This window comes from Alloprevotella sp. oral taxon 473 str. F0040 (assembly GCF_000318095.2).
GTDB lineage: Bacteria > Bacteroidota > Bacteroidia > Bacteroidales > Bacteroidaceae > Alloprevotella.
The window spans coordinates 237,863-295,533 of record NZ_KB290717.1 but is presented as its reverse complement, the minus strand read 5'-3'; the positions used below and the strand labels follow the sequence as shown (position 1 = coordinate 295,533).

44 protein-coding genes, 1 tRNA gene and 3 pseudogenes (1 of these 48 cut by a window edge) are annotated in these 57,671 nt (G+C 40.4%); 26 read left to right on the top strand and 22 right to left on the bottom strand.

Translation table 11 applies throughout. From position 1 onward, the window contains the following. Positions 1–570: 570 nt before the first annotated feature. The 12 genes and pseudogenes from HMPREF9999_RS06850 (at position 571) to HMPREF9999_RS10785 (ending at position 12,517) form a co-directional block, all read left to right on the top strand. A complete protein-coding gene (locus tag HMPREF9999_RS06850; protein WP_009437793.1) occupies positions 571–1,572 on the top strand; it encodes an AAA family ATPase in 1,002 nt (333 codons plus the stop codon). A gap of 11 nt (positions 1,573–1,583) precedes the next feature. Continuing rightward, complete coding sequence (locus HMPREF9999_RS06845; RefSeq protein WP_009437792.1) at positions 1,584–2,459, top strand: DUF58 domain-containing protein; 876 nt, start codon at positions 1,584–1,586, stop codon at positions 2,457–2,459. Between the two features lie 107 nt (positions 2,460–2,566). Further along, on the top strand, positions 2,567–3,568 hold the full coding sequence (locus tag HMPREF9999_RS06840) for a BatD family protein (protein WP_009437791.1): 1,002 nt from the start codon (positions 2,567–2,569) through the stop codon (positions 3,566–3,568). Positions 3,569–3,588: 20 nt separating this feature from the next. Continuing rightward, a complete protein-coding gene (locus HMPREF9999_RS06835) occupies positions 3,589–4,593 on the top strand; it encodes a vWA domain-containing protein (protein ID WP_009437790.1) in 1,005 nt (334 codons plus the stop codon). A gap of 4 nt (positions 4,594–4,597) precedes the next feature. Beyond that, positions 4,598–5,617 carry a VWA domain-containing protein gene (locus HMPREF9999_RS06830; protein WP_009437789.1) on the top strand — a complete coding sequence of 340 codons (1,020 nt, stop codon included), beginning with the start codon at positions 4,598–4,600 and terminating at the stop codon, positions 5,615–5,617. A gap of 38 nt (positions 5,618–5,655) precedes the next feature. Next, positions 5,656–6,309: a tetratricopeptide repeat protein gene (locus HMPREF9999_RS06825; protein ID WP_009437788.1), complete on the top strand. Its 654-nt coding sequence runs from the start codon at positions 5,656–5,658 to the stop codon at positions 6,307–6,309. A 39-nt stretch (positions 6,310–6,348) separates the two neighbouring features. After that, positions 6,349–8,148, top strand: a complete 1,800-nt coding sequence (locus tag HMPREF9999_RS06820; protein ID WP_009437787.1) for a BatD family protein — start codon at positions 6,349–6,351, stop codon at positions 8,146–8,148. Beyond that, on the top strand, positions 8,132–8,923 hold the full coding sequence (locus HMPREF9999_RS06815; protein ID WP_009437786.1) for a tetratricopeptide repeat protein: 792 nt from the start codon (positions 8,132–8,134) through the stop codon (positions 8,921–8,923). The genes HMPREF9999_RS06820 and HMPREF9999_RS06815 overlap by 17 nt, the downstream gene beginning before the upstream one ends. Before the next feature lie 106 nt (positions 8,924–9,029). Then, positions 9,030–11,273, top strand: a complete 2,244-nt coding sequence (locus tag HMPREF9999_RS06810) for an inorganic phosphate transporter (RefSeq protein ID WP_009437785.1) — start codon at positions 9,030–9,032, stop codon at positions 11,271–11,273. A 305-nt stretch (positions 11,274–11,578) separates the two neighbouring features. Then, entirely contained in the window at positions 11,579–11,890 is a 312-nt protein-coding gene (locus HMPREF9999_RS10925; RefSeq protein WP_083475836.1) for a transposase family protein, read from the top strand. Continuing rightward, positions 11,826–11,963 (top strand): hypothetical protein, encoded by a 138-nt coding sequence (locus tag HMPREF9999_RS10620; RefSeq protein WP_198144640.1) that lies wholly within the window; start codon positions 11,826–11,828, stop codon positions 11,961–11,963. Before HMPREF9999_RS10925 ends, HMPREF9999_RS10620 begins: the two co-directional genes overlap by 65 nt. Then, a pseudogene (locus HMPREF9999_RS10785) lies at positions 11,960–12,517 on the top strand (transposase). The gene HMPREF9999_RS10620 and the pseudogene HMPREF9999_RS10785 overlap by 4 nt, the downstream one beginning before the upstream one ends. Positions 12,518–12,739: 222 nt before the next feature. On the opposite strand, the gene gmk reads toward HMPREF9999_RS10785, so the two are convergent. The 6 genes from gmk to kdsA form a co-directional block, all read right to left on the bottom strand. After that, positions 12,740–13,303: a guanylate kinase gene (gene gmk / locus HMPREF9999_RS06800; RefSeq protein ID WP_009437782.1), complete on the bottom strand. Its 564-nt coding sequence runs from the start codon at positions 13,301–13,303 to the stop codon at positions 12,740–12,742. A 59-nt stretch (positions 13,304–13,362) separates the two neighbouring features. Then, on the bottom strand, positions 13,363–14,247 hold the full coding sequence (locus HMPREF9999_RS06795; RefSeq protein WP_044063247.1) for a YicC/YloC family endoribonuclease: 885 nt from the start codon (positions 14,245–14,247) through the stop codon (positions 13,363–13,365). 82 nt (positions 14,248–14,329) lie between these two features. After that, complete coding sequence (aspS, locus tag HMPREF9999_RS06790; protein WP_009437780.1) at positions 14,330–16,096, bottom strand: aspartate--tRNA ligase; 1,767 nt, start codon at positions 16,094–16,096, stop codon at positions 14,330–14,332. A 178-nt stretch (positions 16,097–16,274) separates the two neighbouring features. After that, positions 16,275–17,549 (bottom strand): acyltransferase family protein, encoded by a 1,275-nt coding sequence (locus tag HMPREF9999_RS09995; RefSeq protein ID WP_009437779.1) that lies wholly within the window; start codon positions 17,547–17,549, stop codon positions 16,275–16,277. 54 nt (positions 17,550–17,603) lie between these two features. After that, a complete protein-coding gene (locus tag HMPREF9999_RS06780; RefSeq protein ID WP_009437778.1) occupies positions 17,604–18,554 on the bottom strand; it encodes an SIS domain-containing protein in 951 nt (316 codons plus the stop codon). A gap of 58 nt (positions 18,555–18,612) precedes the next feature. Further along, positions 18,613–19,365, bottom strand: coding sequence for a 3-deoxy-8-phosphooctulonate synthase (kdsA, locus tag HMPREF9999_RS06775; RefSeq protein ID WP_009437777.1), 753 nt, complete (start codon positions 19,363–19,365; stop codon positions 18,613–18,615). Positions 19,366–19,560: 195 nt separating this feature from the next. On the opposite strand from kdsA, the gene HMPREF9999_RS06770 reads away from it, so the two are divergent. The 5 genes from HMPREF9999_RS06770 (at position 19,561) to HMPREF9999_RS06745 (ending at position 25,856) form a co-directional block, all read left to right on the top strand. Further along, positions 19,561–20,157, top strand: a complete 597-nt coding sequence (locus HMPREF9999_RS06770) for a 3'-5' exonuclease (protein WP_009437776.1) — start codon at positions 19,561–19,563, stop codon at positions 20,155–20,157. A 337-nt stretch (positions 20,158–20,494) separates the two neighbouring features. Then, a complete protein-coding gene (locus HMPREF9999_RS06760) occupies positions 20,495–23,089 on the top strand; it encodes a SusC/RagA family TonB-linked outer membrane protein (protein WP_009437774.1) in 2,595 nt (864 codons plus the stop codon). An 11-nt stretch (positions 23,090–23,100) separates the two neighbouring features. After that, the gene (locus HMPREF9999_RS06755) at positions 23,101–24,714 is read left to right on the top strand and encodes a RagB/SusD family nutrient uptake outer membrane protein (protein ID WP_009437773.1); all 1,614 of its coding nucleotides are present in this window, start codon (positions 23,101–23,103) and stop codon (positions 24,712–24,714) included. Between the two features lie 151 nt (positions 24,715–24,865). After that, positions 24,866–24,939 (top strand) — tRNA-Asp (locus HMPREF9999_RS06750). 284 nt (positions 24,940–25,223) lie between these two features. Next, positions 25,224–25,856 (top strand): DUF4468 domain-containing protein, encoded by a 633-nt coding sequence (locus HMPREF9999_RS06745; RefSeq protein ID WP_009437772.1) that lies wholly within the window; start codon positions 25,224–25,226, stop codon positions 25,854–25,856. 237 nt (positions 25,857–26,093) lie between these two features. On the opposite strand, the pseudogene HMPREF9999_RS10300 reads toward HMPREF9999_RS06745, so the two are convergent. From HMPREF9999_RS10300 to HMPREF9999_RS06720, 4 genes and pseudogenes are all read right to left on the bottom strand, one after another. Next, positions 26,094–27,015, bottom strand: a pseudogene (locus HMPREF9999_RS10300) (IS982 family transposase). A 728-nt stretch (positions 27,016–27,743) separates the two neighbouring features. Next, on the bottom strand, positions 27,744–29,315 hold the full coding sequence (locus tag HMPREF9999_RS06730) for a peptide chain release factor 3 (RefSeq protein WP_009437769.1): 1,572 nt from the start codon (positions 29,313–29,315) through the stop codon (positions 27,744–27,746). A 12-nt stretch (positions 29,316–29,327) separates the two neighbouring features. Continuing rightward, positions 29,328–33,830, bottom strand: a complete 4,503-nt coding sequence (locus HMPREF9999_RS06725) for a translocation/assembly module TamB domain-containing protein (protein ID WP_009437768.1) — start codon at positions 33,828–33,830, stop codon at positions 29,328–29,330. 91 nt (positions 33,831–33,921) lie between these two features. Next, entirely contained in the window at positions 33,922–34,659 is a 738-nt protein-coding gene (locus HMPREF9999_RS06720) for a porin family protein (protein ID WP_009437767.1), read from the bottom strand. 397 nt (positions 34,660–35,056) lie between these two features. Between HMPREF9999_RS06720 and pheT the strand changes: the two genes are divergently transcribed. Together pheT and HMPREF9999_RS06710 are read left to right on the top strand one after the other, a co-directional pair. Further along, positions 35,057–37,528 carry a phenylalanine--tRNA ligase subunit beta gene (gene pheT / locus HMPREF9999_RS06715; protein WP_009437766.1) on the top strand — a complete coding sequence of 824 codons (2,472 nt, stop codon included), beginning with the start codon at positions 35,057–35,059 and terminating at the stop codon, positions 37,526–37,528. 128 nt (positions 37,529–37,656) lie between these two features. Beyond that, positions 37,657–38,388 (top strand): YebC/PmpR family DNA-binding transcriptional regulator, encoded by a 732-nt coding sequence (locus tag HMPREF9999_RS06710; protein ID WP_009437765.1) that lies wholly within the window; start codon positions 37,657–37,659, stop codon positions 38,386–38,388. A 228-nt stretch (positions 38,389–38,616) separates the two neighbouring features. On the opposite strand, the gene HMPREF9999_RS06705 is transcribed toward HMPREF9999_RS06710, so the two are convergent. The 10 genes and pseudogenes from HMPREF9999_RS06705 to HMPREF9999_RS06660 all read right to left on the bottom strand — a co-directional run bounded on the left by HMPREF9999_RS06705 (position 38,617) and on the right by HMPREF9999_RS06660 (position 47,478). Continuing rightward, a complete protein-coding gene (locus HMPREF9999_RS06705) occupies positions 38,617–39,135 on the bottom strand; it encodes a CinA family protein (protein ID WP_009437764.1) in 519 nt (172 codons plus the stop codon). Between the two features lie 31 nt (positions 39,136–39,166). Then, the gene (tsaD, locus tag HMPREF9999_RS06700) at positions 39,167–40,186 is read right to left on the bottom strand and encodes a tRNA (adenosine(37)-N6)-threonylcarbamoyltransferase complex transferase subunit TsaD (RefSeq protein WP_009437763.1); all 1,020 of its coding nucleotides are present in this window, start codon (positions 40,184–40,186) and stop codon (positions 39,167–39,169) included. 114 nt (positions 40,187–40,300) lie between these two features. Then, positions 40,301–41,158, bottom strand: coding sequence for a type I methionyl aminopeptidase (map, locus tag HMPREF9999_RS06695; RefSeq protein WP_009437762.1), 858 nt, complete (start codon positions 41,156–41,158; stop codon positions 40,301–40,303). 259 nt (positions 41,159–41,417) lie between these two features. After that, positions 41,418–42,539, bottom strand: a complete 1,122-nt coding sequence (locus HMPREF9999_RS06690; RefSeq protein WP_009437761.1) for an Mrp/NBP35 family ATP-binding protein — start codon at positions 42,537–42,539, stop codon at positions 41,418–41,420. Positions 42,540–42,566: 27 nt separating this feature from the next. Further along, positions 42,567–42,869 (bottom strand): Dabb family protein, encoded by a 303-nt coding sequence (locus tag HMPREF9999_RS06685; protein ID WP_009437760.1) that lies wholly within the window; start codon positions 42,867–42,869, stop codon positions 42,567–42,569. Between the two features lie 49 nt (positions 42,870–42,918). Beyond that, a complete protein-coding gene (gene trmB / locus HMPREF9999_RS06680; protein WP_009437759.1) occupies positions 42,919–43,695 on the bottom strand; it encodes a tRNA (guanosine(46)-N7)-methyltransferase TrmB in 777 nt (258 codons plus the stop codon). Next, the gene (gene xseB, locus HMPREF9999_RS06675; protein ID WP_009437758.1) at positions 43,688–43,885 is read right to left on the bottom strand and encodes an exodeoxyribonuclease VII small subunit; all 198 of its coding nucleotides are present in this window, start codon (positions 43,883–43,885) and stop codon (positions 43,688–43,690) included. The genes trmB and xseB overlap by 8 nt, the downstream gene beginning before the upstream one ends. A 33-nt stretch (positions 43,886–43,918) precedes the next feature. Then, positions 43,919–45,247, bottom strand: a complete 1,329-nt coding sequence (gene xseA / locus HMPREF9999_RS06670; RefSeq protein ID WP_009437757.1) for an exodeoxyribonuclease VII large subunit — start codon at positions 45,245–45,247, stop codon at positions 43,919–43,921. Between the two features lie 188 nt (positions 45,248–45,435). Then, positions 45,436–46,047: pseudogene (locus HMPREF9999_RS10920) on the bottom strand (IS982 family transposase). A gap of 528 nt (positions 46,048–46,575) precedes the next feature. Continuing rightward, on the bottom strand, positions 46,576–47,478 hold the full coding sequence (locus tag HMPREF9999_RS06660; protein ID WP_009437753.1) for a helix-turn-helix domain-containing protein: 903 nt from the start codon (positions 47,476–47,478) through the stop codon (positions 46,576–46,578). Between the two features lie 483 nt (positions 47,479–47,961). Between HMPREF9999_RS06660 and ruvX the strand changes: the two genes are divergently transcribed. From ruvX to HMPREF9999_RS06625, 7 genes are all read left to right on the top strand, one after another. Beyond that, positions 47,962–48,384 carry a Holliday junction resolvase RuvX gene (gene ruvX, locus HMPREF9999_RS06655; protein ID WP_009437752.1) on the top strand — a complete coding sequence of 141 codons (423 nt, stop codon included), beginning with the start codon at positions 47,962–47,964 and terminating at the stop codon, positions 48,382–48,384. A 36-nt stretch (positions 48,385–48,420) separates the two neighbouring features. Then, a complete protein-coding gene (gene def / locus HMPREF9999_RS06650; protein ID WP_009437751.1) occupies positions 48,421–48,975 on the top strand; it encodes a peptide deformylase in 555 nt (184 codons plus the stop codon). A 205-nt stretch (positions 48,976–49,180) separates the two neighbouring features. Next, a complete protein-coding gene (locus HMPREF9999_RS06645; protein WP_198144631.1) occupies positions 49,181–50,878 on the top strand; it encodes a tetratricopeptide repeat protein in 1,698 nt (565 codons plus the stop codon). Next, complete coding sequence (locus tag HMPREF9999_RS06640) at positions 50,875–52,698, top strand: peptidase U32 family protein (protein ID WP_009437749.1); 1,824 nt, start codon at positions 50,875–50,877, stop codon at positions 52,696–52,698. The genes HMPREF9999_RS06645 and HMPREF9999_RS06640 overlap by 4 nt, the downstream gene beginning before the upstream one ends. 131 nt (positions 52,699–52,829) lie before the next feature. Next, positions 52,830–53,831: a hypothetical protein gene (locus HMPREF9999_RS06635; protein WP_044063244.1), complete on the top strand. Its 1,002-nt coding sequence runs from the start codon at positions 52,830–52,832 to the stop codon at positions 53,829–53,831. A gap of 193 nt (positions 53,832–54,024) precedes the next feature. Beyond that, on the top strand, positions 54,025–54,480 hold the full coding sequence (locus HMPREF9999_RS06630; RefSeq protein WP_009437747.1) for a DUF4494 domain-containing protein: 456 nt from the start codon (positions 54,025–54,027) through the stop codon (positions 54,478–54,480). 119 nt (positions 54,481–54,599) lie between these two features. Beyond that, entirely contained in the window at positions 54,600–55,271 is a 672-nt protein-coding gene (locus HMPREF9999_RS06625; protein ID WP_009437746.1) for a YggS family pyridoxal phosphate-dependent enzyme, read from the top strand. 500 nt (positions 55,272–55,771) lie between these two features. Here the strand turns inward: HMPREF9999_RS06625 and HMPREF9999_RS06620 are convergent, their stop codons facing one another. Next, positions 55,772–56,323 carry a 30S ribosomal protein S16 gene (locus HMPREF9999_RS06620; RefSeq protein ID WP_044063243.1) on the bottom strand — a complete coding sequence of 184 codons (552 nt, stop codon included), beginning with the start codon at positions 56,321–56,323 and terminating at the stop codon, positions 55,772–55,774. A gap of 273 nt (positions 56,324–56,596) precedes the next feature. Beyond that, on the bottom strand, positions 56,597–57,671 hold the 3' portion of the coding sequence (locus tag HMPREF9999_RS06615; RefSeq protein WP_009437744.1) for a tetratricopeptide repeat protein. Its footprint extends 377 nt past the window's final position; only the last 1,075 of its 1,452 coding nucleotides appear in the window; its start codon lies beyond the right edge, outside the window — the gene reads right to left on this strand; the stop codon is at positions 56,597–56,599.

Genomic DNA, 57,671 nt, shown 5'->3' with positions numbered 1-57,671 from the left:
CGAAGCGTATATTACTTTCAGATGTATTTCATCTCTGGCATGAAGGGGGCTCTGGAAATCTCAACATTGAATTATTTCTTCTCTACAGCCTTCAGATCTCACAAATAGTAATATATGGCGAATTAATCGGTTATACAGAGAACTTTTTATCTTAAATCATGATGTCTAGCAAATTATCACCTTCTATTGATTCGGCTTTTCATCTAGACTATCAAAAGAACTCCAAGTTTGCTACTAAAATCAAGAAAGTTCTGCAAAATTAGTAGTTATGCTGGAGCTAGCTTCTAACTACTGATGACAGTCTTTGGTTGACCATGATAAAGTCTCTAGTTATCAAGAAAACTATTATCATTACATCTAACGAAACTTAACACGTATTTCACCTGATTCTTCTAGCATCAACTGCATAATTTAACAATATCACCAATTACCAGAGAGCCAACTTATATGATTACAATTCAAAAATTGAGCTTCATTGAGCAAGTACACGACATTTTCACAGAGAAAATAGAGCCACTTCGCGCGAAAAGTACTAAATTCGCATGATAAATCAAGAAATCAACCGTGTCTATGGTAGAAAATATCGATATTCGTGCGCTAAATGCACGTATTGAAGCACAATCAGGCTTCATCACCCTTCTTAAAGATGGAATGTCTAGAGTAATAGTTGGACAATCCCACCTTACAGAGGCTCTTCTTATTGGGCTTCTATCAGATGGTCATATACTCCTTGAAGGTGTCCCCGGTTTAGCAAAGACTTTAGCTATACGTACTTTATCATCTCTAATTGACGCTACTTTTGGTCGTATCCAGTTTACTCCCGACCTCTTACCTGCTGACGTTGTTGGCACATTAATTTATAGTAGAAAAGAAGATGCTTTCTCTGTACGTCGTGGCCCTGTATTCGCAAACTTTGTATTAGCAGATGAGATAAACCGTGCTCCTGCAAAAGTACAAAGTGCTTTGCTTCAAGCAATGCAAGAACGATTAGTGACCATTGGTGACGAAACGATGACCTTACCCAACCCTTTCTTGGTAATGGCAACTCAAAACCCAATAGAACAAGAAGGAACATATACACTTCCAGAAGCTCAAGTAGATCGTTTCATGCTAAAAGTAGTAGTAGATTATCCCACACTTGATGAGGAGAAGCGTATTGTACGTGCATCAATGCGTGGTAATCTAGCTGACGAAAAGATTCAACCCATTGTTGATCTTGAAACTATCCGTAAGGCACGTCAATTGGTAAAAGAAGTGTACATCGACGAACGAATCGAGCAGTATGTTGCTGACTTAGTATTTGCAACTCGTTATCCCGAAAATTATAAACTCGAGCATTTGCGACCATATATTGCCTATGGTGGTTCTCCTAGAGCCACAATTAGTTTAGCACTTGCTGCCAGAAGTTTAGCATTTATTCGTCAGCGTGGATATGTAGTCCCCGACGACGTGCGTAGTGTAGCCTATGACGTATTACGTCATCGCATAGGATTAACCTATGAGGCAGAAGCGGCAGATATTACTACCGAGAAAATAATTGGTGAGATTCTAGCAAAGGTGGAAGTTCCTTGATAGATTAACTTATGAATGAGAATGTTTTACAATTGATGCAGCGTGTCCGTCGAATCGAAATCAAGACGCGTGCACTTTCCAATAACATCTTTGCAGGCGAATATCACTCAGCCTTCAAAGGACGTGGTATGTCCTTTGCTGAAGTGCGAGAGTATCAAGCTGGTGACGATGTTCGTGACATCGATTGGAACGTTTCAGCCCGCTTTGATAGGACATACGTTAAAGTCTATGAGGAGGAGCGCGAACTAACTGTTATGCTTCTCATTGATATTTCGGCATCACTTGATTTCGGTTCTGGGCATCTATCCCAACGTGAGCAGCTAACTGAGATTGCAGCAACCTTGGCTTTTTCTGCTATGCGTAATAATGATAAAATAGGAGCACTATTTTTCTCTGACAACGTAGAGAAGTATATCCCTCCAGCAAAAGGGAAAGGACATATCTTACGCATCATTCGAGAGTTACTTACCATTGAACCTAAAGGAAAAGGGACAAGTCTTAGTGCTGGCTTAGAGTATTTTCTTCGAGTTATGCGAAAACGCAGTGTAGCCTTCCTTATGTCAGACTTTCTTGATCAAGAAGATTATACCACACTACTTAAGCGTGCTAACCAGAAGCATGATTTGGTCGCTGTGCAAGTCTATGACCAAAGGATGACAATATTGCCTAAAATCAGCTGGATAAAACTAGAAGACGCAGAAACAGGGTATCAACAGTACGTAAATACTAATTCAAAAAAAGTGAGACAAGCCTATCATAATTGGTGGCTATCGCATGAACAATTGTTGCAAACGCGTTTTAATCGAGCTCGTATTGACTACACTACAATAGCTACTGATGCTGATTTTGTAAAAGGCTTAAAACAATTGTTTGCAAAGCGGCAGTAGTTGGCTATTTCACCATTTAGAGTATATAATAGATGCACTTTTTCCTGCGTATTTCATCCATCTTACTACTCCTACAGTGTTGGTTGTCTCTGTCAGCCCAACACGTTATGGTAGAGTCATCACTTGACTCTACTAGCATCCTTGTAGGAGAGCAAGTAAATCTACATGTAATAGTAAGCTGCAAGGCCAATAGCCAAGTAAAGTTTCCTACGCATACTTCAGGTTATGTGATACATGGACTAGAAATTCTTGCTACATTACCCATCGACACAATAATAAAAGAAGATGGAAAGATGTGGCAACTGCAACGCACGTACGTCCTAACATCATTTGACAGTGCGGTTTATAAGATTCCGCAACAAGAAGTTGTCATAAACGGACAATCTTATAAGAGTGCTCATGAAATTGCACTAAAAGTCAATACTATAGAAGTTGATTTCAAGCATCCCGACGATATACGCCCAGCCAAAGCTCCAATTGAGGGAGTTTTTAGTTGGACATTTCATCTTCTAGGATGTTGTGGTATATTATGGCTTCTAACAATAGGATGGATGGGAGTTTTGCGCCAAACTCTTGTTCGTCAGCCGAAGTATAAGATAGTAAAAGTGAAGACACCGCCTCCTCCTCATAATAAAGCGATGGAGGCAATAGAACAACTACGACATCAAGACATACAAAACGCAGAGACACAAAAAGCTTATTTCGTCGAACTCACAGATATTCTGCGCACTTATCTCTACGAACGTTTTGGATTTAATGCCAAAGAAATGACTAGTCACGAAATTGTAACAGAGCTTTCGGGTGTCAACGATGCAATGGCTTTGCGAGAGTTAAGAGGAATACTCCAAACAGCAGACCTTATCAAATTTGCTCGTCACAAAGTCTCTTTGGCTGAAAGTGATCGTGCTCTCCTTCAAGCAGTAGATTATGTGCGCACAACTCAGAGTCAAGAAGCACTTCCCGAATACGAAGAGAAAGTGGTTGACATAGCCGTACGTACTTTAAATCGAAGAAAGAGTTTATTGGTTACTTTACAAATCGTAATTTTGACATTTGCATTGGGAATCTTTGCTTATATCTGTTATCTGATATGGGCTATTCTTCCTTAATTATGTAGTTCTTGCTTAACATGACATTCCTTTATCCTGCTTTTTTCTTCCTCTTATTACTGTGTATTCCACTAGTACTGTGGTATATACTCAGTCGTAGGCATGAAGAACCAGCTTTACGTATAGCTTCGATTGCGCCTTTACGTAATATCTCTTCGAATCTTGCAGCGCTACTAGTTCACTTACCCTTTTTGCTACGTCTTAGTATTTTTGTGCTTGTTGTGTTTATTTTAGCGCGTCCACAAACGAAAATGCCCTTAAGTGAGCGTGAAGTGCAGGGCATAGATATCATGATAGCCATGGATATTTCCCAAAGCATGCTCACAGAAGACCTATCCCCTAATAGAATAGAGGCAGCAAAACAAGTGGCTTACGAATTCATCCAAGGACGCCCTAATGATAATATTGGTTTAACCCTCTTCGGTGGAGAAGCTTTCACCCAATGCCCGATGACAACAGATCATATAGCATTACTTTCTACTTTTAGAGGTGTGAGCTGTGAACTACAAACTAATGGTACTATAGCTCCAGGTACTGCCATTGGTATGGGCCTAACAAATGCTGTGAGTCGCCTCGCAAATAGTAAAGCTCCATCCAAAGTAGTCATACTTCTTACCGATGGTGCCAACAATGCAGGAGATATCTCGCCTCTAACAGCTGCAGAAATCGCAAAGCAGAAAGGAATTCGTGTCTACACCATTGCAGTAGGTAGACAAGGCATGGTACGACAACCTGTTGGTATTTTACCAGATGGAAGTTATTATTACGCCAATGTTAAGAGCGATATGGATCCTGCTACTCTTCGAAGCATAGCAAAGGCTACTGGAGGTCTATATTATGCAGCTGCATCTGAACGTGAATTAAGACGTATATATAAAGATATAGATAAACTAGAGCGTACCAAACTAAAGCAGCACCACTATAATAAGTACTACGAAGCTTTTACTCCCTTTGCTTGGGCTGCTTTTGCCCTCCTTCTATCAGAAATTGTGCTTCGTCTCACTTGGCTTCGCCGAATCCCATGATTGTATGTTTCAATTTGCGCATCCCGAATATTTGTATGCATTATTACTCATCCCCCTTCTAGTTGCACTATTTATATACTCTCAATGGCGTAACTATAAGCGACAAACGCAATGGGGGAGTAAAAATATGTTCTTACGGCTAGTAAATGGATTATCAATCTATCGTGTAATTACTAAGTTCTTCTTACAGCTTATTGCCTTAGCCCTTCTAATTTTTCTGTTAGCTCAGCCTCAATATGGCTTATCTTCTGGAAAACCCATTAAGAAGCAAGGGATAGAAGTAATCTTTGCTTTAGATGTTTCGCAATCAATGTTAGCACAGGATGTTCAGCCTTCTAGATTAGAGCGAAGTAAACTTTTGATATCTACGCTTGCTGAACGCATGCCTAATAATAAGATTGGTCTTAATATCTTTGCAGGTGAGGCATATCCTATTCTCCCTCTTACGAATGATTTAGTTAGTGCTAATTTATTCCTAGATCAAATATCTACTGATATGGTTTCACTTCAAGGTACTAATCTTGGAGCAGCCATTAGATTAGCAGATAAAAGCTTTAGCAATAATAAGAAGGTAGGCAAGGCCATTGTTGTTATAACTGATGGAGAAAACCACGAAGAAGGAGCGGTAGAAGCTGCAAGATTGGCGGCTAACTCAGGGAAACACGTGTTTGTTCTTGGGGTTGGAAGTACCTCTGGAGCTCAAATCCCGACACCTGAAGGTATACTTACAGACAATAGTGGAGCTGTAGTAAAGACAGCTCTCAATGAAGAAGCATGTATTGAACTAGCACAAGCTGGTAAGGGACAGTTTTTTCATGTAGATGGCACTAACTCTGCTCAAGAGCAACTTCAACAAGTATTATCTCAATTACAAGAAGCTGAGTCTTCTTATACTAATAACAGTGCACCTAACGAACTGTTTCCGTGGATTGCTTCTTTACTGTTGATTATACTGCTATTAGAACTGTTTTTTGCCGAACGTCAACAGAACTGGTGGCGTAAGCTCTCCTTTCTTCAAAGATAATTTTAGTTGTTCTACATTATATTGTGGGAGTTAAGAATATGTATAAATACTTTCTTTTCTATCTATTCTTCTTTGCCTCTTCAAGTACCTATGCTCAAAATGCAGAATGGAGACATATACACCAAGGTAATCGTGCATTCGTGAAAGGTGATTATAAGACTGCTGAGTTCGAGTATCGAGCAGCACAGAAACTGAATCCACAAAGTGCACGAGCTGCTTTCAATCTAGGAGATGTATATTTAGCACAAAGAAACATGCAAGCAGCTTTGGAGCAATATCAAGTAGCCGCTAAAGGTGAGTCTAACAAATTCCTCAGAGCTCTATCATATCACAATGTGGGTGTAGCCTATCATTTGAATAAGCAATACGACAAAGCCATAGACTTCTATAAAGAAGCATTACGCAATAATCCTCATGACGAGGATACTCGCTATAATTTAGTACTCTGTCAAAAGCAAAAAAAGGAGGACCAGCAGCAACAAAACCAACAACAGCAACGGAAGTCAAAGCAACAAGAAAAACAGAATAATCAACAACAGTCTCAACAACAGCAGCAAGAGACTAACAGAGAAATGAGTAAAGAAAGCGCCGAGCGCTTGCTAAATCTTGCACAGCAAGCAGAAAAGCAAACACGAGATAAGTTGCAACGTTCTGAACAACCACGGCAAAAGCATCTCAAAAAGAACTGGTAAACCACAAATTTACTCATCTTATTCGATATAAGACATCGTATGATACATAAATTTTTAAGTCTCTTGATTGGTTTTTGTTTTGCATTTTACGGGTTGGCACAAATAACTTTCAGAGTTAAAGCTCCTACAAAGTCCGATATTAATGGACAAATTAGAGTCCAATTTGAACTTAATGGAGCTGAAGGAAGTAATTTTCGTCAACCAGCACTCAACGATTTCGACATACTTGCTGGCCCTAACATTTCCACAGCCAACAGCGTGGTTATCATTAATAATCGGACGCAAACCACTTCTTCAACTGTTTACACTTACATTCTTGCTCCAAAGCGAAATGGTACTCTTCAAATAGGAGGAGCTTCTGTCCATGCCCAAGGAAAAGTTTACCAGACTCGTCCTGTTTCAATTCTGATTTCAGGAAAATCTAGTCTCAATGCTTCAACCCCTACTGCATCCTCTCATTCTACTCACGATATTCAAAATATAGGAACTCATATAGGCCTCAAGGATATCTATTTCACAGCCGAGGTTTCTAAGAAAAAGATATATGAGCAAGAACCTATCATGCTGACTTATCGTTATCATGTCCGAGAAGGTGTGGCTGTTGTCAACATAATGCCAACTGGCAAACCTGAAATGAAAGGTTTTTGGACTCAAGAAGTTGAACTTCCTCGAAATCTAAGCCCAAGAGCTGCACATATAGGAGGTAAACTTTATCGAGTTGGGACGAATCTTCAGTATTTAATTTTCCCACAGCAGTCAGGAACCCTCACTATCCCTGCTCTGGCTTTCCGCACAGATGTAGTACAACGTAATTCATCTATTGATGAAATTGATGCTTTCTTCAACGGCGGTAATAGTGTTAACGTGTCAGTAGAACGATCTACACCTCCTGTAACATTAGAAGTAGTTCCCTTGCCTCAGCCACAACCCACGAATTTCTCGGGTGGGGTAGGACAGTTATCGATAAGCGCATCTTTAACCACTCCCGTCCCTAAAACAAATGATGTAGCCACTTTGAGAGTGGTAGTTCGAGGCACTGGCAACCTCAAACTCGTAAAAGCGCCTACTGTAGTTTTTCCCAAGGGCTTTGACGCCTACGCTCCGAAAATCAATGATAAAGTAAAGATAACGTCTTCAGGAGTAGAAGGTTCTATGGAATTTGATTATACCTTTGTTCCACGCAACATGGGTAAGTTCACAATTCCGTCCATAAGTTTAAACTACTTTGATCCTCAGCTTAAATCATATCTCACAACTTCCAGCAAAGCAATTACACTTGACATCAAGAAGGGAACTAAAGCCTATGCACCTATTAGCTCGGCTAAAACAGAAGACCTCAGAGCAATCGAACAAAGTAACCATAGATTTTCAACTGATGGATTCCTATGGATTGGTAGCTGGAAATATTGGTGTTTGTTAGCTTGTCTCCTATCTTTAAGTGTTTTAGGAAGTCGCTATGCTCAAAAACTTTTGTATCGACATTTAGACTCAGAAGGAAGAAAAGAAAGAAATGCAAGGAAAAGAGCACATCAGCGCTTGCAACAAGTAGAAAAGCTCATTAGTTCTGATCGTAATTCAGAGTTTTATGATGCCTTATCTAACGCTGTTGCTGGTTATTTTGCAGAGAAATTCAAACTAGAAAAGGCTGCGCTAACGCAGCAAATTATTCGTGAACGCTTGGCGGCACATAGAATTGATACTGACATAATAGATGAAGCTTTGGCGTTACTTTCGGAGATAGATTTTGGACAATTTGCACCAACCTCAGAGAATATCCGACAAGATCTTTACCAGCGTTCTAGTCATCTCCTAACATTACTAAATGATTCACTTAGATAGTCTGTTTATGCGTACTAAGTACATTTTCTCCGTCACTGTTTTGTGGTGTTTCTTTATAGTTTTTTGTTGGGCTGAATCTCCTAACAATAAAGGTATCAAAGCTTTTTCTAACGAAAATTATGCAGAAGCTGTCGACCTCTTTTCTACACAAGTTGCAAAAGCCCCATCTGTTGAAGGTTTCTATAATCTAGGTAATGCCCATTATAAACTCAAACAGTATCCCGAAGCTATAATAGCTTATTTACGAGCCTTGAGACTAAACCCTTCTTTTGAAGATGCAGCCTACAACCTACAACTTACACAACAAAAAATAGCTCCAGGACATGCTACTTTATCCAATATGCCCTGGGAGAACCCGTTGACGTTATTACTTGATTGTGGCAGTGTTCAGAAGTGGACCTCTATTTCCTTCATTTGTTTAATTCTAGCTGCTATCTGCTGGAATCTCTTCAGAATACTCTCTCATACAATTATTCAAAGAGTCGCTCTGCTTTCTACCTTTGTCCTCGTTATTTCATTTTTTATCACTAGTCTTGCAGCTATTTGTCAGCGTTATCGTTATTACCATAATAGTTTAGCTGTCATTACCTCTGATCAAGCTCAAACATATGCTTCGCCCATACTGAACTCTAAGAAGGAAATGTTACTTCCTGCTGGAAGCATCGTTAACTTGCAAGATATAGATAATAAAGGATGGGCAAGAGTGCAAACAAGTGATGGTTCCGAAACATGGATTCATTTAGCTCAGCTTGAACAAGTTCGAGACAAAGATTGATTCCATTACTATTTTTTTATTGAAATGTACCTCATATTTTCCGAACATAATGTATCTTTGCGTTGGAAATGAAACCCTTTTCAACTCAATCAACTGTTCTTTTTCTATGGACTCTCTGTATTTGGTAGTACTCGGCTTCCTCTTAATCTTGGCAATATTTGACTTAAGTGTTGGAGTTGCTAACGATGCCGTAAATTTTCTTGCTCCAGCTGCTGGAGCTCGTGCGGCAAAGTTTAAGGTTATTTTGGCTGTGGCTGCTGTAGGCATCTTTATAGGTGCTTCCACTTCTAGTGGAATGATGGACATTGCTCGACATGGCATATTGCAACCTCAGCATTATTCCTTCGCCGATGTCATGTGCGTTTTCTTAGCAGTCAGTGCTACAGATGTAATATTACTTGACATTTTTAATACACTTGGGCTCCCCACATCTACAACCGTGTCGTTGGTCTTTGGGCTATTAGGTGGTTCAACTGCGCTTGCACTTAAGTATATCATTAATGATGGTTTTTCGTATTCGGAACTTATCAACACTGATAAGGCGCTAACTGTAATATTTGGTATATTCCTTTCTGTAGCGATAGCTTTCGTGGTGGGGCTTATTGTGATGTGGTTTACACGTATCATTTTCACTTTCAATTATAAGAAGCATCAACGTTGGAGTATTGCTCTTTATGGAGGCTTCTCAATTACCCTCATATTCTATTTCCTAGTTGCAGTTAGTCTTAAGAATGCGCCTATAGTACAGAATAGTGCATTTGGAACCTTTGTGCATGAGCATCCTGATATGCTAATTCTTTATGCACTTTTAGTTTCAATAGTGCTTGTACAGATACTACATTGGTTAGGTATCAATATCTTCCGAATCATTGTATTGCTTGGCACTTTCTCTTTAGCAATGGCCTTTGCAGGGAATGACTTAGTAAACTTTATAGGTGTTCCATTAGCAGGACTAGAGAGCTATCTAGATTTTAGTCAGGCAGGTGAGGGAGTTGCAGCAACAGCCCATAAAATGGGTGTCCTTGCTGGTGAGTCCAGTTTGCCTTATGTTCAACTATTCCTCATTGGAGCAGGTATTATCATGACCGTGGCTATTTGGACGTCTAAGAAAGCTCAGCAAGTAGTTCAACGAACCATTGATTTGTCTAGCCAAAGTGAGAATGAGGAAGTATTTTCTTCCTCAAAGGTTGCAAGAAGAACAGTAAGAAATGTTCTAAATTTCAATGCATATGTAAGTAAGCATGTACCAGCCTCAGTTGCAAACTGGGTAAATCAACGCTTTAGCAAAGATGATGCACCAGAAGAAACCGCTGCGTTTGATTTAGTTCGTGCCAGTGTCAATCTTGTGCTAGCTGGTTTATTGATTATTGTCGGTACAACTTTCAAACTACCACTTTCAACTACCTACGTAGCCTTCATGATTGCGATGGGGTCATCTCTTGCTGATCGAGCTTGGGGACGTGAAACTGCAGTTTATCGCATCACAGGGGTAATGACTGTAATAGGTGGTTGGTTTATCACAGCTGGTGCAGCCTTTATGATGGCTTTCCTTATAGCAACCCTCAATAACATAGGTGGTTTTTTTGCAATGGTGGGTGTCATTGGCATCATTATTTTTACCATGATTGCCAACAACAGACGCTTCAAGAAGAAACAGGAGCAAGCAGAAAATGTAGATACATTATTCCGTCAGATGATGAGTACTCGTGACAAGCACGAAACTTGGACATTGCTCCTTCAGCATTGCCAGCTAACGGAGGTACACCTCATCAAAGCATCTCGTGAAATATTTGAAGGAGTAGCTCAAGGACTGATGAATGATAATATTCGCTATCTTCGTTCTTCAGAATCATTACTCAAGGATGAACGAGAAATGTGGAAACGCTATCGTCGCAAGGAAATCATAGGAATGCGCAAGATAGATCGTTTGCAAGCGATAGAAAAGGATACTTGGTTCTATCTAGGCATAAATAGTATCTCTCAAATCCTTTATGGCTTAAAGCGTATGCTGGAGCCTATTCTAGAGCATGTAGACAACAACTTTAATCCACTGCCTGATGACTATGTTCAAGAGTATGCACCTATAGTAGAGCGTACATCAAAGTTCTTAACTGCGATTCAAACCTCTATTGACCAAAATGATTTTAGCAATAGTGATGAAGTTCTAGTCGAAGGTAGCATGTTAAAGAACGAAGTGTCAGCAGTACGCCATTCTCTCCAAGAACGCATACAACGTGATGAAAGTAATCTCAACGTAGCCCTACTTTATCTCAGTGCACTTCAAGAAACCCAAGAGATAATATCTAATGCGCGCCATCTTCTGCGGGCAGCAAAACGCTTTAGTAGCTAAATAGTACAAACGAACCAAAGTTATCCTTTTTCCATAATCCCTTGACTTTTTCGAAATTCAAGGGATTATCTTTATTATCAGGTATTAATAGTCTTTTTGTGTGTAAACTCCAAAGTTCTTATTTTTGTAGTGATAGAAAGAAACAAACAAGAACAATGGAGCTTACGAATTCACAAACATCGGAATTATTTGGTTCATCCGAGATTAAAAGTGATGTTCTTTAAACAGATGAAAACTGCCGAACTAATTTTACATTTGAATTATCTCCAACAAATGTACCATTATGAAGAGCTGTTTTCCATATTATGCTTGGGTATTGTATCACCACGAGTGCCTCCGTGAGGAATACAAAGGTAATACAATGTATCTTTCATATTGAAAATAAACGAGCACTGAAATGCAGGCCTAAGCGCGGTAATCCCCATTTGGTCAAGTATGGTTTTCGCATTCGTGACTTTGTTGATCTTCCGATTGGCGGTAAAAAAGTAATTCTGCGTATGAAGGTCCGCCGTTACAAGTGTAAGTGTGCGGATTGTGCTATGATTGCCAGGAATGGATACCTTTTGCCACCGGCAGTCACAGTTTTACACTCGTCGCTTTGCAATGTATGTGGTTGACCTCAAGAGCGGTCGAATTCTCTACGTAGGTCAGGGCAAGGCAGCCGATGCTTTGGCTCGATTTTGGAAATGAGACAAAAAAAGATTGACATCAGGTATATTGCCACTGATCTCTCTTCCGCTTTCATCTCTTCAGTACACAAAAATTGCCCGAATGCGGTGCATGTCTTCGACCATCTCCATGTGGTCAAACTGATGAATGAGAAGTTGGACGATATACGCAAAAAGGACATCAACAAGCGCAAGGTCTTGAAGGGGACGCGTAAGCTGCTGCTACGCAATGGAGCTGACATCTTCGATAAGGAGTATCAAACAAGCCTTGATAAGGCTTTGGATATGAACAAACCTCTCTCACAGGCATACTATCTCAAAGAGCAACTCAGAGAGATATGAATACAGTACAATAAGTAAGAAGCCGAAAAGGGCATGCTCGATTGGGTAAAACAGGCGCGAGAGAGCAAAGTGCCACAGCTGATGAAAATAGCCGTCACAATTATGGCTTACATAACCAGTATTCTGGTATAGTATGACTGTCCCACATCGACAGGAATAGTAGAGGGGATAAACAACAAGATAAAGGTCAATAAGAGAGTTGCTTATGGTTTTAGAGACGAAAGGTACTTTTGAATTAAGGTTATATGCCCTGCATGATTGCAGCATCACTCCAAATGTCGGATGAGCCTCTTATATTGCTGTCCGATAAAAGTTTTTCTAATGATGAAAATAAGGCTGAAACCCTCTTACTGAATTTCAGCCTCTTTTGTTACTTTGCTTGTTCCTATACTAACGCTGGTAACATGAGCTAAAGTACATATTTTACGGGACAGCAATAAATCTAATAAAATCTGTTCAGACTTTGATAAAATCATTGACAACCTTGTAGATTTCTTCCTTTGCTGTTTCTAGATTGTCGTTGATGATGATTGTGTCAAACTGTGAAGCAAAGCTCATTTCATATTCTGCTTTGTCTAGTCGCATTTGAATAGCCTCAGGAGTTTCTGTGCCTCGATGCTCCAATCGTTTTTGTAATGCCTCAACAGAAGGAGGCTGGATGAATACTGCTAGGCAGCGCTCACCATAGTGGCGTTTGATGTTTAGCCCCCCTTTAACATCAATGTCACAGATTACGTTTTCTCCAGCAGCAAGCTGACTTTCTACTTGTGAAGTTAGAGTACCATAGTAGCGATCTCTATAGACTTCTTCATACTCTAAGAAGTCTCCAGCTTCAATGTGGGAGCGAAACTCTTCTGGAGATAGAAAGAAGTATTCGACACCATGTTGCTCTTGTCCACGGGGGGGACGACTTGTGGCACTAATGGAAAAATGGAGATTGAGTCCTTGTTCAATGAGGTGTTGCACTAGTGTGCTTTTACCCGAGCCAGAGGGAGCAGAGAAAACAATAACTTTAGTCATAGGAATGTGTAAGAAAAGAGTCGTAAAGCGTTGATGGGAGTAATAACATTGAACATACATTAAAGCACATTGAGCACTTGTTCTTTAATCTGTTCTAGTTCGTCCTTCATTTTCACTACGATATTTTGCATCTCTGCTTGGTTACTTTTCGAACCAGTCGTATTTATTTCTCGTCCCATCTCTTGAGCAATGAAACCTAACTTTTTACCTTGTCCGTGTGGTCCTGAGAGTGTTTCACGGAAATAGTTGAGGTGGTTGGTCAATCGTTGTTTTTCTTCATTGATATCTAGCTTCTCAATGTAATAAATAAGCTCTTGCTCGAGACGGCTCTTATCGATGTCTAGACTAGGAAGCTCAGCAATGCGCTCCTCGAGTCTTGTGCGAATCTTTTCGACGCGACTTTTTTCGAAAGGCTCAATGCTCTTCATCAAGGCTTCAATGCTATCAATGTTGTTGAGGAACTTTTGAGCAAGGGCTTCTCCTTCTTGGCGACGGAAGTCCTTGAGTTGATTGATGGCTTGCGAAAGGGCGGTGGCTACAGTAGACCATTCTTCCTCGGATACAGTTTCGAGTGATGCAACTTGTGTAAGTTCGGGAAGGCGCACTAAAACTTTCCACAGCTCTGAGGGATTGGGCATAGCCAAACCAGGAGTTTCGATACTGATTCTCTGCATTTGCTGCAGATAGGAAGCCACTGCCGAAGGATTTATGGTTAATCCAGCTTGTTCTGTTCCTTTTTCGCACCAAATGGTTAATTCCACCTTTCCTCGCTCCAATTCTGCTGCCGCAAATTTGCGAATATCCATTTCCTTTTCTCGATAGATGGAGGGAATGCGCGTGCTCAAGTCCAGGTTTTTGCTGTTGAGCGATTTGACTTCTATGTGGATTTTTTTTCCGTTGTAAGTGGCTTCAGCTTTGCCGTAGCCTGTCATGGAGTAAATCATGGGAGAATATATAAGAAATAAGCACCTCGACGCACGCGCCGAGGTGCTATTATATTACGTATTATGGACTATTGTGAAGAACTTACGCTTGGAGAGGACGAAGGTCAAGCATAAGTTCGTCCAATTGCTTTTGATCCACCATAGATGGAGCATCAAGCATGACATCACGACCAGAGTTGTTCTTAGGGAATGCGATGCAGTCGCGAATACTGTCGAGACCAGCAAACAAACTTACGAAGCGGTCGAGACCATACGCCAAACCACCATGAGGAGGTGCGCCGTATTTGAATGCGTTCATCAAGAAACCAAATTGCTCTTGAGCTTTTTCTGGTGTGAAACCAAGCACTTTGAAAATCTTAGCTTGGAGAACCGCATCGTGGATACGAATAGAACCACCCCCAACTTCGACACCATTACATACCATGTCGTAAGCATCAGCAAGAACTTCTGCAGGATTGGTGTCCAATTTGTCGATGTCTGATGGTTTGGGTGAGGTAAATGGGTGGTGCATTGCCATCAAGCGGTCTTCCTCTTCGCTGTATTCGAACATGGGGAAGTCTACAACCCACAAGAGAGCAAACTTGTTTTTGTCTCTCAAGCCCAAGCGTTCACCCATCAGGAGGCGAAGTTCGCAAAGTTGCTTGCGAGTCTTATTGACATCATCACCACTAAGTATAAGAAGGAGGTCACCTGGTTTGGCGCCCATAGCATCACGGAGTTGTTGGAGAACATCTTGTGAATAGAACTTGTCTACAGAGCTCTTTACACTTCCATCTTCTGCAACACGAGCATAAACTAAGCCCTTTGCACCTACTTGTTGAGACTTCACGAAGTTGGTCAATTCGTCAATCTGTTTGCGTGTGTAGGATGCACATCCTTCTGCACAAATACCTCCGATATAGGCTGCATCATTAAAGACCGCAAAGTCAGCTTTATCTTTGAGCACTTCCATTAATTCAACAAATTCCATACCGAAGCGCATGTCTGGTTTGTCGCTACCGAAGCGGCGCATGGCTTCATGCCAAGATAGGCGAAGGAATGGAGCATCACCAAGATCATAGTTGCGTACTTTCTTGAAAAGATATTTGGTCAGTCCCTCAAAAGTATTGATGATATCGTCTTGCTCAACGTAAGACATCTCGCAGTCTATCTGAGTAAATTCTGGTTGTCTGTCTGCGCGAAGGTCTTCGTCGCGGAAGCACTTAACTATTTGGAAATATCTGTCCATACCAGCAACCATCAGAAGTTGCTTTAAGGTTTGAGGACTTTGAGGAAGTGCATAGAATTGGCCAGGGTTCATGCGAGAAGGTACGATGAAGTCGCGAGCACCTTCTGGTGTGGAACCTACAAGAATGGGAGTTTCAATTTCAAGAAAGTCTAGGTTATCGAGATATTCTCGTACAGCCAAGCAGAACTTGTGGCGTAGTTCTAGGTTTGCACGAACATTAGCACGACGCAAGTCAAGATAGCGATACTTCATGCGCAGATCGTCACCTCCATCTGTATTCTCTTCTATGGTAAAGGGAGGAACTTCACTAGTATTAAGAACGTTAAGAGTAGATACGATTATCTCAATGTCTCCCGTTGGTATTTTATCATTCTTGGCGTATCGCTCGTTTACTGTACCTTCTATTTGGATCACAAACTCACGACCAAGTTTGTTGGCACGGGCGCAGAGTTCTGCATTGGTTTCTTCATTGAAGACGAGTTGAGTGATGCCATATCGGTCGCGGAGATCGACAAATGTCATTCCACCCATTTTGCGTGTACGTTGCACCCATCCAGCGAGGGTTACGGTTTGGCCAACTTCGCTGATGCGTAGTTCGCCACAGTTGTGAGTTCTATACATTGTAGGCTGTAATTTATTACATTCTTATAAGCTGACGGATTTATGCAGGACTTTATGCTGAATAAAAAAGTAATTTACCAGTGTCCACAATAATCTGTCTATACGATAATGCAAAAGTATCAAATTTCTAATGAAACACAAAGTTGTGTTTGATGAAATCTTTATTGAAGTAGCTTGTTTAGTCTTCCTCCGTGCTAGAGGCTTCAAGTATACCTTTAACTAAAGCAACGAGCGATTTTACCACCCGAACAAAGAAAGCTATAATCGATTGGCCTAAAGAAATTAGACCTCTATATATTATGTAACCTGACTTTATAAACAGGCGAAGCCAGTCCTTTGGGTTAGTAACATCAAATGTATTCTGCTCAGTTAGTTTTTTCCAGCCCCAAAGAGGTAGGATAGGCAGACTTATTCCGAAAAGAGTGTAGATAATCCAAAAGGCATCTCCTTGTTCATATTGTACCACGGGGTGGCCGCCAATCATTTCCCAATCAAGATCATAAAGACTAACTTTAATTATACTAGCAAATTTGAAAGCGAGTAAGTGAAATACAAAAATATAAAGAGTATTGTTTCCTATGAACAGGATCCACTGGATGTATTTCTTTGGAATTAATATTATAAACTGCGATAGACTACGTAACCAGACAAAGGCAGCAGCTCCAGCAAGAGTAAGGATGGGGACAGAAAGAATACTACCAGGCTTTGCTGCCATAGAAACGGGGTAGAATATGGTGATTGCAACTAAAATCAGAGAGCTCATAGTTAGCATTACGATGGGATTACGCCATATTGCTACCTCAGAAGACTCATCTGCACGTCTCAACAGAAAACCGACACCCATGAGTACAATGCCCATTAGTTCTCTATAGCCTCCTTGTGCAACCCCTGTGATGTGTAAACCCATTCCTGCTTGCCATAGTGCGAGTAGAAAGCTTATTGCTACTACACAGGTAACTTGTAGGGTTGACGTTTTTAGCCATCTTAGCCAGCGGCATATTTTGAGTAAGAAAATAAATGCTATGTTAGCTAGAAGTAGTGCTCGGAAAAACCAGAAAGCTCCCGCAATAAAGGGATCATAGCCTGACATGTTGAAGAACATACTCCAAAGATGTTGAGCTATTTGAGACCAGTTGTAGGGATGTGTTACACCTCCAAGAGCGTTTCCATATGATTCAGAAAGAAAACCGATTTCAAAAAAACTATTATGGAGTATGAGAAAGACCGTGCCCCAGAGGATAAACGGAATGTATAGTCTCTTTCCTCGACGAACGATAAAATCCGTGGTGTTATCAAGATTCTCTAAGTTGAAAAAATACCCTGATAGCACGAAGAATGCTGGCACACCAACCATGTATGCAAAGCTAGACAAAAAAGTCGGGGCAGCAGAATGAGCAATAACCACAAGCATAATGGCAATTGCTTTGAAAATAGTAAAGGAAAGATTGTGCATGCCTTTGGGTATAAAAGTTATTAAGAAAAAAGCAAAAGTAGCTAGACTTATGAACTACATCATAGTGCAGAATGAGTCTACGATACCAAGCAGGTTTCCTTGATCATTAACTACAAGTACAGAATGAATCTTGTGTTGCTTCATCATTTCGTCAATCTTTACGACTTTAGTGTCTGGACTAACACACTTAGGGTTTGAAGTCATAACTTCCGCAACTGTGTGCTGGAAGAAGTTGTCTCCAAATCGTTCCATAGCACGACGAATGTCTCCGTCGGTTACTATACCAACGATATTGTTTTGTTCTATGGCTACACATAGGCCCAAACGGCCACTAGTCATGTGCATCAATGCTTCTCCCATAAGTGTCGTAGGAGCTATGGTAGGAAGGTTGTCAGTGTGCATAACATCTTTAGCACATGTGAGCAAACGGCGTCCAAGTGCACCACCTGGATGAAATTGTGCAAAGTCGCTTGCTTTAAAATCACGTGCTACGATCAGTGCACAAGCTAAAGCATCTCCCAAAGCAAGTGTAACTGTAGTGCTGGTGGTCGGTGCTAATCCCATGGGACAGGCCTCTTTCTTTACGCTAATGTTTAGATGAACGGAACTGTATTGCGCTAATAGAGATTTTTCGTTCCCGCTCATTCCTATAACTGGAATCTGCCTTGCAAGAAGATAGGGAAAGAAACGTAATAATTCGTCGGTTTCTCCCGAATTTGAAATGGCCAAAACTAAGTCTTCAGTGCCAATTACCCCAAGGTCGCCATGGAAAGCATCAAGTGGGTTAATGAAAAAGCTTGGGGTGCCAGTAGAGGATAATGTTGCTGCAATTTTTGCTCCGATGTGGCCACTTTTACCTACACCTGTGACGATTACTTTGCCTGGGCATTGTAATATAAGTTCTACAGCATGTTGAAAGTCAGCACCAATAGTTGGAATTAAATCAATAAGTGCCTGAGATTCATCTCGTAGACATTGAATGGCTGTATCTATTATAGAAGACATAATCTAAAGTTAGGAGCGAAAGAATCAGGAGAAATATAGATGATAGGCATCACTATGTTTAGAGTAAGTCTGTAATGAGTGATTCTAAATCATCAAGAAATAGCATGTTAGGGCCATCTGATAGAGCTATTTCTGGATTTGGATGTGTCTCTATGAAATAGCCTTGAGCACCAAAGGCTTTAGCAGCCTTGGCCATAGCAGGAACAAATTGTCTGTCACCAGAAGTCGTGCCATTTCCCGCGCCAGGGCGTTGTACAGAATGAGTGCAATCCATGATGACTCTATCTGCCCATTGCTTCATAATAGGCAGGTTTCTAAAGTCTACAACTAAGTTGTTATAACCAAAAGTTGTGCCGCGCTCTGTAAGCCAAACTTCTTTGGCACCAGCTTCACGGCATTTTTCTACAGGAAATTGCATATCATCTCCAGAAAGAAATTGAGCTTTTTTCACATTTACAACTCGTCCTGTCTGTGCGGCTGCAACTAACAGGTCCGTCTGTCTACAAAGAAAAGCTGGTATTTGAAGTACATCTACTACTTCTCCCACAGCACTTGCTTGATAACTTTCGTGTATGTCTGTTGTTAAGGGAAGGCTATAGCGCGTTTTTATATCAGCCAGCATTTGCAATCCCTTTTCAAGCCCAGGCCCTCGATAGGAACTGAGTGATGTTCGATTGGCCTTATCAAAGGAAGCCTTAAAGTAGACCTCTGTCTGGAATTTTTCACGAATAGCAACCAGACGTCGTGCAACAACATCTAAGAGTTCATCGTTTTCTATAACACAAGGACCAGCAAGAAAGATTGGAGCCATAATATGCTATGCTTAAGTGTGGGATTATATTGTACTGCAAAAGTACAAAAAAACTCGATATAATGGGGAGTTCGCCGCTAAAGAATACCTTTTCTATATAAGAGTTCTTGTTACTATCGCCTTTTTTTTAGATATTTGCACTAAAGTATATCGATAAGATGTTGAATCTTTTTTAATCACCTTTTTCAATAGTATATGAGTAGCTTCCAAAAATATTTGTTCTTCGATACAGAAACTACGGGAATCCCTCAGAATTATAAGGCTCCTTGTACAGATATTAATAACTGGCCTCGATTGATTCAACTTGGTTGGCTCTTGACGGATGCCGAAGGTCAGATCCTATCAGAAGGCAATCATATCGTTCGTCCAGAGGGCTTCGAGATTCCAAAGGCTGCTTCAGATGTGCACGGGATTACTACAGAGATAGCTCTTGCAGAAGGGCAATCCCTCTTAGATGTTATCTTCGCTTTTGGAACAGATCTTAATCGGTCCGATTGTGTTGTAGGGCACAATCTAGATTATGATTTGCATGTCTTAGGAGCTGAGTATGTGCGTTTGGGATATGATTCTCGAATTATGTTTGCACGTCCGACTCTTTGTACCATGCAAGCTACCATAGACTATTGTAATATTCCTGGTGCTTATGGCCCTAAATGGCCAAAGTTGATGGAATTGTATACAAAACTTTTTGGAAAAGGGTTTGATGGTGCTCATGATGCTATGGCTGATATTGTGGCGACTAAAGAGTGCTTTTTCGAATTACTTCGACGTGGCATAGTTCGTTTGCAGTAAAAGTTAAAAAGCTGTAGACTACTCGTTTGACGGATTTGCGCATTTAACCTAGACAATAATACCCAAAGAGATGAAAACGATATGTATATTTATGACTTCCCTTTTAGGAATAAGTACACTTCCTATTGGTGCAGCAGATTTTATTTTAGGAGAAGAATACATTCTAAGTTCGAGGGAGCAATCAAACAAAAAACAGCGATTCTTCTGTCAATCTGAGATATATTTCAATGGAACTGCTTTAAAAGGGCACGAGTCAAAAACTGTAGGCGCGCGAAAGATTTTTCCACAGAGGAAACAAGATAGTTTATAGGTTCTTTCATCCATAGATAGTATAGGTTTGTGGAGAAAAGAAATAGACACCAAAATTTCAAATAAGAACCTCAATACAGGTGTAATTAACAGTTCTATTGGAGTAATTTCAGGTCAAGTAGCTGGTGTAAATGTTGGTGGAAGTGGGACTGATCGTTTGGCTATGCTAACGAGTGTGCGAGTGCGTGGTAACACTTCCATTATGGGGGGCAACAATCCCTTAGTTATCATTGATGGGATATCCTCCGACTTGGTTACTCTTAGCACCATTTATCCTTCTGATATAGAAAAATTTGAGGTACTAAAGAACGCTTCTGAAACTGCACAGTTCGGATCACGCGGGGCAGCGGGGGTTATAATCGTAACCACTAAAAAAGGAAGGGATGGAAAATTTCAAATTTCCTACGACGGGAATTGGGGATGGGAGAGTGTTTACAAGAATCTAGAGATGCTCTCTGCATCAGATTATATAAAAACGGCTCAGCAATTAGGAGTACATTATTTCAATGGCGGTAACAATGTGGACTATACTGCGTTGCCTATTCGTATAGGTACAATGAATAACCATCACATTTCATTTTCTGGTGGAACGAAAGAGTCAAATTATCGAGCCTCTGTGGCTTATACAGGCCGAGAGACTGTAATTCGTCAGATAGGTTATAATAATTATGTGGCAAAACTTGATCTTACTCAATTGGCCTTTGATAATTATTTGACTATAGATTTTGGAATCTTTGGTTCGTCACAGAGTAACCGCAATATAGCGGATCCGCAAGCTTTATTCTATGCTGCCGCCACGCAGAATCCGACTCTACCTTCAAACTGGAATGGAAAAGGATGGGCTATCAATCCTACTGCTAACCAGATTGCACCACCGCAGGCAAGACTTCTAGTGAAAGACGAAGTTTTTAATCAAAACTTGAATTCACATATTTCGCTCAAATTTAAATTGCTTTCTGAGCTTACGTTGGATGTTTTTGGCGCATACACTTTTACTTCCATTGAGAATGCACAGTTTTCTCCTACATGGACAGCAGCCCAAGGTATGGCCTTACGTAAAGAAGAGAAACGCAAGGACTGGTTGTTGAATGCATCATTAGACTTCTACAAGAATTATGGAGCTCATAAGCTTAAAGCTCAATTATTGAGTGAGTTTCAAGAAAATTTATTGACTTCTTTTGGTACCACTGTGCGTGGTTTTAACTATAATGATTTTGGTTATAACAATCTAGCACTTGGTGCTTTACGGCCTTATGGAGGTACTTCCAGCTATGAAGAGTCTACTCGATTGGCTTCCTTTTTGGTTGCTTTGAAATATAGCTTATATGATAAGTACACGTTAGCTTTGACTAGTCGATGGGATGGAAGTTCTCTTGTTGGGAAGAATAAAACTTGGGGGCTTTTTCCTTCTGTATCTGGAGAATGGAATATCAAAGCTGAGTCTTTTTTGCGTGACTACTTGCCACTGACTCACTTTCTATTACGAACAGGTTATGGCCTGTCTGGAAATTTAGGAGGAATTAGTGCTTATAGTACTGTTCAACGATTAGAGCCACAAGGAATAGTTCCTCATAAAGGCACACCTGCAGTTGCTTTAAGTATACTTAGAAATGCAAACCCAAATCTAACTTGGGAGAAGCGTAGTACTTTCAATGTAGGTTTTTCCATGGGGTGGTGGAGTAATCGTTTACTTCTTACAACAGAATTATATCGCGCTTACATATACGATATGCTTTATCAGTATGATGTTCCTATTCCACCCTTTACTGCAAGTAAACTTATAGCTAATAATGGCAGTATGAGAAATGAAGGAATAGAGCTAGGAATAGGTTTTACTCCTATACAAAACAGTGATTGGGAGATGAATCTCAATGTAAATCTTACATGGTCACGCAATAAGTTACTTTCTCTAGATGGTGAGTATAATGGATTTCCTTTGACAGCACCTCATATCACAAGTATTGGTGGACTAAATGGTGCTGGCTTTCATGGAGGGAATAACAACGTACTTTATCAAGTGGTAGGTCAGCCCTTAGGTGTCTTCTTTTTACCCCACAGCAATGGTTTGGTTACTAATACTAATGGGAAAAAGCATTATAGCATTGCAGATTTGAACAAAGATGGAAAAATAGATTTATCTGATGGAGGAGATCGTTATGTTGCTGGGCAAGCTACTCCTAAATATATGATTGGCTCAAATCTCTCGTTACGGTACCGAAAATTTGATATTTCTGTGCAAGTCAATGGTGCTTTTGGTCATAAGATATACAACGGTACTGCATTGTCCTACATGAATATGTCTAGTTTTCCCGATTACAATGTAATGAAAGGGGCGCCAGAAGCACAAATAGAGGACCAAATAGCTTCAGATTATTGGCTAGAGTCAGGAGATTATGTAAATATAGATTACGTTACCTTGGGATGGAATGTCCCCCTTAGCAGTCGTAATGTGCGAGGACTTCGTTTATATTTGAGTGTAAACAATCTTGCTACCATAACAGCTTACAGTGGACTAACACCTATGATTAATAGTCATGTTCTTAATGCGACAATGGGTATAGACGATAAACGTTCTATTCCTGTTTATCGCAGTTATTCGGCTGGCCTTAGTATTCAATTCTAAAATATAATGCCATGAAAATGCTATCATTCCTTCTGCTTTTTGCTGTATTAACCTTGAGCAGCTGTTTGAACACTGAATCTAATGGTCAGCTTGATGAAAGACGAGCTTTGAACAATGCCACAAACCTCTACCTCACTACTGTTGCATCTTTATATGGTAATATTGGGGGCACGCGAGATGGTGAAGGTTTGCAGGGGACTTATCGAGGAGTCTATGATTACAATACTTTTACGACTGACGAAGCTATTATTCCAATCCGAGGAGGGGACTGGTACGATGGAGGTTTTTGGCAAAATTTATATTTACATAAGTGGACAGCTGCAGATTCAGAGTTACAAACTATGTGGAACTATCTGTTCCGAACAGTAATGCTTTGTAATCATTCTTTGGAGATGATAGAACGTTATGACTATTTACTAACAAGTCAGCAATACAAATCCTATACTTCTGAAGTACGTGCTATACGTGCCCTCTTTTATTATCATCTGATGGATCTGTTTGGACGCATTCCTATAGTAACTGATACAGGTACGCATTTAGATCAAATGAAACAGCGGTCACGTAGCGAAGTGTTTCGATTCGTAGTAGAAGAATTGCAAACTTCTTTAGCTCATCTCTCTTCGGAACGTAGTAATCTCTTGGGGAACTATTATGGACGTATCACGAAGCCAGTTGTCTTTTTTCTCTTGGCGCGCTTAGCCTTGAATGCGGAAGTCTACATGGATGATGCTTGGGTTGACAAAGAATATCCTAGTGGAATAAGTATCAGTTTCAAGGTTGGAGATAAATTGCTTAATGCTTGGCAAACAACGGTTGCATATTGCGACTCACTTACGGCAGCGGGATATTCTTTAGAGGAGAATTATGCAGATAATTTTTCTGTAAGCAATGAGCATTCTCGAGAGAACATATTTACCATACCTATGGATAAAACACTTTATGCTAATATGTTTAAGAATCTTTTTCGTTCACTTCATTATGTACACGGTGGTGCATTGGGGCGAGGAGCAGAGAATGGTAGTAGCGCAACATTATCTACACTATCCGCTTTTGGTTATGGCACAACTTCCTTGGATCCCCGCTTTGCATTAAACTTTTTTTCCGATACCGTAAGGGTTGATGGTAAAACAATAAAACAAATAAGTGGAAAGGATTTAGTCTATCATCCTACTGCTATTCAGATGCAACTCACGGGATCTGTCTATGAAAAAACTGCAGGAGCGCGTATGTTTAAGTATGAAATAGATCGTACATCATATGAGGATGGCAAACTTCAAAACAATGATATCGTGTTATATAGATATGCAGATGCCATGTTGATGCGAGCAGAAGCTCAAATTCGTCAAGGATTAAATGGTGATACAGACATTAATGAAGTAAGAAGACGCGTGGGGCTACCAAAACTTATTCATGCTTCCTTAGAGGATGTATTGAAAGAACGTCGGTTGGAATTAGTCTGGGAAGGAACACATAGACAAGATCTCATTCGCTTTCGCCTTTTCCATCTGGCTTATGAGGAGCGTCCGCAGCTAGAGAGAGAAGCTAATGCCTATACCACTGTATTTCCAATTCCTGCATCTACCTTACAAATGAATAAACTATTACTGCAGAATCCTGGCTATTAGTTTTTTATCTGATTTTGTGTGAGTGTCGAAAAGTAGCACATGTCGTGTTACATGGCTCAGTGCTAGCACTTGCTTAGTTTATATTCATAAATAGTTTCGAAAACATTTGGCTGTTATATTTTTAATGCGTAATTTTGCCTTGCAAAACTAAGGTGCGTTAGTTCAGTTGGTTAGAATACATGCCTGTCACGCATGGGGTCACGGGTTCGAGTCCCGTACGCACCGCATTTATTTGCAAGCATTGCTCTTTCAAGAGCTGCTAATGTTTTAGAAATTCCCTTTGAATCGTTGTAGATGTGGTATCTGCAACGATTCTTTTTATACATACTATTAGTGTAGAGGAAGGCTGTTTTTTAGAGAAAGCTTTTCAATGCATGATTTTATCTGCTCAGTATTAGGTATTCTGTAGTAAAATCAGAAACTTATCACTTCATTTGCAAATATACATATAGTGTGCGCCTATCATTTCGAGAATTAATTGTATATTTGTCCGCAAATACTTCTATTATATGAAAAAGATTCTCATCCTTGTATGCTGCCTCTTCTTGGGGAGCACTCTTATTAATAGGGCGCAGAGCAATGATAAAGCTCAAATTGTTGTCACAGACAATTATCTTGCTGGAGCAGTGACCGAAAAGAAAGGTCAAGTTTTTTTTGAGCAAACTTATACAGTGCCAGGAAAGTCTAAAGTAGAACTTTTTGAAATTTTGAAAAATTATACCCAGTCAGTCGTTAGTGGAGAAAACCATCTTCCACAATCTCGTATTACGGAGTTATCTGTTGAAGAAGGAGTAATAGCAGCTTCTTTAGAAGAGACTCTTTGGTTCAAAAGAACTGCGCTTGTTTCAGATTTTGCTCGTTTTTTCTATCAGTTAGTTTTTGAAGTATCTGATGGACAGTTCACAGTCAGCTTACGCCGTCTGCGCTACATTTACGAACCTATGGTAACCCCAGGACAAGATAATGTGATGCTTGCAGAAGAATGGATTACTGATAAAGAGGCCTTGAGAAAAGATGGTACACAACTTCGTCGAGGTACCAGTAAGAAGTTCCGTGTCGCTACTATAGATCGTAAAAATGAATTGTTTCGTGGAGCAGGTAAGGCTTGTGGGATTAAGTATGTTCGAATAGTTGAAGACTAGCATAAGCCCATTTCTCTATAATTGGGTAAAACCTAATAACATGAAAAATATTATCCAGCATAATGAGGCTGAAATCCCGCAAGAGGATTCCAGCCTCTTTTGTTACATAGCTTGTTGCTAAAACCTAGTAACCCCAATTCGGTTTAAGGTCACTCCCTTTTTACTCAGGTTATAGCCCACAACGATTCTTTCAACCTAGTTTTAGATCGAAGATTCATTGTTTCACACAAGTATGTTTTAGAAAAGTGTGAGCTGCTTCACCTCTGCTTCTCCCTCCATCTCAAACTCCATATTGATAGAGGGTTTTGTATCGTAGAAAGCATAAGCCGCCATTCCAGCCAAAAGGTTGACCATAAAGTTTGAGACACTTCTGTGGCGGGTATGAACAATGTGCGCTACGTTCTTGAGCATATCGTTGATGGTCTCGATAATGCTTCTTTTACGGAGCATAATTTTGTCGTGTACATCCATTAAGCGGTTCTTCATATTAGTGCGTATTCCCGTGACGATGTGAACTCCCCTATCGAAGAGAGAGGCAAAAAGTGATTGGGAAATATAACCTTTATCGGCATATAATTTCCCGAACAAGTCCTTAGTCAAGTTACTGAACACCTACGGGCTACGATCGTCCACATTGGCTTTGGTGAGTGTAAAGTTGAGTAATTCTCCTCGTTCATTACACAGCCAGATGCAGCTTAAATCCATAGTACCATCCCATCGTACTTTTCCCTTTATGAGCATAGCCCTTGAAGACACGATTAGAATACTCACGCTTGTTTTCACACACGGGAATACGTGTCGAATCGATAAAAGTAATCCCTGTACATTCCCCCATCAAAGCTAGTTTAAGGAAGAGCAAAAGTGGAACCGCCACTCGTGGCATACGTTTCACAAAGCGGGTATATGAAAGTAGGTTGGGGAACTCTTCTTTTAGTTCTCGACAGACGTAGAAGAGATAGAAATGTTTGAAATAGCGAAACGTATTGCTGTGGAACATGACAAGAATGGTAATCCTTTCTGCATCACTCATTCTTCCCTTTCTATTGCGAGTTTTAGGGTTGTTTGGAGAGGGATTATTATTGTTCAATTCCAGTTCATATTCTTTGCAGAAATCGTCTGCAATACAATAACTTTCCGTAACTTTGCTAATAAGTTTCATAGAGGATTGTTTTATCGTTATCTATTTGGTTTTCAACAATAAACACACGAAAAACAATCCTCTTTTTGGGCTTTTATTGAAAGTATTTTAAGGCAAAAAACAACCCTTGCTTATCCCGAATTGGGCTTAGTTTGCTCCATTGTTCTTGTTTGTTCTTTTCTTTCACAACAATAATAAGAACTTTGGAGCTTACACACTAATATGGGACACTATAAAATCCCCTCCCTCTATTTGATTAGGAGACTTGCTTTTTGAAAAAGAAAGCCCGAAGTCCTATTCTAAAGGGCTTCAGGAAGCTTTCTTGTGCCGTTTGGATTTACTAGACAGCTATAGATTCTATCATCTTATCCCGCTTTGCAGGGTTTAAAATAGCAATACGGAATTGTTGCTGTCTGGTAAAATCTGGGAGGTTAGAGAATCGAAGCAAAATCCTTCATATCTTGTAAAAACAGCCTTCTAAAAGAGTATTATGGAGAGAAAAGGAGCTTGAGTATATTGAAATTGATAGTATGGCAAATACAAGCCCCTTAATCTAACTTTCCTTGCAAACAACTATGTTTCAGAAGGTTTTGAAAGTAGTTCGATTTTTTACCAGACAGCAACAATATGGAATATAATACTTATATGGGACAATTATAGTTGTTTTGTAAAAACAAGAATATAGAAAAATCGTGGTACTCGTCTATAATTTAGACGAATACCACAATTAGGTTATAGAAGAATAATGCTTAGAATTCACTGGTGAAATGGAAGCGAATGTTTTTGAAGTCTTGTTGTGCCATTTGAAGCACGTATCCTGAATCTGCAAGAAAGACATCTCTACCTTCTCTGTCCTTTGCCATATATTGGTACTTACGCTTCTTGAATTGTTCTAGTTCAGTAGGATCGTCACTCTCAATCCAACAAGCCTTAAAGAGGTGTACAGGTTCCCAGCGACATTTGGCTCCATATTCGTTCTCTAGTCGATATTCTATGACCTCAAATTGAAGTTGTCCGACCGTGCCAATAATCTTTCTGCCATTAAACTCATTGATAAATAACTGAGCTACACCTTCGTCCATGAGTTGGTCAATACCTTTTTGCAGTTGTTTGGTCTTCATTGGGTCTGCATTCTCTATGTACTTAAACATTTCTGGTGAGAATGATGGAAGACCTTTAAAGTGAATCATCTCACCTTCAGTCAGCGTATCACCAATTTTGAAAATCCCATTGTCTGGAAGGCCTACAATGTCACCTGGGTATGCCTCGTCAATGGTTTCCTTTCGTTGCGCCATAAATTGTGTTGGGCTAGAAAAACGAACTGTTTTTCCATTACGCACATGAGTATATGGTGCATTTCTTACAAATTTGCCTGAACACACCTTACAGAAAGCAATACAAGAGCGATGGTTAGGGTCAATATTTGCAGTAATCTTAAAAATGAAACCTGTAAATTTCTTTTCTTCTGGGTCTACCAGACGTTCTTCTGCTTGAGTAGGACGTGGAGAAGGTGCAATCTTAACAAAGCAGTCAAGAAGTTCCTTAACGCCGAAGTTATTTAAAGCTGAACCGAAAAAGACAGGAGCAATATCAGCTGATAGATATTGTTCTACTTCAAACTCAGGGTATACTCCGTCGATAAGTTCCAAATCTTCTCGCAGCTTTGCTGCATCGGAATCACCTACATTTGCTTCCAGTTCTCCAGGAGCATTGATGTCTACAGCTATTTTCTCAGTAACTTTTTGCTTGTCTGCTTGGAACAGATCGAGTTGCTTTTCAAAAATATTGTAAACCCCCTTGAATCTTTGTCCTTGGTTTATCGGCCAAGAAAGTGGACGCACTCCAATTTGCAGTTCTTCTTCGAGTTCGTCAAGGATATCAAAGGCATCACGCCCTTCTCTGTCCATTTTATTTACGAAGACAATAACTGGAGTCTTTCGCATTCTGCAGACAGTCATGAGCTTTCTTGTTTGAGCCTCCACACCTTTAGCACTGTCTACCACGATGATAGCTGAATCTACGGCTGTAAGAGTTCGGAATGTGTCTTCGGCGAAGTCTTGGTGACCAGGAGTGTCAAGGATATTCACCTTATAACCTTCATAGTCAAACTCCATAACAGATGTTGTAACAGAGATACCACGTTGTTTTTCTATCTCCATCCAGTCAGAGGTGGCAGTTTTCTTGATCTTATTATTCTTTACTGCACCAGCTACTTGTATTTGTCCACCAAACAATAGGAGTTTTTCCGTGAGTGTTGTCTTACCAGCATCAGGGTGAGAGATAATGGCAAATGTGCGTCTGCGTTGTATTTCAGTATTCATATATAGTTGGACTTATTTCGGAGCTTTTATCGTTGTTGTTTTATTCTTTCTCTTTCTTGTAAAGAGGTCCAACAAGGAACTAAAATCACGTTTAATTTGTAGTCCTAGCCCTTGAGTTGTCAATGTTGACTTAGAAAAGTAACGGTCATTAGTTTCACTGTATGCCTTTAGATTGACTGTACCAGTAGGTGTAAGGAGGTAATGCACATTAAAGTCGCCTACAAAGTTGGTTGTTGCCGCCTCTCTTTCGTGGTATCCTAGTTTACCTGTAAATTGCAAACGATTATCTAGTAATCTACCTGTAAGCAGACCATCCACTTCCATGTCGCTCCATCCCAGCTGTCCTGTACTTACATTGGCCCCAAAAGTCCAGTTCGTATTGCCGACAGCATTAGCGATAATATTATTTAGCTGTGATGAAAGTGTACTGGAAAGCAGAGATTTCATCATAATCTCAGACTGACTGCTAGCTGTTCCTCCTAAGCCATTAGCATAGTTGTACGTAAAGAATCTGCCAACTCCTAGTAGATATAGCACTTGTGTAGTGCGCTCTTCGTCAGAAGCAATGAGATTGCGCACCATCATCTTTTCATCTTCTCCTACATTTGGTAAGTCAAAGTCTAGAGACAGATTCATGTTACTCACTTTGCCCGTGAAATTAATGAGACAATTAACAGGGGTAGTGTTGTTTGTAAAGGTTGTACCTATATTTAAATCTGCAAGTGAGGCAGAATTCACTATATAGGAGGCCAATACATTCACATCTGCATTGAGAGGATTACCAGAGAAGTTTACTGTACCCCCGGGTCGTAAGGCAAAAGTCTTCTTTATGAGGTTTTGAATACTCAAATCATATGTTCCATTAGCAATGCTATACGTCCCAAACATTTGGAACTCTCCTTTATTATAGAAGGAAGCTTGGATAGGACCACTCCCATGTACTGTAATGAGGTCACCGCTCTTAGCATCGGTTACCATACGTAGGGTAGCATTAGGAGTAACTTCCACATGAAAATTCAAACGAATATCCGTTTTACTAGTTGGTTCTATAGGGTTGTCTATTTGTTTTTTTTGCAGACTATCGTTCCCAGCAGTTGTTTCTTCTACTGCTGGACGAAGTGTTAGTAATTGGTGATCTGCATCATCTGGACGATCTAAGACATAAGTGAGTACACTATTATGCTCAGTGCGTACTCGGATGTTCGCATTAAGTTGATTTGGGGCACCCCAAACTCGTACATTGCCGCTGCCGAAAGCTGTAGCGTAAAATGGTAAATCAATAGTTTGTGGTTGATCGTACATCAATATATTCTGACCTTGCATGGTAAAGTCGAAATGCATGTCTTTAAGATGGCGATGGCGTAAGGCTCCTGTGACACTTCCTTTACCTTGTAGCCCATCAGCAATGATGGCGTTGTTTACAGAGAAAACTCCAGGAGCAATAAGAACATCAGCATCTTTGACAAGATATTTGACTCCAGTAACTGGAAGTGAAGCTGATGCTGAAGCACGTTGTCGCCCTTCAAAATCGATTTCTTTAAAGGTGCCAAAAATACGTGTTGTTCCGGTCGTACGTCCTTGTATATTATCGAATATACCATCCACATAATAATTGAGAAAACCGATGGACGTGTTGTTCGCTTTGATTTGTAAGTCTAAGTCTTTTCTGCCAAGACTCACATAACCAGCTACTTGAGTTTTGCTGATATTCCGTTCCTCGATATCAGCTTTGAGGAAAATAGTTTGATCACTTCCTCGGAAACCACCCTCCACTCTTGCATGTCCCAGTGAAGAATAGTTGAAAGTGAAATGTGGGATATCGAGCTCTGCTTGAATATGTAATTCATTGTGTTCTGTGGGACGAATAATCGCTTGTCCTGTGGCGCGACCACCAAAGACAACATCGTCAAGACCAATCATAGAAAGTGCATATCCGACATCAAATTGGCGAAGATTTACTGAGAGACCTTCGCTGTGTTGCGCATACTCCCCTGAAATCCCTAATCTTTGTTGTGCATGTGATAAGGAAAGATTATTAATCTTCAATCTCCCTTCATTGAATACGATGCTACCTGGTTCTATATTCCAAATAGTATCATTTACTGCAAGTGATGTAGGTAAAATATCTACTCGTAGATGACTACCTTTTAGGTGTTGGAGATGTAGCTCATTAATATGCGTTTCACAAGAAAACGCACCGTAAAAGTGTTTATTTCTCTGCTCTGCCCACTGTAGGTTTGTCTTTAACTTTCCACTATCTGTATAGGCTTGGAGTTCAAGTTGTAAATCTGCCTTACGCATTGGACGAAGCGCTTTTGCCAGAAAGCGAAAATCAGAGTTCTCACTCCGCGCAGCTACAGTGATATTCTGTAATTCTGTAGATCCAATACGCACTTCTGGGGCATCAGCCGTAAGGTGAAACTTACTTCCATCAGAGGTTATTCTTCCCTCCACGTGAATGTCTTGATTAGCAGAGATATCTATTTTAAGTATACGCTGCAAAAAGTCAGTACGCTTAAGATGAAGTCCAAATGCTAGAGCAGTACTATCTGATGCTATAGTTCCAGTATTGTGAGTAGCTACTATTTTATTGTTATCACTTCGTTTGGAATCATGAGCCTCAACTTCAACAACGTCCTTCTGTTTTAATATCATGTTCCACCATTTTTCTGCTGAGTTCTTGATTTGTTTCCAGTCGGTAGCCCCAAAAGCAGTCACGTCAGCAAAGTCACTCTCTAATCTAAGGCGTGTGCCATTGTTCTGTGGTGTAACATGCAGTGAAAGATAGTCTAAATAATAAGGTGTTCCCACATTTTTCATCGAAAATTGTCGAACTTTTAGCTGTCCATAGGGATGCTTAAAATCAAACTGTGGGGCTTTTAAGTCAAAATTAAAGGAAAAAATTCCACTTCCCCACTGCTTAGTCAAGCCAAGCTCGGAAGGAGATAAATGCGCCACTTGTCCACTAGCATAAAGTTGCGAAGGGTGCCAGTTTCTATCCAAAAATGCTTGAGCTTCCATGTTTAAGTGAAGAGATGGATCTTTAGCATCAAGCGATACTTCTGCTTTGCTATTGAAGAACGAAGCTCTTGCAGCCAAGTGTTGGTAACTACGTTGGTTGAATTCGATATGCGGAATCTTCAACTCTAATCTACCATTAGGTTGCGCATTGTCATTAAATAGTATGTGACCTTGTGCTTCAAACGCGACGGATGTAGGCAAATTGGGAATCTGCGACAAAATAGAGGGCTGTAAACTACGTGATGAGATGCGCCCTGTTATATTGTTTTTCCAATATGTGGCGTTAACTTCAATTCTGCCTATGGGCGATGATATGTTTCCTTCGAAGAAACTACTATTATTAACGGCATAACGTAGTCTACCTTGCAGTTGAATCTCATCAATAGGACCCAGCCATTGTGGCAAATCCTTCAGTGAGAGTGATTGCATCACAGAGCGAACGAAGCGTTGCTGGAAGGAGAATTTGTGTAAATGCGCATTCACAGCACTAAAGCTACCATTGGGAATTGAAATAACTGCATCACTAATAATATTAATTCTATCAGTTGCATTACTCAATCTTAAATCGGTTAGCTTAATTTGTCCTTTTCTCACAGCAAACTTGCTACTAATAAAAAAGAGCTCGTTAAGTGGATGTAACTGTGGCAATAAGGGTGCAATATCATTCGTGGCCATGCGCGCATCTTCGATAGAACCTTGTACTACCAAAGAGTTAAAAATCTTGTCAAGAGAAGAACCATCATAAGAAGCGACAAGACGTTCTTGGTTGATGCGCGATTGAGGAGTCTGAAGAGAAAAATCTTGAATCTCTGCTTTGTGTCGATTAGCAGCAAGCCTGAAGCGCAAGTGAGATAGCTTCCAACCGCAATTTTCTTCAGCTGAAAACTGACGAATGCGCAGGTTTATGCTGTCGTTAGTTAAGCACTTGAGTGATAGAATAGCATCAATGTTCTTTAATTTTATGTGATGTGGAGTGAATCTTCCAGCATGAGGTTGCGGATGAAACAATTCGTCGTAAGACAGAATGCATCGTCGCATGATAAGAGAATTGATGCGTAAGTCCGTTTTTGAGTTGTTGTCTTCGTTTTTGCTACTAAACGCATCAATAATGTACTGAAAATTGGTTGCTCCTGATTTACTAGATTTGTAAAGGGTTATGTGTGCATCAAGCAAAGCGACATTGCGTAGAGAAACCTTCCCTTTAAGAAGAGGAGTAAGTTCAATTTTTCCAAATATCAACTTACTATTTAACAGAGTTTTTCCAGATTGGTCTTTGAGTAGCACATCATGTAAATGTATGCTATTGAGTAGACCTATTTCGACAGAGCCTATTTCAACTTCAGATTGTAGTTTCTCTTCTAGTTGTTGTTCTATTACGTTCGCCAAATGTTTTTGCACACCCTGTGTGTTAAGTGCAAAAACCAATAAGCCGTAAGACACCACGATGATGCCTAACGACCACTGAAAGAAAAGACGAACATTGGGCTTTCGCATGAAAGTTTACAGTTATTCGAGAATGACAGAAGAAATGTATGGTAGTTAATCGTGATTCTACAAAAGAGAAGTCATGATAAAAGGATGATTATTACTTTTTTCTCCATGGGAAATCCAATAAATAAGTAAACTTCAGCATTAGAGTGTTGTTTGCAGATTTGGCGAAAGGGTCCTTTTTGGCATTGTGGAAAATGTCAGATAGTCCATAATAATAACGCGCATCAACAATAAAGTGACCTATACCTGTTGTAAACTCTGCACCTAGTCCTCCTACTATTCCATAATCTAAATGGTTCTCTATAGATTTGCCATATTGTGCCACTACACCATTAGCGCGATTAGGTTGTAACTCTCCATTGACTTTATGAGTTGTCCATGTGGAGGAACGTAGCTCTTCATCTCTCAATGCGTAACTCAATTGAGGTCCAGCTAAAAGAAAACCCTTAAATCCACGTTGTTCTTCTCCTAATCCTAAGCTTGCCATGATGGGTACTTGAATATAGTCTATTTTCCGTTGGTACGTGTCTGGCAATGTAAGGGCGTTTGATGAAACAATATCTTCTTTCCAACCTGCTCGCCAATAGTTTGTCTCTATTTGGATTGCACAGATTAGTCCATAATACTTTTCGCTGGTATAACGCGCAGTCAAACCAGCCACAGGACCAATTTGATAAAACTGGCGAATATTAGGAGTGAAGAGTATTTTGTTTAAGCTAACGCCACCATTTAGGCCAAGCGACCACTGACTACGTTGGTCACCCACCTGAGCGAATAAGCAGTTTACGGCAAAGAAAAAGCCAAAACAGAATATATGTGTAGCTTTTAGCATTGGTATATACGTAAAATATCATTTTAAATTACCTGCGAAGTTACTGAAAAATCCCCATTTACTCACTCTTCGGTAACTGAAAATCGTGTTTTCGCGAGTTTCATCTTTTCATTCTCAAAAGAAATGAGTAAATTTGCGGAGTTATTTTTACAGTAATCTCCTATGAACCTCACTCAATTCTTGGAGATTTTCCAAAAAGTCTCGGAGAAAATTTAAAAAGTCTCAGAGATTTTCTAGAATATCTCGGAGACTTTTTTATAAATCTCGGAGATAATATTGGAATCTATTGGAAAATGAGCAATTAATCATTAGTTGTCATCTATTTTTATTAGTAGGTGCTGCTTCAATTGTTCTTCATTAGTACTGTATACTTCAAGGTAGTAAACGAAATTGCATTATGAATATATCTTATAAATGGCTGAAAGAATATGTCGATTGCGACATGTCGGTCGAAGAAATTGCCGTAGCTCTCACCTCTATTGGTTTGGAAGTTGGCAGCGTAGAAGAAGTTCAGACTATACGAGGTGGACTTAAGGGACTCATTGTGGGGCATGTTTTGACTTGTGAACCACATCCTAACTCTGATCACATGCACATCACAACCGTAGATTTGGGTAATGGTGATGCACCTACGCAGATTGTTTGTGGTGCGCACAATGTTGCTGCTGGTCAAAAGGTTATTGTTGCTACTCTTGGTACCATATTATATGATGGGGATAGCGAATTTGTCATCAAAAAGTCTAAGCTTAGAGGTGTCGAAAGCTTGGGTATGATTTGTGCAGAGGACGAAATTGGTGTAGGTACTGGTCATGACGGCATTATGGTTTTGCCGGAAGACACAATGATAGGTACTCCAGCTGCTGAGTATTTCGGACTAGAAAGTGACTACCTCATTGAAGTTGATATTACTCCAAACCGAGCTGATGCTTGCTCACATTGGGGCGTAGCACGCGATCTCTATGCCTATCTTCTGCGTAATGGTAAGGCAACTAAGTTGCATCGTCCTAGTGTAGACAATTTTAAGGTAGATAATCACGATTTACCCATAAAGGTGTCAGTAGAACAAACAGATGCTTGTCCACGTTATGCTACTGTATCTCTCAAAGGTTGCAACATTCAAGAAAGTCCTAAATGGTTGCAAGATAAGCTCACTACTATTGGTTTGCGCCCCATCAATAATATTGTAGACATCACGAATTATATCATGATGGCCTACGGACAACCGCTTCACTGCTTTGATGCTGACATGATTGAGGGAGGAGAGATTGTGGTGAAGACATTGGAGAATGGGACAAAGTTTGTCACCCTAGACGGTGAAGAACACGAACTCTCTGATAGAGATCTTGCTATTTGTAATGCGAAAGCTCCTATGTGTATTGCGGGAGTGTTTGGGGGTAAAGGTAGTGGCACGTATGAAACCACAAAGAATGTAGTATTTGAAAGTGCATACTTCCATCCAACTTGGGTGCGCAAGAGTGCACGTCGCCATGGGCTTAACACTGATGCTTCTTTCCGCTTTGAGCGTGGCATCGATCCTGATGGCCAAATCTACGCCCTCAAGGCTGCAGCTCTGCTGGCAAAAGAATTGGCAGGTGGTGAGATTTCAATGGATATTGTTGATGTCCAACAACCTTCATTGGTTAAGCACTTTGATGTACAGCTTGAGTATACCTATGTAGATGAAGTAATAGGCAAGCATATTGAGCCTGAATTGGTGAAGTCTATAGTAGCTTCTCTTGATATGCAAGTCTGCTCAGAGACTCCTGAAGGCTTGTCTCTACAAATCCCAGCTTATCGTGTCGATGTACAACGTCCTTGTGATGTCGTAGAAGACATTCTGCGTATCTACGGATACAACAATGTAGAGATACCTACAAGTCTAAAGTCATCCCTTACAGTTAAGGGAATAAATGATGTTAGCCAAAAGTTGCAGAATCTCATTAGTGAACAGCTTGTTGGTGAAGGTTTCCATGAAATTCTCAACAACTCTCTCACTCGTGAAGCTTATTATAAGGATTTGAAGACCTATGCACCCGAACATTTAGTGCATTTGATGAATCCTTTGTCTAGCGATCTCAATGTTATGCGCCAAACTCTCCTATTTGGTGGACTGGAGAGCATTGCACACAATGTGAATCGTAAGGAAGCTAATCTTCGTTTCTTTGAATTAGGCAACTGCTATCATTATGATGGTGAAAAACGTAGTGCTGAGAAGGTGCTAGCTCCTTATAGTGAAGCTCTCCATTTAGGGCTTTGGATTACGGGACGTCGGATTGAGAATTCTTGGGCACACGCAAATGAAGAAGCCAGTGTTTATGAATTAAAAGGGTATGCTCTTAACGTTTTGCGCCGTTTGGGTATTGCGCTTGGCCAATTCTTAGTGGAGGATGGAAAAAATGACATCTTTTCTAAGAGTCTTGCCGTGGTAGACCGTAATGGTAAGGTCTATTTAGAGCTTGGTCTTGTGAAGAAAGCACTTTTGGTAGCTTGTGACATTGAAACGGAAGTATATTATGCTGATTTCAATTGGTCACTTCTTATGAAGAAATTGCCTAAGAAAGATGTTTCATACACCGAGATTTCTAAATTCCCAGCTGTACGTCGTGATCTTGCTTTACTATTAGATGCTAAAGTAACTTTCGGCGAAATAGAACGCATTGCTTTTGCCTGTGAAAAGAAACTTCTGAAGCGTGTAGAACTCTTTGACGTATACGAAGGTAAGAATCTTGAAGCTGGGAAGAAGAGTTATGCGGTATCCTTTGTACTTCAAGATGAAGCCAAGACGATGAATGACAAACAAACCGAGGCTATCATGGCTAAGATAGTTAAGCAACTTGAGCAACAACTTGGTGCTGTGCTTCGTGGCTAAGCATTTTATTATAGTATTTACATCCATTTCTTCATGTTTATCACCCGAACTTTTACTCTTTTAGGAGAACTAATATGAAGAATAGGTTATCATAAGACCAAACAACCACAATAAACAAATAGATTCCTATGGGAAGAGCATTTGAATATCGTAAAGCCGCAAAGATGAAGCGTTGGGGGCATATGGCCAGAACCTTCACAAAGATTGGTAAACAAATTGCTGTTGCTGTAAAAAGCGGCGGACCTGATCCTGAAACAAATCCCACGTTACGTGCTATTATTGCAACTGCGAAGCGTGAGAATATGCCAAAGGATAACATTGATCGTGCCATCAAGAATGCGATGGGAAAAGATCAGAGTGATTATAAGACCATGACATACGAGGGTTATGGTCCTCATGGAATAGCTGTCTTTGTTGATACGCTTACTGACAATCCTACTCGTACCGTAGGTGATGTTCGCTCTGTATTCAATAAATTCAGTGGTAACCTCGGTACTATGGGGTCGCTGGCTTTTCTTTTCGACCATAAATGTGTCTTTGCCTTTAAGCATAAGGAGGGTTTAGATATGGAAGAACTCATCTTAGATCTCATTGACTATGGAGTTGAAGATGAGTTTGATGAGGATGAAGAAGAAGGCAGCGTGACAATCTATGGTGATCCTAAATCTTTCAGTGAAATCCAGAAGCATCTTGAAGCTGAAGGCTTTGAAATAGTAAGTGCTGAATTCACGTATATCCCTAATGATCTCAAAGAAGTTAGCGCAGAACAGCGCGAAACTATTGACAAGATGGTAGAACGTCTTGAAGATTTTGATGATGTTCAGAATGTTTACACGAATATGAAGCCAGAAGAAGATTGATTCTTTGGCTTTATAATGGATTCTATTTTATCCTATGATGCAAACAGCTCCTTCTCTGCATTTTGCAGAGAAGGAGCTGTATCAGTTTTATTGCTGTCTGGTAAACTTCCAAACGGCAATATTTCCATATATTTAATTTGGGGGGATAAATAATATCGCATCCTAGTATATACTAAGATGCGACATTTCTAGTTGAGAGTCTTCGCAGTTAATAAAAAGAACTCTGTTTTAGGCTTCCTCACTGCCACCCAGTTCTTCTTTAAGAAGATCGAGTAGCAAATGCATAGCAGTGGATGTAGCTGAAGCAAGGTTTTTGTCTCGACCATTATCCTCTTCAAGCATAACAGTCTTAACATTCGTAGATGATGCTACTGCAATCCAGATTGTTCCTACTAGAACTGAGTTTTTACCACTATCGTGACCACCAGGGCCAGCGAATCCTGTCACAGAAACTGCATAATCTGTATCAAAGGTTTTTCTTGCTCCTTGTGCCATTTGCACAGCAACTTCTTCGCAAACGGGGGTTTTTTCTTCAATCACTTGAGCATCTACTCCGAGAAGATTTATTTTAACTTCATTAGCGTATGCCACAACGCCACCTTTAAAGTATTGAGAAGAGCCAGGAACAGCTGTGATAACGCTTGCTATACGGCCTGCTGTGCAGCTCTCTGCAACGGAGAGCGTTTGATGGTTACGCCAGAGGATTTCATTGACTTCCTTGCTGACAACTTTCAAATCTAAGTCCATAAGATATGAGATGAGAGTATGGATAAATAATTTAGAATACTGTACGAGAAAATGCGGGCTTGTCAAGCGAACAAAATTCCCCATCTAAGTAGCGGTAGTGGCCACTCATTGCGATCATTGCCGCATTGTCGGTGGTATAGGAGAATTTAGGTATATATATCTTCCAAACACCTTTATCCTCCATGTCTTGGAAAGCTTTACGAAGTGCACTATTAGCACTTACTCCGCCTGCCAGGGCTACATGTTTAATTCCTATGTCTTGAGCTGCTTTCTTTAACTTTTTCATGAGAATTTCTATGATGGTAGCTTCAAGAGAAGCGGCTAAATCATTTTTGTTATTCTCAATAAAGTTTGGGTTTTCAGCAACTTTGTCACGAAGGAAATAGAGGAAAGAAGTTTTCAATCCTGAAAAGCTATAATCATAACCTGGTAGATTAGGTTTAGCAAATGAGAAAGCTCTAGGATTGCCTTGACGTGCCATGCGGTCTATGATGGGACCACCAGGATAGCCTAGTCCCATGACCTTAGAACACTTGTCAATAGCTTCGCCTGCAGCATCATCAATGGTCTGTCCGAGTACTTCGAAGTTATTATGTGAATTAACTTTGACAATCTGAGAATTGCCACCGCTGACAAGCAGACAAAGGAAAGGGTAGGGGGGGACTTCTTTTTTATCATCTGGTGTTTGGATGAAGTGTGCTAGGATGTGGCCATGGAGGTGATTAACATCAATGAGTGGAATGCCAAGACTCGCTGCTAGGCCTTTAGCAAAACTTACTCCAACGAGTAGGCTTCCCATTAATCCTGGCCCCAAAGTTACAGCTATAGCAGAAAGTTCCGATTTCTCAATATTGGCCTGCTTCAGAGCAGCATCTACAACAGGAACAATGTTTTGCTGATGAGCCCGGCTTGCCAGTTCAGGTACAACACCACCATACATTTCGTGCACAGCTTGAGAGGCTGTTACATTGCTAAGAAGAATACCATCGCGCATTACTGCAGCAGAGGTATCATCGCAACTTGATTCTATAGCAAGAAGAGTAATAGACATAACTAAGTTTTGTGTTTGCTATGGTAACAATTAGAGTGTACCATGAATAGGTCTTATGAGATAACTCTACCAGTTTCTCTCTCTTTTGTGTGAAATTACTGAGTCACTCTGAGACTAGTAAGTAAGAATCTCGAGCCCAGTTTCTGTAACGAGGAAGGTGTGTTCCCATTGTGCAGAGGGAAGTTCATCTTCGGTTACAACCGTCCATCCATCTTCTTCGTCAATAAAAACCTCAGGTACACCCATATTAATCATAGGTTCGATTGTAAATACCATACCTGGGACAAGCAACATACCGCGATGGTGAGTATCATAGTGATCTACTACAGGCTCTTCATGAAATTCGAGTCCGACACCATGACCAGCCAAATCACGAACTATGCCGTATCCTTTGGGTTTTGCAAATTTCTCGATGGCACGGCCTATATCACCTACAAATCCCCATGGGCGTGCTGCTTCGGCACCAATGTCGAGACATTTCTTTGTATCTTCTACTAAGCGTTTTACTTTCTCATCAACGTTGCCAATCATAAACATGCGTGAAGCATCGGCATAGTAACCGTCTTTGATGGTAGTGACGTCCACGTTAATGATGTCACCATCCCACAAAAGTTCTTCCTCAGAAGGAATACCATGACATACGACCTCATTGATACTCGTGCAGCAGCTTTTGGGGAAGCCTTCATAGTTGAGACAAGCAGCGATGGCTCCATGATCTGCAATGTATTCTGCGACCAATCGGTCAATCTCTGCCGTAGACATGTCTTCTTTTATGGATTCTGCCACTAAATCTAAAGCACCTGTGTTGATGATTCCAGCTCGACGTATGCCTTCAATCTGTTCTGGAGTCTTGATTAGCTGACGAGAAGGGACAATAAATCCTTTCTCTTGATAATCTAATACTTTAAGGTCAAGTTCCGTCGGGGTAACACCTTCAGGAATAATCCATGTTTTGCGATTTGATCTAGCCATTGTTGATGAACTATATGGGAGAGGAATGCAGAGTGCTCTACGTAGAAAAAGAGTATTGCTTAGTAGGCATGGGCTGTGTTCTCCGATAAGCTTACTGCGAAATTACGAAAAAAAAGTGGTTGTAGCGGTGTTTTCCCGAAGAACTTCTGCGCATTCTGTCTTTTTCTGCGCAAGAGAAGAAATCCCCCGACAGTCTTTTCGCTTAAAAAGGGACTGTCGGGGGACAATTATTGCAAAAATGCTAAGAGTAGAGTCGTGATTATTTTACATCGTCTATGTGTTTAACATCTACCTCAACAATTTTCGTAGGAGCCAGTTCTTGGTTACGACGTTCTGTCTCTTCAACGACACGCTGTGCAAGTAGTGCAAAGGATTGTCCAGTGATAGAATTGGCATTGAGGGCCACAGGTTCTCCGCTGTCGCCTCCATCGCAGATACTCTGTACTATGGGAATCTGAGCAAGTACAGGAGCGTTAAGCTCTTCTGCTAAACGAGTGACTCCCTCTTTTCCAAAAATATAGTATTTGTTTTCTGGGAGTTCTGCTGGAGTGAACCAAGCCATGTTCTCCACTAATCCCAAAATTGGTACATTCACCTTCTCGTTGCGGTACATATCTATACCCTTACGTGCATCGGCCAAGGCTACCTGTTGCGGTGTAGATACGATGACAGCACCAGTGATGGCTAATGTTTGGAGAAGAGTAAGGTGAATATCGCTCGTACCTGGAGGAGTATCTAGGATGAGGTAATCTAAATCCCCCCAGTCAGCATCGGCGATGAGTTGCTTTAAGGTGTTGGAGGCCATAGAACCTCGCCAAAGCGTTGCTGTCTCAGCATTAACAAAAAAACCTACAGACAAGAGTTTGACTCCATATTTTAATGCAGGAATAAGAAGTTGCCGGCCATCTACAATGTGTGCATAAATAGGTTCATTCTCCAAACTAAACATTTTAGGCATGGAAGGACCAAAGACATCTGTGTCGAGAAGACCGACATTGTAGCCTTGTGCGGCAAGAGCTACCGCTAAGTTGGCAGAAACAGTGCTTTTTCCCACACCTCCTTTACCAGAACTTACGGCAATAATGTTCTTTACTTGGGGAAGTAGTTTCCCGACTTCGGGACGTTCTGCTAAACGATACTTAGGGGTGATGGTGACTTCCACCTCGGGACTAATTTCACGATGTATAGTTGCTTCGATTGACTTGAAAAGACTCTTCATAAAAGGGTCAGGATTCTTGTCAAATACGATAGAGAAACTTACTTTCATCCCATCGATGCGAGGGTCATCATAGAGCATTTCAGCCTCGATGAGATCTTTCCCGTTGCCTGGATAGCGAATGGTTGCGAGAACGTCGGTGATAAGTTTGGGATATAGTGTCATGATTAGTTGTTATGTCTTTTTTCGTTTTTAAAGAGTGTAGTCTACAACTACACGACTCTCTGTTACTCTGCTTGCGTAATCCACAATCTTGAGATGTTCAGGATGATTAGCGTAGCGCTTCAAAGCTTCTGCGTCTGCAACGACAACAGTGAGTACGCCATGATATGAGGCTGGAGTTGACATTTGGTCAATGCCGTATTCTAAATCTAGGATTTCAGGGACTACACCAACGAGAGCTTCGAGGTTTTGTTTCATCCATTGAGCGTGTTCAAGTGGACTCTTACCTTCTGCGCCATCTTTGTAGCGCCACATAACAATATGTTTGAGCATAGATTTCTTATATTTTTGTTTATTTGTCAATATGATGCGTTGATGTTATTTATTTACTTGTTGTAAGTCCAGAGCGTTTACTGCGATTATAGGAGCGATAGTCATCTAGCTCAATTTCAACTTCAGGTTCTATTAGGTTTCCGTCTTGAGGCAAGAGAAACTTAAGATACTTAATGTTAAGTCCCCGATTAATCCACTGTTGCTCATAATAAGTGCGAATGCCTAGGATCTTTTTCACCTCCGCATCTTCCTCTGCAGAAAGTGTGTGATATAAATCATCTGTTTGGAAAAGCACGGGCAGACTATTAGCTTCTACCATGTGAGTAGTGTAGGTGTAAAGAAAGTTAGAGTCTGTCTTGAGATGCACTATGCCGCTGTCTTGCAATAATCGGCGGTAACGGTCTAGGAAGTAGGTTGATGTTAAGCGTTTGGTTGCTTTCTTCATCTGTGGATCGGAGAAAGTGAGCCACACTTCAGATACTTCGTTGGGAGCAAAGAATTTGTCGATAAATTCAATATGAGTGCGTAAGAAGCCTACATTGTCAAGACCTTCATTTTTAGCTTCAGTAGCTCCTGTGTACATACGTGCCCCCTTAATATCTACTCCGATGAAATTTTTGTTGGGGAACATGCGCCCAAGTCCTACACAATATTCCCCACGACCACAACCTAGTTCAAGAACTATAGGGTTGTCATTTTGGAAAAAATCTGTATGCCATTTTCCGCGCAAGGGATGATATGGGGTGTCAGGTGTTTGAAATGGAGCTTCAATGACGTGATTGTAGCTCGCCATCTCGGCAAATTTTGCCAGTTTATTCTTACTCATGTTCGAGAATCTTCTTTACGTCTGTGTTGACTTTTTCAAGTTGTTGTTTGCAGCAGGCAAGAAGTTCTTGCGCGCGTGCCAAACGTGGGGTAAGCTGGTCGATAGGTAAATCACCGCTTTCAATAGCTGTGACTATAGCTTCCAATTCGGAGAGTGCTTCCTCATAGGAAATTGCAGACTTTTTTGCCATATATGAATGTAGGGTAGGGAGCTTAATGCTTGGTTATAAGAGTTCGTTAATGGTACTCCATACTTCTCCGTCTGCTACTACCGTGCGTAGTACCGTACCTTGGGGAAGTTTATTTTGAGCGCTCAGTAGATTTCCGTCAGAAGTATAGGTGATTGAGTAACCCATAGCTAAAGTACGTTGTGGATCAACCATACGAAGTGTTTGGGCAAAGAGTGACAACTGATGCTCTTTTCGCTCAAGAAGTCTGTGAGTGTTAGTATGCAAGCGAGAAACCACCCTTTGTAAAAGCTGTGATTGGAAGTGAAGCTGTTCATGTAGCCCAGTTGTAATCCGTTGTGCCAAGCGATGGTGCACTTGTTGTTGATGGTTTACAAAGCTGATTGCAGCGGTGGAATATCGTTGTCCCAAGCGTTCATAGCGTAACTGAAGCATCTGCAGATAGTCCATTGTAGCTCGATTCAAGCGTTCGTGTAAGTTATCTATCACTGCATGCACATTTTGCATTCGTTCGATCAAGAAAGCAGCTACAGCTGTAGGGGTCTTGCATCGTGTATGTGCTACAAAGTCTACCACAGTGTCGTCGCGTTCATGCCCGATTCCTGTGAGTATAGGGAGAGGAAACTGCGCAACGTTAGCTGCGAGGTCGTAGTTCTCGTATCCGTCTAAATCACTTGTAGCTCCACCTCCACGAATGAGAACGACTACGTCCCATTTTTCTTGGTCGGCAGCAATGAGGTCGAGGGCATTTATCACTGATTCTGCAACGAGTGCACCTTGCATAGTAGCAGGAAACAAACGAGTTTGAAAGTTAAAGCCAGATTGTTCCAACTGGTTCATAAAGTCTCCAAAGCCTGCTGCACCTGCTGCACTGATAACTGCAATACGCTGAATGACAGCTGGCAGTTCCAATTCTTTGTTAAGGGTAATCACACCATCTTCCTCCAATTGTTGGAGAATGATTTGTCGCTTCTTTTGCTGTTCTCCTAGCGTATAAGTGGAGTCAATGTCATGAATAGTGAGTGAAAATCCATATACCTCATGAAATTGCACGGACACTTCAGCTAAAATTTTCAATCCAGCAACTAAAGTGCGGCCTGTTTCTCGGGCAAAATTGAACTTTACCTGTTGCCATGTGTTTCGCCAAATGTTTGCACGGGCTTTAGCCGTGAAGCTTCCAGCTTTATCTTCGTCTTTTTCTACTAGCTCAAGATAGCAATGGCCATTAGATGCCTCGCGACACTCTGAAATTTCTGCCACCACCCAATAGGTGTCAGAAAATTCGAGGCTCAGCACTTGCTGTATGAACCTATTTAGTTCAGAGAGTTTCAACGGAGACATCGGTGGATTATGTTCTGCTTCCATTTAAGGCAGCATTTTTATGTAAAAGGAGTGTCACGATAGCCATCGAGACACTCCTGCAAATTTACAATTTTACTACGAGACAGGCAAGCTTTATTCTTGAAAGCATTTTGAACCTGAGTTCGGTCTAAGCAATTCTTCTTTCTCTTTGAATTATTTCTATACTTAGTGTGGGCTTCTTAGATAAAAAACTATATGCTGCCATTGCTGCCATAAAATTCGTTGTAAATGCTCCTATGTCTGGTATTCTCAATCTGAACTGTATTCTTCAACTCGCCATTGACAGTCTCGATTAGTGCCCATTTCCTCAATAGAATTTTGTCGTGTAAATACATCAATGAATTTTTCATGCTTTTGCGTATGCGCGTAATCAAATTAAATGTCATCAACTAATAATTCTCAAATAGATTCTGTGCTGTGTATCCTTTATCTACCATAAGTTTTCCAAATGTTTTCTCTGTAAACATATTGTCTTTCAGTAGTGTACAATTATCCTCGTTAGCCTGAGTCAACTTCCACTGTACGATTCTTCCACGCCCGTCGATGATGATGTGTAGTTTGAAACCGAAAAACCATCCCATTGTGCCTTTGCCCCTTGTGGCAGACTCTCTGAACGTTTTATGTCTCCTAGCACACTTATCATGCCACACCCGAAATAGAGTAAAATCTATGATAGAAATTCCTGCGCAATTGCCAAGACAACAGTTGTTGAGAAAAAAGTTTGTCCGAAACCATTTATTGATCCTCCACAAAGCGATTATAGGAAAGCACGATGGGAAAGAATCTTCTCCACATCGCTGCATATCATTTCTGCGTAGAAAGCCTTATGGGTTCGGTAGCCTGAGAAGGATAAGAATGGTAATAATTTCGCTGTCGCTCATCTTAAAAGCGCTATTCCTCCTCTTTTTATCATCAGCACCAAAGGCTTTGTTCCTGAATTCTGGCTCAATTTGTTTCCAGAACTTATCAACAAATAAAAGATTTCTATTATCTTGACAGCAAGAATTTTGTTCATGTAGAATCGTAACAATTTGTTTTTCAGCTACAAATCCACAAAGCACTCACTACACAAACAAGTTTCTCACTAATTAAGTTGCTTAGTTGGCTGGGATTATTTTTAAACAAAAGCTTAAATCGAACTCAGGTTTATTCTAGAAAACACTAAGAAAACTATACTTGAAGAGCTTGTTCAATACTAGGAGATATTCAAGAATTCGAATAGACACATGTTTTGTATAACAGTGTAATGATAGAATGCATACCCTCCATCCAAGTAAATATTTTAATGATACCTTAATTAGAATGGAGGACAATAAGACTACTAACATGAACTACTTTTTTCGAAAAGCAGTAGGAGCCATATTAGTATGGCGTTTAAAGAAAGCATTGAAACGAGTTGGTTCAGAAAAACCTAATGCATAAGAAATCTCAGAGATAGACAAAGGCGAAAGTTGAAGAAGTCTTTTGGCCTCTAGCAAAAAACGCTCAGCTATTACCTCACCAGTAGTTTTTCCTGTTACTTCTTTTACCGATCTATTCAAATGATTGACATGAATGTTCAGTTGCTCAGCAAAATCAGACGGACTATGTAGTTGTACTGTCCTATGAAGATCATCAATTGGGAACTGACGTTCCAACAATTCGAAAAGAATGTGCGTAATGCGTTCTGCAGCATTTCCTGCTGGACGTTCTTTAGAAATATCTGGATGCATTTTCATTGCAAAATGCAATAGATCAAAAACGTAACCTCTCAATACATCATACTTGTATACATAGTTGGAATGAAGTTCCTCCTTCATGCGCTTGAAGATATCTTCAGCTTGTTGGTAGAGCTCCTTATTGAGAGGAAAAACGTGAATACCACCTGATTGGTATACAGGATAATCTGAGAGCTGCCCAAATCGATGGAAGAATGCTTGATTAAAAATGCAATAGTAACCAAGCTCCATATTCTCAATGCCTTCCCAACTATAGGGAATAAGAGGATTAGAAAAAACTAGAGCATAACCATCTATCTCTACTGTTTTGTCTGCATAATGCAGCATCACTCCTTTTGCATAAAGGAGAGTGATCTTGTAAAAGTCGCGTCTTTTATATGGTGTACTCGAATGCTCTCCTTCAGACAAAGGGGTAATATCAAATACATTGAAGTGTGCCTGCTCCAACTCTAATCCTTTGGGCAGCCATCCAAACTTTTCTTCGTAGAAGTTTACGAGGCTTTCTGTATTCTTCATGCTCGTTGTTGTTCTGTGATTGCAAGATGGAAGCAAATCTATCTTGTTTGCTATGAATAATCTTGCAGCAAAGATACAAATTTGTTTAGAATTCTCATTTGCGATTATCAAACAGATTGATGCGATGATGTCCAAATCGACTTAAAATCGCCCCAAAAGAACACAAAAACGAAATGATTTGAGAATAAATGACATATTCGAATATCATTTTCGTAATGAATTTAGAGGTAGATTACCTCAACATTATCTACTATAGAATTGAGATCTTTCCTCGAGATTTTAATGAGATATAATAGATGAAAAGGAAGACTACATCATCTCAATTACGAAGTTTGTTCACCAAGATAGCTAAGCTAAAACAGCAATCAAACTAGATACAACGGTTTGTTTGGGGAAAAGCTCGAAAAAACTTGTTTTTCTCAGCTTTTCTCTGTACTTTTGCTCAAATGTTATCGTGGTTAATTCTGATCATTTCATTATAATATGCGTATTCTCTCCATTGATTACGGAAAAAAGCGAACAGGTATAGCTGTAACTGACCCACTACAATTGATAGCCAATGGACTTACTACGGTAGAAACCAAAAACCTACTAAATTTTCTTCTTGGTTATGTAGCAAAAGAACCTGTAGAACGTATTGTCATAGGCTTACCAGTTCAACCTAACGGACAACCTTCAGAGAATCAAGCACGAGTTCGAAGTTTTACGGGTACCCTAACCAAAGCTTTACCCAACATTCCTATCGACTTCTACGATGAACGTTTTACTTCGGTATTGGCTCAACGAGCTATATTAGAAAGTGGGTTAGGGAAGATGAAGCGACGAGACAAAGCTTTGGTGGATGAAGTCTCCGCCACGATTATTCTGCAAAACTATATGGAACAACGTCGCAATGGTTTCTCATAATCAAGACAAAGAGTTCCAATTTTTCTCATACATATTATGACATTACCTATCTATCTTTACGGACAACCCGTACTGCGCGAGGTTGCGCAGGATATCTCTACTGATTACCCCAATCTCTCTGAACTTATTGACAACATGTTTGAAACTATGGAGGAGAGTGATGGTGTGGGATTAGCAGCTCCCCAGATTGGTCTTCCCATTCGTATTCTTGTTGTTGGGCTTGATAGTCTGGCAGAGGATTTTCCTGAGTATAAAGACTACAACAAAGCTTTCATCAACGCTCATGTAGTCGAAGTAGATGAAGAGAACCTAGGAAGCTATGAAGAAGGTTGCCTTTCTATCCCTGGTATTCATGAATCAGTGAAACGTCCTAAAAGAGTTCGTGTCAAATGGTTGGATACAAATTTTCAAGAGCATGATGAATGGGTAGATGGTTTTTTAGCTCGTGTGCTGCAGCATGAAATCGACCACTTGGATGGTAAACTTTTTATTGACCATATCTCCCCAATGCGCAAGCAACTTATTAAGAAAAAACTGAATAATTTGCTCCAAGGCAAGGTTCGTTGCCACTATAAAACAAAGGCAAAGTAGTTTTCGGCTTAATGATCTAAGTAAACAGCTCTAGACTCAAAGGCTGTCCTATTGAATGCGATTAATATTCTCAAAACCAATGAGGTATTTGCTAAGCATCTTTCCTGTTTATACTAGACTGATCCGAACTACAAGTCTAGTTATTATTTGCGCTCTGTCTGCACTAGTAGGCAGAGCGCAAACTGATGTTGAAAACGTGCTGACCATGGGACGCATAGCCCTGGCTTATGATGACTATGTCACGGCAATTCAATATTTTAATCGTGTTATTGAGGCTAGGCCGTCTATGGCAGAAGCCTATTACTATAGAGCTGATGCTAAAGCACGTCTAGAAGATTACAATAGTGCTATAGAGGATTTAAGCAAAGCCATACACCTAAATCCATTTCGTCTAGACTTTTATGAACTTCGAGGGGTGTGCCTAGGACAAAATGGAAATTTTCTGGCAGCCATCACTGACTATGATTACGTTTTGCGGCATAATAGATGGCACCAGAATGTCCGTTTTAACAAAATCATCAGTCAGATTCAACTAAAGGACTATGAAAACGCGACGCATGCTGCAGATAGCTTCATAACGCATTGGCCTAATTTCTCAAAGGTATACCTTGCTAAAGTTGAAATATCTTTAGCTCAGAAAGACACAATCTCTGCATTATCCTGGGCTGATACTTTATTGAAACTCACTCCACAAGATGCCAACATGTGGAATTTCAAAGGACAATATGCTCTGCGCCACAAAAACTATGCAGACGCCGATAGCTTCCTAACTAAAGCAGTCTTGTTCCTTCCCAATGATGCAGATTCCTATTTAATGCGTGCGGCTGTACGACACGGATTAAGAAGATATGATGATGCTATTCGCGACTATGACGAAGTTATAAGGATAATTCCTCAACATTTTGTGGCACACTATAACAGAGGGCTTCTACGCTCATTTGTAGGTGACGATAATCGTGCTATAGAAGACTTTGATTTTGTATTGAATAAAGAAGCAGACAACACTCTTGCGGTATATAATCGCGCTATCCTTAAGGAAAGAGTCGGCGACTACAATGGCGCAATAAAAGATTACTCGACTCTTATACACATTTATCCTCGTTTTTGGGCTGGTTATGCATCTCGAGCACGAATCTACCGAAAAATAGGAAAACTGAATGCGGCTCTTTCTGATGAAACTCGTGTACAACGGGCTGAATTAGACTTTTTCTTCACTAAACCAAAGCTAGGTCGTATCAAAAAAGTAAATACAAAATCCGAACATGAACTAGAGCGTTACCAGCAACTAGCAGAAGAAACAAATGATACACTACGAGTGCGCCTCACAGCCACTGCAGGGCGCATTCAGAACAAGAAGGTTGAACGAGTTTTTCTCCCCATGTTCCGAGTTACAGTTCTGGGTAATTCAGTAGATGCGTACCAAAGTATTCTTTATCTTCCTACTTCTTCTACGTTAAACCTCCATAACGCAGTCGTGAGTGCAGAGTCCAAAGCTGAAATAATTGCAGAAACTCAGCTTAGACTATGGCTTTCTGAACAGAATCCAGAGCATAAAGTACTCCTCCTTTCTCAAAAAGCTTTTTCTCTAATCGACTCCTCACCAGAGAAGGCCTTAGAATTATTGCAAAGAACCAAAACCTTGCAACCGGAATCTGCTATGGTACATTATAATATAGGCTGTGTACTAGCTGCACTGGGTAAACTTAGTGAGGCTGAACTTGCTTTTTCGCAGGCAATCGCTCTTGATAATCGTATGCCTGAGGCTTTTTTCAATAGAGCTGTTGCAGCACTCCTCCAGAATAATAATGTTAAAGCCATATCAGATCTCAGCAAAGCAGGAGAATTAGGCTTATATCGGGCTTATAGTCTTATTAAACAAGCACAAAAACAACAGACTAAATGAGAACTATAGAGTTATTGTGTCCAGCAAAAAATGCTGACATAGGCATTGAAGCTATACGCCATGGCGCAGATGCCGTGTATATTGGTGGTCCGTCCTTTGGAGCACGTGCTGCTGCTGGCAATTCAATCGAAGATATACATCGACTATGCAATTATGCCCATATTTTTGGAGCACGTGTTTATGTTACACTTAATGTGATCCTCTATGATGATGAGTTAGAGAAAGTAGAGGAAATGGTACATGCACTATATGAAGCGGGTGTGGATGCGTTAATTACTCAAGATTTAGCTCTACTCAAGATGAAGCTACCACCAATCGCACTGCATTCTTCGACTCAAATGGATACTATTACTGCAGACAAAGCTAGATTCTTGGAACAATGTGGCTACTCACAGATTGTCGTTGGCCGGGAACTTTCGTTAGATCAATTGAGAAGCATTACAAGAGCAGTAAACGTCCCAGTAGAAGCTTTTGTTCATGGTGCACTGTGTGTAAGCTATAGTGGTCGATGCTATGTATCTCAGCATATTTGTCGACGTTCGGCTAATCGTGGGGCATGCTCGCAATTTTGTCGTCTCAAGTTTGATTTAATAGATGCGGATGGTAAGGTTATCTCCACCCAATATCATTTATCTTTACGCGATATGAATCGCACCAACAGCATAGAACAGATGTTAGATGCTGGTGTAAGTAGTTTCAAAGTAGAAGGACGACTAAAAGATGTAGGCTATGTTCGCAACATTTCTGCTCATTATCGCGAAAAGATTGATTTAGTGCTCTCGCGACGTTCTGAATTTAAACGAGCATCTTATGGGAAATCTCGCTATTCATTCAAACCTCAGGTTGAAAAGTCGTTCAATCGTGGGTTTTCTGAGTTTTTTCTACATGGTCGCCTACCCGACATTTGGTCTAAACACACTCCGAAGGCTATAGGGGCTCCTGTTGGCACAGTAAAGAGGGTAGGGGGACGTTCCTTTATTATTGACTCCTCTGCTAGTTTTTCAAATGGAGATGGACTTTGCTATTTTGATGAGTACGGACGCCTACAAGGTTTCCGAATCAATCGCGCAGAAGGGTTAGAACTTTTTCCTCTGAAACTCCCTGAAACTTTAAAAACTGGTACTGAGCTCTTTCGTAACGAAGATAGAGCTTTTGAAAAAGTTATGGAACGCTCTTCTTCTGAGCGCGTATTATCACTGAACATTTCACTTACAAGACAAAATAACAAGACACAAATTTTCACGCTTTCGGGCACTACTGAACATGGTGTATTTGTAAGTCTAGATTTCTCTTCTGAACTCCAAGATGCTAGATCTCCTCAGCAGGATAATATAGTACGACAACTCTCTAAACTTGGAGGAACCCCTTTTGTAGCTAATACTGTAAATGTTGACACTAAAGGAGACCTCTTTATTCCAACAGGACAACTTAATGAATGGCGACGGTCGTTGGTTCAACAGCTTATTAAAGCCTGCCAAACGGCTCATAGAAGAGATCAAAGGCGTCCCATCGCTAATGACATATCTCTTAAAGGTATCTCTTTAGACTACACAAGCAACGTATCTAATCATTTAGCAGATACATTTCTTAAAGAACTAGGAGCGCAAGAAATCCAACCAGCTTTTGAGATAAATCCAATTCCTAGCGCTCGATTAATGACATGTAAGCATTGCATACGCTATGCCAATGGACAATGCCCACGAGAAACGAAACGTCCACCAACATGGAAAGAGCCGCTCGCTTTGCGCATGTCAGATGGTCGCACCTTTCCTCTTACGTTTGATTGTGCTAAATGCGAAATGAGCGTACATGCAGACTGATGGGGATTATACTTGCCAATAAAAAGAAAGTTCATTAATGCACCTCACAAGGTTGTATCAAAGCTCTTATTGATTTTACACATCCACATGTATAATAAGGGGTTACACATCATCACCAATCCATTACATCAATGAATGTTTCCGTATTTTCAGTTCTTACTAAGACTTTGCTACTGTTTAGTATCTGTATGTCCTTGTTTTTAGCATGTAAACATGATCGACCACAAGTCTTAAACCCTTGGGTTGGAGAGAATGTAGACTCAATTGCTTTCAAACAGCAATACCACTACTGGCGTAACTATAACTTTGTCGTAACTGACACTATACGCCTATCACACAGTCCAGCAAATGCTTTTGGTTTATCAGAAGATACATGTGAAATGTGGCTTCACAGATGGGACGCTGTGGTAGTGACTAATATAACTTCCATACCATCAGATTCTACGGACAGTATGTGGGTGATGCTAGCTAGAGATCCACAAACCATGGGATGGGTGCGTGCAAAGGACTTACACGACAGAGTAGTTCCAGACAATTTTATTTCTCGTTTCATCAACCTCTTTTCGAGTTGGAGCATGCTATTGGTTGTATCATTTCTGGCACTCGGAATACTATTCTTGGGTATACAGAATTTACGACATGCTCGTTTTCAAATGGTACATGTCAATGATATTAGAAGTTTTTATCCCACCTTGCTTTGCTTAGTAGTAAGTAGTTCTGCCGTTCTGTACGGAGCTATTCAACAATTCTACCCTGATGTTTGGGAGGCTTTTTACTATCAACCAACACTTAACCCTTTTGCAACAAATCCCATAGCGATTCGCCTATTCCTTCTCAGCATTTGGACCATGCTAATAGTGCTAATTGCAGTAATAGATGATGTGTTTAAACAGCCAGCGGTCGTAGATGCAATCTCTTATTTAGCTTCCCTTTTCGGAGTTTGCATGGTGCTTTATCTGTTTTTTACTCAAAGCGTACACATTTATCTAGGGTATCCAGTTCTTGCTGCATATTGGTATTTTGCATTGCATCGCCACTTCCAATACAACCAATCGCCTTACCGATGTGGAAAATGTGGTGCTGGGCTCTCAAGCAAGGGAAAATGTCACAAGTGTGGTGCCATTAATGAATAAATGGCTTCAGTATTTTCTATACTCAAATGCTTTTTTGAATTCACATCATACTTTTCTCCAAAAAGTTCTTTTCGTTACCCTTAGAATTTTGTAACTTTGCTGAGCTGTTCTTTTATTAAGTAATAGCTCTTTTAGTCTATAGAATCCAATTAAGACTTATCTAAGTCATAACCTCAATAAGTATAGTTACACAATGGCTGAATGGTTTGAATGCAAGATCAAGTATGAACGTACAATGGACAATGGAGTAGTGAAAAAGGTCAACGAACCATATCTCGTTGATGCACTGAACTTCACGGAAGCCGAACGTAGAATCATTGAAGAAGTTGCTCCATTTATGACGGGAGATTTTCAGGTAAGCGATATCAAACGCGCTCGATTTGCAGAGATTTTTGAAACAACAGATGAGTCTGCTGATCGTTGGTTTAAAGCAAAACTGACATTCATGACTCTTGACGAGAAGAGTGGTAAAGAAAAGAAGTCTTCTCATAACGTACTGATTCAGTCTTCTGATCTTCGTGATGCGGTAGAACGGCTTGATGAAGGGATGAAAGGGTCAATGATGGACTACATAATATCATCCATGACTGAAACTATGCTTATGGATGTATATCACTACAAAGCAGACATTCCTGAAAAATCTGAATAATAATGGGCTACGCTCCCAATATTAGTCTGCCAATACTTTTGATATAGTGGTTCTTTTTAGCATATAACTCCTAGCATGTAACTCCTTCTGATCTCAATTCAATCGTCCCTCAGTTAACTATGACTCCATTACAAGAACGGCTAATAAAGATAAAGGAACAAATACCTGAACAGGTGAATCTAGTGGCAGTATCAAAGTTTCATCCTAAGTCAGCCCTACAAGAAGCTTATGATGTGGGACAACGTATATTTGGTGAAAGTAGGGTACAAGAGTTAATAGAAAAGCAACAAGTGCTTCCCTCCGACATAGAGTGGCATTTCATCGGACATCTACAAGCTAACAAAGTTAAATACATTGCGCCTTTTATAACTCTTATCCATGCTGTTGATAGTTTGCACCTATTAGAGGAAATTGATAAACAAGGAAGAAAACACAATCGCAAGATTCCTTGCTTAATCCAAATACATGTGGCTCAAGAAGAAGCTAAGTTTGGCTTTTATCCCAATGAATTTCTAGCGTTTCTAAACGATGGGCAATGGAGTAATTTATCTTATGCGCAGATTATAGGAGTGATGTGTATGGCTTCCTTTACAGATGACACTACGCAGGTCTTAGAGGAATTCAAATTGGCAAACGAGCTTTTCCACTGGGCTAAAAGTACTCACTTTTCTAATATTCCAGAATTTAAAGAATGCTCGTGGGGAATGAGCGAAGATTACCCACTAGCAATTGAAACTGGAAGTACTTTAATAAGAATAGGTAGCTCTATCTTTGGAGATCGTCAATACTAATCGATAATGATTATGCAGGTTTGCATTGTCATTAGTCTCGCAACTATATAACGCCCATATCTTTATTTAAAAGAGATATGGGCGTTCTCCATATTGTTTAAAAGCCAGAAAGATTAGAAGTCACATTCTAAGATATTGCTTCCATCTAGAAAAGTTGAAAGTTTTTCGTAAGTCAAATACAGCTTCTATTCAAGTCACGAGATTGGCTATAGTAAAAGCATAGTTGTTCGTATCAGTTTGTTTCTGTCAGATAAAAGTTTGCACCAGCTATAAGTAGCAATAAAGTTAATATAGAATTTGCTTAAAATTCAGGTTATGTTTCACCATCTAGTCCTATTGTAACATCAATAGAAAGTAAGAGCAAACTAATGTGTAAGAGACTACAACAGAAAAGAAATAAGGTCGCTTCCACTTTAGGAAACGACCTTGTATTGATTTAGACCAGAAGAAGAGGAATACTTTCAAGAAAAGCCTATGAAAGCGTCCCTAGAACCTAGAATTTAAGCTTCAACAACAGCTTCTTCAGTAGCTGTAACTTCTTCTACTTGCTCTTCTGCAGTTTCTGCAGCAGCCTCAGCTGCAGCTTGAGCAGCAGCAGCCTTCTTTTCTGCTACCTTTTCTGCAATCTTAGCATTAGTAGCCTTCTCTGCTTCAAGACGTGCAGCAAGTGCGGACTTCTTAGCTTCTGCAAGTTTACCTACAAAAGCAGCAGACTTGCTGTCCTTTTCTTGCTTCCATGCTTCGAACTTGCTTTGTGCAGCTGCTTCGTCAAACGCACCCTTCTTAACACCACCACGGAGATGCTTCATCAGAAGAACACCTTCGTCAGAAAGAATATTACGTACTGTGTCAGTAGGTTGTGCACCACACTCTACCCAGTGGAGAGCACGCTCAAAATTGAGGTCTACTGTTGCAGGGTTGGTATTAGGATTGTAAGTACCAATTTTTTCAGTAAACTTACCATCACGTGGTGCGCGAACGTCAGCGATAACGATGCTGTAAAAAGCATAGCCCTTGCGGCCATGGCGTTGCAAACGAATACGAGTTGCCATTGATTGAAATGGATTTATGGGGACACGTCCCCGATGAATAATAAAAAACTTCGTGCCGTCAACTCGTGACAGCTCTGCAAAGTTACGCATTTTTGTTAACCTGAGCAAGTTTGCTTAAAGTTTTCTCTTTTAGTTCTGTATTTCACTGTACTAAAACAACTTTATCGTTGCTATCACAAGATGAATTTATGCTGAATCATAAAGAATAAAATTGGTGGAGTAGTATAGAATAAACTACTCCACCAACTCTATTAAAGCTAGGGTCGTGTGAGCTTACTTCAATACTGATTGCACCTTCTTTGCTATAGCATTGTTAGGATCAAGTTTCAGGATTTCATTTACATATACCTTACACTTTGCATCATCCTCTTTCTTTAGATAATATACCATCAAATAGGTGAGTGCTCCTTTCTTCTGATCTACATAGTCAGCATTGTCCCCAATAAGTTCAAGTGCCTTAGTGTAGTATTCACGAGGCTTCTCTTCGGGTTTGTTCCCATCAGTAATCCATAACTGCGCACGATAGAAAGGACCTACGTAGTTATTAGGTAGCTCAGTCATGTAATCCTCAAAAACCTTGTCGCCTGCTTCGATAAACTTATCACGTTCTTCATCAGTTGCAGCCTGTGCCTTTGCAGCGATATATGTAAGACCGAGGCTAAATCTATCTTTGCTATCTGCTTTCTCTCCACGAAGCTTAATATATTTCTCCATATAAGGAATTGCCTGAGCCGCTTGTTTATTAGAACGCATTAAAGTAGCGATTTCCTTATAAGTATCTGGGCGCATAGAATCCTTTTCTGAGGCCTTGATATAATAAGCTATTGCAGCATCTTTATCATTAAGTGCTTCGTTGGCATAGCGGGCTGCATATTGATAGTCGATATAACGATATAAGCTATCTTCGTATTCCTTATTCTCGAGATAAGCGATGTCTTCCTTTGCCTTTTGGTAGTCCATAGTTTCTACATCGGAGAAGAAGAGAAGACTACGAAGAGCAAAGTTCTTTGAATCAAGAGGAAGAAGTTTTTGCGCCAATTCTTTTATAGCATAAGCATCACCTCCAGTAAGCATCATAGCAGTGAGATAATTCACACCAGCAGGCACATTCTCAATAGTCAAATCCTTAGTGTGATCAAATACATTCTTGTATGCTTTTACAGACTCCTTGAACTCTTGATTATTGTATGCAATATCACCAAGTTCCTTGTAAGCATCTAAGTTTTCAGGCTCCTTTTCGAGGATTTTCTTGAGAGTCTCTTGTGCAACGATGGGGTTCACGTTCTTATAAACTCGAGCAGACAATTTGAGGGCTTCGATGTTATCGGGCTGATAGCTCAACACTTCA

What these genes read in the sequence shown, in the direction of transcription:
- HMPREF9999_RS06710 (WP_009437765.1), top strand. Translation starts at nt 37,657, where the DNA reads ATGGGAAGAGCATTTGAATATCGTAAAGCCGCAAAGATGAAGCGTTGG.
- HMPREF9999_RS06705 (WP_009437764.1), bottom strand. Translation starts at nt 39,135, where the DNA reads ATGGACTTAGATTTGAAAGTTGTCAGCAAGGAAGTCAATGAAATCCTC.
- HMPREF9999_RS06780 (WP_009437778.1), bottom strand. Translation starts at nt 18,554, where the DNA reads ATGTCTTCTATAATAGATACAGCCATTCAATGTCTACGAGATGAATCT.
- HMPREF9999_RS06685 (WP_009437760.1), bottom strand. Translation starts at nt 42,869, where the DNA reads ATGCTCAAACATATTGTTATGTGGCGCTACAAAGATGGCGCAGAAGGT.
- HMPREF9999_RS06630 (WP_009437747.1), top strand. Translation starts at nt 54,025, where the DNA reads ATGGCTGAATGGTTTGAATGCAAGATCAAGTATGAACGTACAATGGAC.
- HMPREF9999_RS06830 (WP_009437789.1), top strand. Translation starts at nt 4,598, where the DNA reads ATGTTTCAATTTGCGCATCCCGAATATTTGTATGCATTATTACTCATC.
- HMPREF9999_RS06620 (WP_044063243.1), bottom strand. Translation starts at nt 56,323, where the DNA reads ATGGCAACTCGTATTCGTTTGCAACGCCATGGCCGCAAGGGCTATGCT.
- HMPREF9999_RS06850 (WP_009437793.1), top strand. Translation starts at nt 571, where the DNA reads ATGGTAGAAAATATCGATATTCGTGCGCTAAATGCACGTATTGAAGCA.
- HMPREF9999_RS06725 (WP_009437768.1), bottom strand. Translation starts at nt 33,830, where the DNA reads ATGCGAAAGCCCAATGTTCGTCTTTTCTTTCAGTGGTCGTTAGGCATC.
- trmB (WP_009437759.1), bottom strand. Translation starts at nt 43,695, where the DNA reads ATGAGTAAGAATAAACTGGCAAAATTTGCCGAGATGGCGAGCTACAAT.
- pheT (WP_009437766.1), top strand. Translation starts at nt 35,057, where the DNA reads ATGAATATATCTTATAAATGGCTGAAAGAATATGTCGATTGCGACATG.
- map (WP_009437762.1), bottom strand. Translation starts at nt 41,158, where the DNA reads ATGGCTAGATCAAATCGCAAAACATGGATTATTCCTGAAGGTGTTACC.
- HMPREF9999_RS10925 (WP_083475836.1), top strand. Translation starts at nt 11,579, where the DNA reads ATGCTTGGGTATTGTATCACCACGAGTGCCTCCGTGAGGAATACAAAG.
- ruvX (WP_009437752.1), top strand. Translation starts at nt 47,962, where the DNA reads ATGCGTATTCTCTCCATTGATTACGGAAAAAAGCGAACAGGTATAGCT.
- HMPREF9999_RS06810 (WP_009437785.1), top strand. Translation starts at nt 9,030, where the DNA reads ATGGACTCTCTGTATTTGGTAGTACTCGGCTTCCTCTTAATCTTGGCA.
- tsaD (WP_009437763.1), bottom strand. Translation starts at nt 40,186, where the DNA reads ATGTCTATTACTCTTCTTGCTATAGAATCAAGTTGCGATGATACCTCT.
- HMPREF9999_RS06645 (WP_198144631.1), top strand. Translation starts at nt 49,181, where the DNA reads ATGGGACGCATAGCCCTGGCTTATGATGACTATGTCACGGCAATTCAA.
- HMPREF9999_RS06730 (WP_009437769.1), bottom strand. Translation starts at nt 29,315, where the DNA reads ATGAATACTGAAATACAACGCAGACGCACATTTGCCATTATCTCTCAC.
- gmk (WP_009437782.1), bottom strand. Translation starts at nt 13,303, where the DNA reads ATGACTAAAGTTATTGTTTTCTCTGCTCCCTCTGGCTCGGGTAAAAGC.
- HMPREF9999_RS06820 (WP_009437787.1), top strand. Translation starts at nt 6,349, where the DNA reads ATGATACATAAATTTTTAAGTCTCTTGATTGGTTTTTGTTTTGCATTT.
- HMPREF9999_RS06845 (WP_009437792.1), top strand. Translation starts at nt 1,584, where the DNA reads ATGAATGAGAATGTTTTACAATTGATGCAGCGTGTCCGTCGAATCGAA.
- xseA (WP_009437757.1), bottom strand. Translation starts at nt 45,247, where the DNA reads ATGGAAGCAGAACATAATCCACCGATGTCTCCGTTGAAACTCTCTGAA.
- HMPREF9999_RS06690 (WP_009437761.1), bottom strand. Translation starts at nt 42,539, where the DNA reads ATGACACTATATCCCAAACTTATCACCGACGTTCTCGCAACCATTCGC.
- HMPREF9999_RS06660 (WP_009437753.1), bottom strand. Translation starts at nt 47,478, where the DNA reads ATGAAGAATACAGAAAGCCTCGTAAACTTCTACGAAGAAAAGTTTGGA.
- xseB (WP_009437758.1), bottom strand. Translation starts at nt 43,885, where the DNA reads ATGGCAAAAAAGTCTGCAATTTCCTATGAGGAAGCACTCTCCGAATTG.
- HMPREF9999_RS06720 (WP_009437767.1), bottom strand. Translation starts at nt 34,659, where the DNA reads ATGCTAAAAGCTACACATATATTCTGTTTTGGCTTTTTCTTTGCCGTA.
- HMPREF9999_RS06635 (WP_044063244.1), top strand. Translation starts at nt 52,830, where the DNA reads ATGAATGTTTCCGTATTTTCAGTTCTTACTAAGACTTTGCTACTGTTT.
- HMPREF9999_RS06770 (WP_009437776.1), top strand. Translation starts at nt 19,561, where the DNA reads ATGAGTAGCTTCCAAAAATATTTGTTCTTCGATACAGAAACTACGGGA.
- def (WP_009437751.1), top strand. Translation starts at nt 48,421, where the DNA reads ATGACATTACCTATCTATCTTTACGGACAACCCGTACTGCGCGAGGTT.
- HMPREF9999_RS10620 (WP_198144640.1), top strand. Translation starts at nt 11,826, where the DNA reads ATGGATACCTTTTGCCACCGGCAGTCACAGTTTTACACTCGTCGCTTT.
- aspS (WP_009437780.1), bottom strand. Translation starts at nt 16,096, where the DNA reads ATGTATAGAACTCACAACTGTGGCGAACTACGCATCAGCGAAGTTGGC.
- HMPREF9999_RS06825 (WP_009437788.1), top strand. Translation starts at nt 5,656, where the DNA reads ATGTATAAATACTTTCTTTTCTATCTATTCTTCTTTGCCTCTTCAAGT.
- HMPREF9999_RS06840 (WP_009437791.1), top strand. Translation starts at nt 2,567, where the DNA reads ATGGTAGAGTCATCACTTGACTCTACTAGCATCCTTGTAGGAGAGCAA.
- HMPREF9999_RS06815 (WP_009437786.1), top strand. Translation starts at nt 8,132, where the DNA reads ATGATTCACTTAGATAGTCTGTTTATGCGTACTAAGTACATTTTCTCC.
- HMPREF9999_RS06640 (WP_009437749.1), top strand. Translation starts at nt 50,875, where the DNA reads ATGAGAACTATAGAGTTATTGTGTCCAGCAAAAAATGCTGACATAGGC.
- kdsA (WP_009437777.1), bottom strand. Translation starts at nt 19,365, where the DNA reads ATGGCTCCAATCTTTCTTGCTGGTCCTTGTGTTATAGAAAACGATGAA.
- HMPREF9999_RS06745 (WP_009437772.1), top strand. Translation starts at nt 25,224, where the DNA reads ATGAAAAAGATTCTCATCCTTGTATGCTGCCTCTTCTTGGGGAGCACT.
- HMPREF9999_RS06625 (WP_009437746.1), top strand. Translation starts at nt 54,600, where the DNA reads ATGACTCCATTACAAGAACGGCTAATAAAGATAAAGGAACAAATACCT.
- HMPREF9999_RS09995 (WP_009437779.1), bottom strand. Translation starts at nt 17,549, where the DNA reads ATGCACAATCTTTCCTTTACTATTTTCAAAGCAATTGCCATTATGCTT.
- HMPREF9999_RS06755 (WP_009437773.1), top strand. Translation starts at nt 23,101, where the DNA reads ATGAAAATGCTATCATTCCTTCTGCTTTTTGCTGTATTAACCTTGAGC.
- HMPREF9999_RS06835 (WP_009437790.1), top strand. Translation starts at nt 3,589, where the DNA reads ATGACATTCCTTTATCCTGCTTTTTTCTTCCTCTTATTACTGTGTATT.
- HMPREF9999_RS06795 (WP_044063247.1), bottom strand. Translation starts at nt 14,247, where the DNA reads ATGATTTACTCCATGACAGGCTACGGCAAAGCTGAAGCCACTTACAAC.